The 57,274-nt window shown below is 69.0% G+C and carries 55 protein-coding genes, 1 tRNA gene and 2 pseudogenes (2 of these 58 cut by a window edge); 39 read left to right on the top strand and 19 right to left on the bottom strand.

The annotated features are described in order from the left end of the window. The 7 genes from LBW94_RS35340 to LBW94_RS35310 all read left to right on the top strand — a co-directional run. Positions 1-29 carry the 3' portion of a cytochrome b gene (locus LBW94_RS35340; protein WP_225061660.1) on the top strand. It extends 1,597 nt beyond the left edge of the window, so 29 of the gene's 1,626 nt are visible here — the last part of the coding sequence; its start codon lies off the left edge, out of view; its stop codon occupies positions 27-29. 4 nt (positions 30-33) lie between these two features. Continuing rightward, positions 34-267 (top strand): hypothetical protein, encoded by a 234-nt coding sequence (locus LBW94_RS35335; protein ID WP_225061661.1) that lies wholly within the window; start codon positions 34-36, stop codon positions 265-267. Between the two features lie 258 nt (positions 268-525). Next, on the top strand, positions 526-1,620 hold the full coding sequence (locus tag LBW94_RS35330) for an integrase (RefSeq protein WP_225061662.1): 1,095 nt from the start codon (positions 526-528) through the stop codon (positions 1,618-1,620). A 613-nt stretch (positions 1,621-2,233) separates the two neighbouring features. After that, positions 2,234-3,685 (top strand): dihydrolipoyl dehydrogenase, encoded by a 1,452-nt coding sequence (lpdA, locus tag LBW94_RS35325; RefSeq protein WP_225061663.1) that lies wholly within the window; start codon positions 2,234-2,236, stop codon positions 3,683-3,685. Positions 3,686-3,695: 10 nt separating this feature from the next. Next, on the top strand, positions 3,696-4,766 hold the full coding sequence (gene pdhA, locus LBW94_RS35320; protein ID WP_225061664.1) for a pyruvate dehydrogenase (acetyl-transferring) E1 component subunit alpha: 1,071 nt from the start codon (positions 3,696-3,698) through the stop codon (positions 4,764-4,766). Positions 4,767-4,786: 20 nt separating this feature from the next. Continuing rightward, positions 4,787-5,770 (top strand): alpha-ketoacid dehydrogenase subunit beta, encoded by a 984-nt coding sequence (locus tag LBW94_RS35315; RefSeq protein ID WP_225061665.1) that lies wholly within the window; start codon positions 4,787-4,789, stop codon positions 5,768-5,770. A gap of 21 nt (positions 5,771-5,791) precedes the next feature. Then, positions 5,792-7,102, top strand: coding sequence for a dihydrolipoamide acetyltransferase family protein (locus LBW94_RS35310; RefSeq protein ID WP_225061666.1), 1,311 nt, complete (start codon positions 5,792-5,794; stop codon positions 7,100-7,102). Between the two features lie 575 nt (positions 7,103-7,677). Here the strand turns inward: LBW94_RS35310 and LBW94_RS35305 are convergent. Continuing rightward, a complete protein-coding gene (locus tag LBW94_RS35305) occupies positions 7,678-8,712 on the bottom strand; it encodes a hypothetical protein (protein ID WP_225061667.1) in 1,035 nt (344 codons plus the stop codon). 400 nt (positions 8,713-9,112) lie between these two features. Between LBW94_RS35305 and LBW94_RS35300 the strand changes: the two genes are divergently transcribed. Next, entirely contained in the window at positions 9,113-10,027 is a 915-nt protein-coding gene (locus LBW94_RS35300) for a hypothetical protein (protein ID WP_225061687.1), read from the top strand. Positions 10,028-10,225: 198 nt separating this feature from the next. On the opposite strand, the gene car is transcribed toward LBW94_RS35300, so the two are convergent. Next, positions 10,226-13,735 carry a carboxylic acid reductase gene (gene car, locus LBW94_RS35295; protein ID WP_225061668.1) on the bottom strand — a complete coding sequence of 1,170 codons (3,510 nt, stop codon included), beginning with the start codon at positions 13,733-13,735 and terminating at the stop codon, positions 10,226-10,228. Between the two features lie 266 nt (positions 13,736-14,001). On the opposite strand from car, the gene LBW94_RS35290 reads away from it, so the two are divergent. The 7 genes from LBW94_RS35290 (at position 14,002) to LBW94_RS35260 (ending at position 22,407) form a co-directional block, all read left to right on the top strand. Continuing rightward, a complete protein-coding gene (locus tag LBW94_RS35290; protein ID WP_225061669.1) occupies positions 14,002-15,744 on the top strand; it encodes a GMC oxidoreductase in 1,743 nt (580 codons plus the stop codon). Between the two features lie 150 nt (positions 15,745-15,894). Next, a complete protein-coding gene (locus tag LBW94_RS35285; protein WP_225061670.1) occupies positions 15,895-17,298 on the top strand; it encodes a metallophosphoesterase in 1,404 nt (467 codons plus the stop codon). Between the two features lie 85 nt (positions 17,299-17,383). Next, complete coding sequence (locus LBW94_RS35280) at positions 17,384-18,040, top strand: Clp protease N-terminal domain-containing protein (RefSeq protein ID WP_225061671.1); 657 nt, start codon at positions 17,384-17,386, stop codon at positions 18,038-18,040. A gap of 198 nt (positions 18,041-18,238) precedes the next feature. Further along, complete coding sequence (locus LBW94_RS35275; protein WP_225061672.1) at positions 18,239-19,507, top strand: MFS transporter; 1,269 nt, start codon at positions 18,239-18,241, stop codon at positions 19,505-19,507. A 147-nt stretch (positions 19,508-19,654) separates the two neighbouring features. Beyond that, the gene (locus LBW94_RS35270) at positions 19,655-20,782 is read left to right on the top strand and encodes a nitric oxide synthase oxygenase (protein WP_225061673.1); all 1,128 of its coding nucleotides are present in this window, start codon (positions 19,655-19,657) and stop codon (positions 20,780-20,782) included. Between the two features lie 36 nt (positions 20,783-20,818). Next, positions 20,819-21,382, top strand: coding sequence for a DJ-1/PfpI family protein (locus tag LBW94_RS35265; RefSeq protein WP_225061674.1), 564 nt, complete (start codon positions 20,819-20,821; stop codon positions 21,380-21,382). 278 nt (positions 21,383-21,660) lie between these two features. Continuing rightward, the gene (locus LBW94_RS35260) at positions 21,661-22,407 is read left to right on the top strand and encodes an AAA family ATPase (protein ID WP_225061675.1); all 747 of its coding nucleotides are present in this window, start codon (positions 21,661-21,663) and stop codon (positions 22,405-22,407) included. Positions 22,408-22,535: 128 nt separating this feature from the next. Here the strand turns inward: LBW94_RS35260 and LBW94_RS35255 are convergent, their stop codons facing one another. Continuing rightward, a complete protein-coding gene (locus tag LBW94_RS35255; RefSeq protein WP_225061676.1) occupies positions 22,536-23,813 on the bottom strand; it encodes a helix-turn-helix transcriptional regulator in 1,278 nt (425 codons plus the stop codon). Positions 23,814-24,001: 188 nt separating this feature from the next. Here LBW94_RS35255 and LBW94_RS35250 point away from each other — a divergent pair, with 188 nt between their 5' ends. The 4 genes from LBW94_RS35250 (at position 24,002) to LBW94_RS35230 (ending at position 27,945) form a co-directional block, all read left to right on the top strand. Further along, positions 24,002-25,087 carry an S-(hydroxymethyl)mycothiol dehydrogenase gene (locus LBW94_RS35250; protein WP_225061677.1) on the top strand — a complete coding sequence of 362 codons (1,086 nt, stop codon included), beginning with the start codon at positions 24,002-24,004 and terminating at the stop codon, positions 25,085-25,087. After that, entirely contained in the window at positions 25,084-25,710 is a 627-nt protein-coding gene (locus tag LBW94_RS35245) for an MBL fold metallo-hydrolase (RefSeq protein WP_225061678.1), read from the top strand. Before LBW94_RS35250 ends, LBW94_RS35245 begins: the two co-directional genes overlap by 4 nt. 132 nt (positions 25,711-25,842) lie before the next feature. After that, complete coding sequence (locus LBW94_RS35240; protein ID WP_225061679.1) at positions 25,843-26,898, top strand: amidohydrolase family protein; 1,056 nt, start codon at positions 25,843-25,845, stop codon at positions 26,896-26,898. Positions 26,899-27,057: 159 nt separating this feature from the next. Further along, positions 27,058-27,945 carry an MFS transporter gene (locus tag LBW94_RS35230; RefSeq protein WP_225061680.1) on the top strand — a complete coding sequence of 296 codons (888 nt, stop codon included), beginning with the start codon at positions 27,058-27,060 and terminating at the stop codon, positions 27,943-27,945. Between the two features lie 52 nt (positions 27,946-27,997). On the opposite strand, the gene LBW94_RS35225 is transcribed toward LBW94_RS35230, so the two are convergent. Continuing rightward, entirely contained in the window at positions 27,998-28,918 is a 921-nt protein-coding gene (locus LBW94_RS35225) for an NADP-dependent oxidoreductase (protein ID WP_225061681.1), read from the bottom strand. Between the two features lie 865 nt (positions 28,919-29,783). Between LBW94_RS35225 and LBW94_RS35220 the strand changes: the two genes are divergently transcribed. Then, positions 29,784-29,856, top strand: a tRNA-Asn gene (locus LBW94_RS35220). Between the two features lie 92 nt (positions 29,857-29,948). Here LBW94_RS35220 and LBW94_RS35215 read toward each other — a convergent pair. Further along, the gene (locus tag LBW94_RS35215) at positions 29,949-31,136 is read right to left on the bottom strand and encodes a tyrosine-type recombinase/integrase (RefSeq protein WP_225061688.1); all 1,188 of its coding nucleotides are present in this window, start codon (positions 31,134-31,136) and stop codon (positions 29,949-29,951) included. Continuing rightward, complete coding sequence (locus tag LBW94_RS35210) at positions 31,129-31,920, bottom strand: helix-turn-helix domain-containing protein (RefSeq protein ID WP_225061682.1); 792 nt, start codon at positions 31,918-31,920, stop codon at positions 31,129-31,131. The genes LBW94_RS35215 and LBW94_RS35210 overlap by 8 nt, the downstream gene beginning before the upstream one ends. Before the next feature lie 95 nt (positions 31,921-32,015). Here LBW94_RS35210 and LBW94_RS35205 point away from each other — a divergent pair, with 95 nt between their 5' ends. From LBW94_RS35205 to LBW94_RS35195, 3 genes are all read left to right on the top strand, one after another. Next, positions 32,016-32,210 carry an excisionase family DNA-binding protein gene (locus LBW94_RS35205; protein WP_225061683.1) on the top strand — a complete coding sequence of 65 codons (195 nt, stop codon included), beginning with the start codon at positions 32,016-32,018 and terminating at the stop codon, positions 32,208-32,210. A gap of 106 nt (positions 32,211-32,316) precedes the next feature. Next, positions 32,317-32,874, top strand: a complete 558-nt coding sequence (locus LBW94_RS35200; protein WP_225061684.1) for a hypothetical protein — start codon at positions 32,317-32,319, stop codon at positions 32,872-32,874. Beyond that, entirely contained in the window at positions 32,871-33,242 is a 372-nt protein-coding gene (locus tag LBW94_RS35195; RefSeq protein WP_225061685.1) for a hypothetical protein, read from the top strand. Before LBW94_RS35200 ends, LBW94_RS35195 begins: the two co-directional genes overlap by 4 nt. Positions 33,243-33,318: 76 nt before the next feature. Here LBW94_RS35195 and LBW94_RS35190 read toward each other — a convergent pair whose 3' ends face one another. Then, positions 33,319-33,852 (bottom strand): hypothetical protein, encoded by a 534-nt coding sequence (locus LBW94_RS35190; protein WP_225061686.1) that lies wholly within the window; start codon positions 33,850-33,852, stop codon positions 33,319-33,321. 178 nt (positions 33,853-34,030) lie between these two features. Between LBW94_RS35190 and LBW94_RS35185 the strand changes: the two genes are divergently transcribed. The 5 genes from LBW94_RS35185 (at position 34,031) to LBW94_RS35170 (ending at position 36,808) form a co-directional block, all read left to right on the top strand. Further along, complete coding sequence (locus LBW94_RS35185; RefSeq protein WP_266272902.1) at positions 34,031-34,543, top strand: transposase domain-containing protein; 513 nt, start codon at positions 34,031-34,033, stop codon at positions 34,541-34,543. Then, on the top strand, positions 34,450-35,307 hold the full coding sequence (locus tag LBW94_RS35180; protein WP_266272900.1) for an IS4 family transposase: 858 nt from the start codon (positions 34,450-34,452) through the stop codon (positions 35,305-35,307). Before LBW94_RS35185 ends, LBW94_RS35180 begins: the two co-directional genes overlap by 94 nt. 190 nt (positions 35,308-35,497) lie before the next feature. Beyond that, a complete protein-coding gene (locus tag LBW94_RS44540; protein WP_416277017.1) occupies positions 35,498-35,929 on the top strand; it encodes a group II intron maturase-specific domain-containing protein in 432 nt (143 codons plus the stop codon). Between the two features lie 286 nt (positions 35,930-36,215). Beyond that, complete coding sequence (locus LBW94_RS35175; protein WP_225062814.1) at positions 36,216-36,419, top strand: hypothetical protein; 204 nt, start codon at positions 36,216-36,218, stop codon at positions 36,417-36,419. Continuing rightward, positions 36,416-36,808 (top strand): hypothetical protein, encoded by a 393-nt coding sequence (locus tag LBW94_RS35170; RefSeq protein ID WP_266272898.1) that lies wholly within the window; start codon positions 36,416-36,418, stop codon positions 36,806-36,808. Before LBW94_RS35175 ends, LBW94_RS35170 begins: the two co-directional genes overlap by 4 nt. Here LBW94_RS35170 and istB read toward each other — a convergent pair. Continuing rightward, positions 36,803-37,595 (bottom strand): annotated as a pseudogene (gene istB, locus LBW94_RS35165) (IS21-like element helper ATPase IstB); the annotation flags it as partial. The gene LBW94_RS35170 and the pseudogene istB sit on opposite strands and share 6 nt — an antisense overlap. A gap of 54 nt (positions 37,596-37,649) precedes the next feature. Further along, positions 37,650-38,949: pseudogene (locus tag LBW94_RS35160) on the bottom strand (Mu transposase domain-containing protein). A 133-nt stretch (positions 38,950-39,082) separates the two neighbouring features. Here LBW94_RS35160 and LBW94_RS35155 point away from each other — a divergent pair. The 6 genes from LBW94_RS35155 (at position 39,083) to LBW94_RS35130 (ending at position 41,453) form a co-directional block, all read left to right on the top strand. Next, positions 39,083-39,304: a hypothetical protein gene (locus LBW94_RS35155; protein ID WP_266272897.1), complete on the top strand. Its 222-nt coding sequence runs from the start codon at positions 39,083-39,085 to the stop codon at positions 39,302-39,304. Positions 39,305-39,306: 2 nt separating this feature from the next. After that, a complete protein-coding gene (locus LBW94_RS35150) occupies positions 39,307-39,627 on the top strand; it encodes a hypothetical protein (protein ID WP_225062056.1) in 321 nt (106 codons plus the stop codon). A gap of 16 nt (positions 39,628-39,643) precedes the next feature. Beyond that, complete coding sequence (locus LBW94_RS35145; RefSeq protein WP_225062057.1) at positions 39,644-39,832, top strand: hypothetical protein; 189 nt, start codon at positions 39,644-39,646, stop codon at positions 39,830-39,832. Continuing rightward, on the top strand, positions 39,801-40,328 hold the full coding sequence (locus LBW94_RS35140; RefSeq protein ID WP_255635200.1) for a DUF6879 family protein: 528 nt from the start codon (positions 39,801-39,803) through the stop codon (positions 40,326-40,328). The genes LBW94_RS35145 and LBW94_RS35140 overlap by 32 nt, the downstream gene beginning before the upstream one ends. Beyond that, positions 40,325-41,161 (top strand): helix-turn-helix domain-containing protein, encoded by an 837-nt coding sequence (locus LBW94_RS35135; RefSeq protein WP_225062059.1) that lies wholly within the window; start codon positions 40,325-40,327, stop codon positions 41,159-41,161. Before LBW94_RS35140 ends, LBW94_RS35135 begins: the two co-directional genes overlap by 4 nt. Before the next feature lie 103 nt (positions 41,162-41,264). After that, on the top strand, positions 41,265-41,453 hold the full coding sequence (locus LBW94_RS35130) for an acyl-CoA carboxylase epsilon subunit (RefSeq protein WP_225062060.1): 189 nt from the start codon (positions 41,265-41,267) through the stop codon (positions 41,451-41,453). 18 nt (positions 41,454-41,471) lie between these two features. Here the strand turns inward: LBW94_RS35130 and LBW94_RS35125 are convergent, their stop codons facing one another. Further along, positions 41,472-42,062, bottom strand: a complete 591-nt coding sequence (locus LBW94_RS35125; protein ID WP_225062061.1) for a TetR/AcrR family transcriptional regulator — start codon at positions 42,060-42,062, stop codon at positions 41,472-41,474. 94 nt (positions 42,063-42,156) lie between these two features. Further along, positions 42,157-43,089 carry an LLM class flavin-dependent oxidoreductase gene (locus LBW94_RS35120; RefSeq protein ID WP_225062062.1) on the bottom strand — a complete coding sequence of 311 codons (933 nt, stop codon included), beginning with the start codon at positions 43,087-43,089 and terminating at the stop codon, positions 42,157-42,159. A gap of 180 nt (positions 43,090-43,269) precedes the next feature. Here LBW94_RS35120 and LBW94_RS35115 point away from each other — a divergent pair, with 180 nt between their 5' ends. Next, positions 43,270-44,490 (top strand): MFS transporter, encoded by a 1,221-nt coding sequence (locus tag LBW94_RS35115; protein WP_225062063.1) that lies wholly within the window; start codon positions 43,270-43,272, stop codon positions 44,488-44,490. Between the two features lie 555 nt (positions 44,491-45,045). Here LBW94_RS35115 and mscL read toward each other — a convergent pair. The 3 genes from mscL to LBW94_RS35100 all read right to left on the bottom strand — a co-directional run bounded on the left by mscL (position 45,046) and on the right by LBW94_RS35100 (position 47,183). After that, on the bottom strand, positions 45,046-45,453 hold the full coding sequence (mscL, locus tag LBW94_RS35110; RefSeq protein ID WP_225062064.1) for a large conductance mechanosensitive channel protein MscL: 408 nt from the start codon (positions 45,451-45,453) through the stop codon (positions 45,046-45,048). A gap of 306 nt (positions 45,454-45,759) precedes the next feature. Continuing rightward, on the bottom strand, positions 45,760-46,638 hold the full coding sequence (locus LBW94_RS35105) for a hypothetical protein (RefSeq protein ID WP_225062065.1): 879 nt from the start codon (positions 46,636-46,638) through the stop codon (positions 45,760-45,762). Positions 46,639-46,772: 134 nt separating this feature from the next. Continuing rightward, positions 46,773-47,183: a DUF4440 domain-containing protein gene (locus LBW94_RS35100; RefSeq protein WP_225062066.1), complete on the bottom strand. Its 411-nt coding sequence runs from the start codon at positions 47,181-47,183 to the stop codon at positions 46,773-46,775. A gap of 211 nt (positions 47,184-47,394) precedes the next feature. Between LBW94_RS35100 and LBW94_RS35095 the strand changes: the two genes are divergently transcribed. After that, positions 47,395-49,020 (top strand): DUF4185 domain-containing protein, encoded by a 1,626-nt coding sequence (locus LBW94_RS35095; RefSeq protein ID WP_225062067.1) that lies wholly within the window; start codon positions 47,395-47,397, stop codon positions 49,018-49,020. Between the two features lie 4 nt (positions 49,021-49,024). Here LBW94_RS35095 and LBW94_RS35090 read toward each other — a convergent pair whose 3' ends face one another. Next, positions 49,025-49,576 (bottom strand): TetR/AcrR family transcriptional regulator, encoded by a 552-nt coding sequence (locus tag LBW94_RS35090; RefSeq protein WP_225062068.1) that lies wholly within the window; start codon positions 49,574-49,576, stop codon positions 49,025-49,027. A gap of 10 nt (positions 49,577-49,586) precedes the next feature. Beyond that, entirely contained in the window at positions 49,587-50,837 is a 1,251-nt protein-coding gene (locus LBW94_RS35085; RefSeq protein WP_225062069.1) for an amidohydrolase, read from the bottom strand. Between the two features lie 131 nt (positions 50,838-50,968). Between LBW94_RS35085 and LBW94_RS35080 the strand changes: the two genes are divergently transcribed. After that, on the top strand, positions 50,969-51,616 hold the full coding sequence (locus LBW94_RS35080) for a class I SAM-dependent methyltransferase (RefSeq protein ID WP_225062070.1): 648 nt from the start codon (positions 50,969-50,971) through the stop codon (positions 51,614-51,616). Here the strand turns inward: LBW94_RS35080 and LBW94_RS35075 are convergent. Next, complete coding sequence (locus LBW94_RS35075; RefSeq protein ID WP_225062071.1) at positions 51,603-52,664, bottom strand: TfoX/Sxy family DNA transformation protein; 1,062 nt, start codon at positions 52,662-52,664, stop codon at positions 51,603-51,605. The genes LBW94_RS35080 and LBW94_RS35075 overlap by 14 nt on opposite strands. 147 nt (positions 52,665-52,811) lie before the next feature. On the opposite strand from LBW94_RS35075, the gene LBW94_RS35070 reads away from it, so the two are divergent. Beyond that, positions 52,812-53,588 carry a GNAT family N-acetyltransferase gene (locus LBW94_RS35070; RefSeq protein ID WP_225062072.1) on the top strand — a complete coding sequence of 259 codons (777 nt, stop codon included), beginning with the start codon at positions 52,812-52,814 and terminating at the stop codon, positions 53,586-53,588. Here LBW94_RS35070 and LBW94_RS35065 read toward each other — a convergent pair. After that, entirely contained in the window at positions 53,485-54,243 is a 759-nt protein-coding gene (locus LBW94_RS35065) for a nucleotidyltransferase domain-containing protein (RefSeq protein WP_225062073.1), read from the bottom strand. The two genes, LBW94_RS35070 and LBW94_RS35065, sit on opposite strands and share 104 nt — an antisense overlap. Before the next feature lie 45 nt (positions 54,244-54,288). Further along, positions 54,289-56,532: an acyltransferase family protein gene (locus LBW94_RS35060; RefSeq protein ID WP_225062074.1), complete on the bottom strand. Its 2,244-nt coding sequence runs from the start codon at positions 56,530-56,532 to the stop codon at positions 54,289-54,291. Positions 56,533-56,930: 398 nt separating this feature from the next. Between LBW94_RS35060 and LBW94_RS35055 the strand changes: the two genes are divergently transcribed. Beyond that, a protein-coding gene (locus LBW94_RS35055) for a zinc-dependent alcohol dehydrogenase family protein (protein ID WP_255635206.1) crosses the window boundary here: on the top strand, positions 56,931-57,274 show its 5' portion. Its footprint extends 661 nt past the window's final position; the window shows 344 of its 1,005 coding nt (coding positions 1-344); it begins with the start codon at positions 56,931-56,933; the stop codon falls past the right edge of the window.

Genomic DNA, 57,274 nt, shown 5'->3' with positions numbered 1-57,274 from the left:
TGCACGAACATCAGGATCGGAACTCGTGAGCCGATGAAGTTCCCGAGTTCGGCGCGCGGCGGCGAGTACGGGCTGCTCGTCGCCGCGGCCACCGTGGCCGACGACCGGGCCGCCGAAACCGTGCGTGAGCTGCTGCGCCACAACGGGATACGGGCGACCTGCGGACCGTCACGGCACCGGTCGGCATGGGGCGGCCGGATCCGGGTGCCGGTGTTCCCGGAGGACGCGGTACGCGCCTACCAGGTGCTGTGCAGAAATACCCGGTGATACCCCGAAATGCCGTACCCACGGTAGGTATCGAACCACCGGAATTGAACATTCGGTCCTTTTCCAGCACCTTTGACACGTCAACTCCGTGTGTCATGTCACAGTCGTAATATTATTGACACACAGATAACACAAAATTAAGCTCGGGAACGGCTCATGGATCCCGGGTTTCCGACGGGAGCTCTCGCAGCGTCGCGCGAGCGGGTGGCCGCACGGCCGGAGCAGGACTTTCGGAATAAAAACACGAGGGCTGCAACCATGCGCGACTCCCTGAATATTCTGACCATATCACCGGCGATGACCCTCGCCGAGCGGAAGGCACTCACCCGCTCGTTCGCAAGTTCATATGCACGTGCGGACAAGCTGGAGAAGACCCGGATCCTGAATCAGGTCTGCGCCGCGACCGGTTGGCATCGTAATCACGCCCGCAAGGCATTGAGCAATGCCACGCAGCAGGAATCCCCGGCCGCCCGCACCACGGCCGACCACGTCAAATACGACGGCAGAGTGGTCGAGGCGCTGCAATTCTGCTGGACGATTCTGGACCAACCGGCCGGTAAACGGCTCGCGCCGATCCTGCCGGAATTGGTCGGCGTACTGCGCCGGCACGGCGAACTGGCCGTCGACGATCGCACCGCCGAACTGCTCGGCGAGATGTCGCCGGCCACCATCGATCGCAGGCTCGCCGAACAGCGGCGGCGGCATCCGCCCGCCGCACCCCGCAAGATCCGGCTGACCCCCACGGTTCGTGACGATCTGACCGCGCTGGTCTGGAACGGCTGGGACCACACCCGGCCCGGATTCACCCGCGTGACCATGGCCCACGACGGCCGCGCCCGCACGCTCACCGTCGCCGACATCGCCACCGGCTGGACCGAGAGCCGGGTGGTGGCGACACCGGCGCACGCGGCGACGGCGGTGGAGGACATCGCCCGCATCCTGCCGTTCCCGATCCTCGGGCTGGGCTCGATCGACTGCGGCCGGGAGGCCGACGCGGCGCTGCTGGCGTGGTGCCGGCAGCGCCGGCTCACCTTCGCCCGATCCCGCACGGCCAGTTGCGAATTACCCACGCCGCCCCAACGGCCGCTTCCGGGCGAGCTCGCACTGAGCAACGAACTCTGGACCGACCGCTCGCTGCTGACCAACTATTTCCACCCGCAACAGCGGCTGGTCGGCAATGCGCACGGCCGCCGATACGACACGGTGACGCCCTACCAGCGAGTGCTGCGGCACCCCGCGGTGACCGGCGAGGACAAGGCCATCCTCGCCGACACCTATCGGGACATCAATCCGGCCGCGGTCCATCGGCGGCTGAAATCCGCAGCCGCGCGCCTGCACGCCCTGCGTGTCTGAAAAGCGCGCGCCCGAGGATCGTTCGGCGACGACCGGCACCCGCCCGGCCGCATATCCGGCCCGCCCATCTTCCCCACCGGAACCAGGTCGACGGCGGTACCGGGAATATCGCCCGCACCGTCGGCGACGGCCTCGGCGAGACTGCCGATATCTCCCTTCCGGTGTGATGGCCGCCGCGACGCGGGCCGCCGATTGTCTCGTCGAAAAGCCTTTCCTCGGTAACGCTTGCCTGCACAATTCCTCGCCGCGACAACATCCGCGCTGGTCCAGCCGATCTCGTGACGGCATTCCCACCTCGAATACCGTGCGACCGGGAATCGGAACGCATTTTCCGAGCGGGTGCCCGATTTTCTCCGGGCCTGTTTCACGGCCCGGTCCTCCGGCCGATTGATGCGCCGGAGGCACACCGTGGAAAATACCGCGTCCGGGCGGATCCACCGCCTGCCGACGGACATCGACCCGCCACCCGTTGGGCTCCGAGCACAATTTCGTTACCCGATTGCTGGGCTTTCCGATGCTTGATTGTGCATCGCGTACCGGCAAGACTCGTGTCGACGGCCAGTGCCCATATCCGGGCGTCTGGTCCAACGTTCGAGACTGAGGAGCACCACGAGTGCCGGAATTCGATCTGCTGGTGATCGGTGGCGGTCCCGGCGGCTATGTCGCCGCCATCCGGGCGGCGCAGCGCGGGCTGTCCGTGGGACTGGTGGAGAAGGAGCGGCCGGGCGGGGTCTGCCTGAACTGGGGATGCATCCCCACCAAGGCGATGCTGCGTTCCGCGGAGGTCTTCCACACCGTCACGGCCGCAGCCGAATTCGGGGTGTACGCGGACAACGTCCGGTTCGACTTCGGCGCGGTACGGCAGCGCAAGGACGGAATCGTCGAGCAGCTCACCGCCGGGGTGGCCGGGCTACTGAAGGCCAACGGCGTCACCGTGATCGAGGGCCACGCGCGATTCACCGGGCCCACCACGGTCGAGGTGTCCGAGGCCGGGCCCTCGCCGATCTACCCGGACGGGCCCCGCTACGCGGCCGCCCCGGTCACGCCGATCCGGCAACTGACGGCCCGTGACGTCGTGATCGCCACCGGTTCGGTGCCCGCGCGACTGCCGATTCCGGGAGCCGAGCTGCCGGGCGTGATCACCTCCGACGGCGCGTTCGGGCTGACCGAGGTGCCGAAGCGGGTGGTGATCGTCGGGGGCAGCGCGGTCGGCGCGGAGTGGGCGAGCCTGTTCCACACCTTCGGGGCCGCGGTCACCGTCGTCGAGATGCAGGACCGGCTCGTCCCCGTCGAGGACGCCGATATCGGTGCGGCACTGGGACGTTCGTTCACCAAGCGCGGTATCACAGTGCTGACCGGGGCCACCGTACAGGCGATCACGGAGACGGCGGACGGGCTGCGCGTCAGCGTCGGCGGGCCGAAGCCGGCCGAGCCGGTCGCCGATGTGGTGCTGGTGGGCGTGGGGCGCCGTCCCAACACCGCCGACCTCGGCCTGGATATCGCCGGAATCGTCACCGACGCAAGAGGTTTCATCCCAGTGGATGACGGCATGGCCACCGGCGTACCGCACGTGTACGCGATCGGCGACGTCACCGGTAAGGCGCTGCTCGCCCATGTCGCCTCGCATCAGGGCATGGTCGCCGCCGACGTGATCGCCGGACAGCCCTCGCACATCGACTACGACGTGATCCCCGCGGCCACCTTCACCCATCCGGAGATCGCGAGTGTCGGGCTCACGGAGGCCGCCGCGCGCACGGCCGGGCACGAGATCGTCACCGCCACTTTCCCGTTCGCCGCGCTGGGCCGGGCGAAGACCTGCGGTGAGACCGAGGGTTTCGCGAAGATCGTGGCCGGGCAGCGGCACGGCGAGGTGCTGGGCGTGCACATCATCGGCCCGTCCGCCAGCGACCTGATCACCGAAGGCGCCCTGGCGATCTCGCTCGAGGCGACGCTCGACGAGCTCGCCGGCACCATCCACGCCCACCCCACCCTCGGCGAGATCGGCATGGAGACGGCGCTGGCCGGTCTCGGCATGCCGCTGCACATCGCGCCGCGGAAGCGCTGAGGAGACCGCGATGACCACCAGCACCGCACCCCGCAAGCCGGTCCGGAAGGCCGCGCCCGCCGACACCCCGTTCGGCGGTGAGGATCCCGCGGTAGTCCGCGGGTACTACCGCGACATGCTGTTCGTGCGGCGCTTCGAGGAGCGCACCGCGCAGAGCTATCAGCAGGCGAAGATCGGCGGCTACTGCCACCTCAACCTCGGTGAGGAGGCCACCGTCGTCGGCCTCGGCGCCGCCATGCGGCCGACGGACTACCTGTTCACCAACTATCGCGAACACGGTTATGCACTGGCCAAGGGCATCGAGCCCGGCCGGGTGATGGCCGAGCTGTACGGGCGCAGCACCGGCACCTCCAAGGGCTGGGGCGGCTCGATGCACATGTACGACACCACGACCCGGCTGCTCGGCGGGTACGCGATCGTCGGCGGCCAGGTGCCGCTGGCCGTCGGCGCGGCCCTGGCCATCGACTACCGCGGCGGCGACGACGTGGTGGTGTGCCAGATGGGTGAGGGCACCACCAATATCGGCGCCTTCCACGAGTCGCTGAACATCGCCGCGCTGTGGCGGCTGCCGGTGGTGTTCCTGGTGGTCAACAACCAGACCGGGATGGGCACCACCGTCGAGCGCTCCTCCGCGGAACCCGAACTGTACAAGCGCGCGGCCGCCTACCGGATGTGTGGCGAACGCGTCGACGGCACCGATGTGCTCGCCGTCCGCGACGCGGCCGCCGACCTGATCGAGGGCGCGCGGCGCGAGGGCAAACCCGCTGTGCTGGAAGCGGTCAGCTACCGGCTCAAGGGCCACTCGGTCGTCGACCCGGCGAAATACCGCTCCGCCGAGACGGTGTCGGAGGTGCACGCGCACGATCCGATCGAACGCCTCGCCACCGCGCTGCGCGCCGCCGGGCTGCTCGACGACGACGCGGCCGCCGCGATCGAGACCGAGGTCCGCGAACAGGTGGCCGCCGCGGTCGAATTCGCCGACACCAGTCCGCATCCCGAGCCGTCGAGCCTGTTCGACTACACCTATGCCACCCCGGTCGCGGGCGACTCCCGCCGCCTGCCCGCCGACCCGCTGTTCTGAGGTAACCAACGATGCCAGTCATGACCTATCGCGAAGCGCTGCGCGAGACCCTCCGCGAGGAGATGCGGCGCGACGAGGACGTCTTCCTGATCGGGGAGGAGATCGGCGTCTTCGAGGGGTCCTACAAGATCACCGCCGGCCTGCTGGCCGAATTCGGCGAGAAGCGGGTGCGCGACACCCCGATCGCCGAGGAGGGTTTCGTCGGCGCCGCCATCGGCGCCGCCATGCTGGGCCTGCGCCCGGTGGTGGAGATCATGACGATCAACTTCTCGCTGCTGGCGCTGGACCAGATCGTCAACCACGCCGCCAAGATCTACGGCATGTTCGGCGGCCAGACCCCGGTGCCGATGGTGATCCGCACCCCCGGCGGCGGCGGACAGCAACTGGGCGCGACCCATTCGCAGAACATCGAGCTGTACTACGCGTTCGTGCCCGGCCTGAAGGTGGTGGCCCCCAGCACCCCCGCCGACGCCCGCGCCCTGCTGAAGGCCGCGATCGCCGACAACGATCCGGTGTTGTTCCTGGAGAACCTCTCGCTCTACAACACCAGGGGCGAGGTGCCCGCCGAGCTGCCGCCCGCCGAGATCGGCAAGGCCGCGATCACCCGGCCGGGTACCGACATCACCCTCATCGGCTACTCCCGGATGGCCACCGTCGCCACCCAGGTCGCCGAACGCCTTGCCGCCGACGGTATCTCGGCCGAGGTGATCGACCTGCGCAGTCTGCGCCCGCTGGATCGCGACACCCTGGTGGCCTCGGTCCGCAGGACCGGCTGCGCGGTGATCGGCGAGGACGACTGGCTCACCTACGGCATCGGCGCGGAGGTGGCGGCCTCGATCTCCGACGGCGCCTTCGACCATCTCGATGCCCCCGTACGCCGGGTCGCGATGGCCGAGGTGCCGCTGCCCTACGCCAAGCCGCTGGAGCGGCTCGCCCTGCCGTCCGCCGACTCCCTGTACACCGCCGCCGTGGAAACCCTCGCGGCCGTGGGCCGTCGTCGCTGAGCGCGGCTCGAAAGGAACATCGTGCCCGAAATCGTCATGCCCCGGCTGTCCGACACCATGGAGGAGGGCGTCGTCGTCACCTGGCTGAAGCAGGTCGGCGACCCGGTCAGCCGCGGCGAGGTGCTCGCCGAGATCGAAACCGACAAGGCCCTCATGGAACTGGAGGCCTACGACGACGGTGTGCTGGAACGGATCCTCGCCGAGGCCGGCGCCCGCGTCCCGATCGGCACCACCATCGCCGTGCTCGGTGACGGGTCCGGAGCTGGTGCGGAGCAGGGTGATTCGGAATCCGGTTCCGCGGCAGCGGGATCCGGGCCCGCGGCGGCAGCGACCACCGGCACCCCCGCATCCGGTGCGGCGGGTTCGCTCGGGGCCGGGCTGCCCGCCGCACACACCGCGGCCGACGCACCGGTGCCGGGTGGCACCCGCCGCCCGAAATCCTCCCCGCTGGCCCGCAGGATCGCCACCGAACGCGGCGTCGACCTGGCCGCCGTCACCGGTACCGGCCCCGGCGGCCGGATCACCCGTCGCGATGTCGAAAATGCCACGCCCGCAACGCCGCCCGCCACCGACGCGGTGAACGGCGCCCCGATCGTCGGGCCGGGAGCTGTCGCCGCTCCCGCCCCGGCACTCCCCTCCGGCGACTGCGACGAGATCCCGCTGACCACGATCCAGCGGGTGTCGGCCGGACGTCTCACCGAGAGCAAGCAGCAGGCCCCGCACATCTATCTGACCAGCGCGATCGATGTGACGGACCTGCTGGCGTTCCGGGTGGAGGTCAACCGCACCCTGGAGGCCGCCGGCGCGGGCAAGGTCAGTGTGAACGACCTGCTGGTGAAGGCCGTGGCGACCACGCTGCGCGCCGACCCCGCCGTCAACGTCTCCTTCGCGGGCGACAAACTGTTGCAGCACAAGGGGATCCACCTCGGCATCGCGGTCGCGACCCCGGCGGGCCTGCTGGTCCCGGTGGTCCGCGACGCCGACCGCAAGTCCGTCTCGGAGATCGCCCGCGAGTCCCGCGACAAGGCCGAACGCGCCCGCGACCGCAAGCTGCGCGCCGACGAGATGTCCGGCGGCACCTTCACGATCTCCAACCTGGGCATGTTCGGCGTCGAGCAGTTCACCGCGGTGATCAATCCGCCCGAATCGGCGATCCTGGCCGTCGGCGGCGCCACCGACGAACTGCGCCTGAACGGCAGCGCGGTGGTGGCGCGGAAGATCCTGCGCGTCACCCTCTCCGCCGACCATCGCGCCATCGATGGCGCGGTCGCCGCCCGCTTCCTCCAGCACCTGAAGGACCTGCTGGAACACCCGCTGCGCATCGTCACGTAGCCCCCCCGAACCCCGGCGGCCCCCGACCCTCGGCCGCCGACACCGCCATCGGCGCGGCCGGTCCCGGTTACCCCGGCCGCCTCGATCCACCGGAGCGCCACGAGCGCTCCCGGGTTCCGGTCACCGGCCGGAACGGCGGAGGTGAACACCGCGGCGGCGAGCCCGGCCACCAGCCGACTCGCCGCCTCCGGCGTTCCCCCCGGACCATCGGCCGCGACTGCCGAACACCCGCGCCGCTTGCGATCGGGACGCCGCCACCGGCTCATCGGGCCGGAGCATGTCCGGCGAGGCCATGGAAACTGTTGCGGCCTCGGCACTTTCACCGGGCACGGTTCGGCGAGCCGAAACGGCCCGGGCCTTCCTCCGCGGTCGGCCGGCAGGCTACCGTGTCCGACCCGACGCGTGGCCTCCAGCGTTCCGGTGCAGCGTGACCGGAACGCCGATGCGCATCGGCGTCGACGGACCATCGCCACCGAAGCAGCCGCTGCCCACTCGGCCGGAGTGCGTACGGCCCTCCCGGTGAGCGACGCCGAAATCGCCGCCGCTGCGGCCCTTTCACGAGGTACGGACGGCCTTCACCACTGCCCGTCGGCGATCGGTTTGCCGGGGGCGTCACCCAGGTGTTTCACCTGGCCGGGCGTCGGTGGTTGCCAGGGTTCGTGGTCGTCGCCGAACCATTCGCCGACGGGGGCCACGCCGGTGAGCGGGTCGGCGGGGGCGAGGTCGGTGCCGTCGGCGTCGTAGTAGTCGAACCAGGGCAGACCGGCGGCGGTGTAGGCGCGGCGGTCCACCGGTGACGGTGGTGGTACCTCGCCGGTGATGGCACGCCAGTCCGGTGGGGTCACCAGGTGGACGAAGACCCGGCCCGAGGGTTCGGTGGCCCAGTCCGCGGCGGGGCGGGTGTCGGCGTAGATCTCCTGGCGCATGGTGCCGCCGACACCGAGGCCCATCGCGGTGGCCTTCTTCGCCCGCAGCGGCGGCGCGCCGGGGGCGGCTCCGGCCGGGGCGGGCATGGCACTGGGAAACGGTGGCGCGCTGCCGAACTGGACGCTGCGCATCCGTTCCATCTCGCGCTGCTGTTCCTCCTGCCAGCGGCGCAGCGCGGCGGGGGTGAGCGCGAAGTTCTGCAATTGGATTCCGCCCCAGACCTCTTCGCCGGTCACCTGGGCCTCGACCGTCGCGCCGACCCCCATCGGCACCGCCACGAACTGCCGGATCGTGCCCTTGCCGGAGTTGATACCGTCCAGCCAGGGCTGCCGCGGCAGCACCACGTAGTTCTGCGGATTCCGTGTCAGCCGTGAGCTCCACGGCTTGCCCGACACCGCGCACACCTTGCCGACGCCCACCTGGAGGGCGGCGGGCTCCTCGGTACCGAACGACAACCACATCGCCTCGCGCACATACATGGGCAGCATCACGCCGCCGCGCGCGAGCCATTCCGGGGGCGCGGTATCCGGGAAGTCGGTGACCCGCCGTACCGGGAAGTCACCGAGACCCGGCGGCAACGGATGCGTGCCCTCCTCCGGCAACCGCAGGGTGCGGACGAACCGCACCCCCACGCCGCCGGGCAATACCACCCGGTTCCCGTCCAGCCGCACCCCGTCGCTCATACTCGCACCCTATGCGCACCTGCCCCTTGCGGGTAGCGGATTTCCCACGGCAGCGGAGGTTTCCACACCTTTCCCTGCCGAAGCCGCAGCGGGCGGCACCGATTCACCCTCACCGCCGACGACCCACCCTGCCCCATGGCCGGTGTCATCGCCGGAACCGGCCGCATCGAGGTGCCGGGGAGACGCGGGCTACCGCCGTCGCACTCCGGCTGCCGGGACTCCGGCAGGCGCGGCCGCCGGTCGTGAAAGGCCACCTCGCGTGGCGCTCGACTCGAATGCACCGGACGGGCCGGGCGCCGATGCTCGAGGACCGGCCGGATCCGGCAGACGGGAACCGAATTCGGCGCGCCTGCCGCCGGTCGTTCCGCACGGACCGGCAGAATCGCTGCTCGTGGTGATCATGGGACGCAGGTTCGCACTCGCGCTGCTGGCCGGGCTGCCGTGGCAGGCGGTGGGTACGGCGACGGGTGCCCCGAAACCCGATGTCGCGCAGCGGATGCCGACGCGCTACACGATGACGGCCTTCCGCGCCGACAGCGACACCACGATGGCGGTGTACGAGTCGGTGGACGGCACCCGGTTCACGCCGGTGGCCGAGCGCGCCTACACGCCGCCCACCGGGCTGGTCCGCGATCCCAGCGTCATGCTGCACAGCGACGGCTGGTACCACGTCACCTACACCATGGCCGCCGATGCGACCGCGATCGGTATGGCCCGCAGCCGGAACCGGGTCGACTGGACGCCGCTGGCGCCGGTGCCGATGCTGGTATCGGGCCGTCTGGAGGGCACCTGGGCACCGGAATGGTACACCGATGCGGCGGGCCGGGTCGGGATCGTCGTCTCGCTGACCTGGGGTCACGGTTTCACCCCGCATCTGCTGGTGCCGCTGGGTCCGGACCTCACCGCATGGTCGCCGCCGATCCCGTTGCGCGGTATCGGCCCTCGCGGCCCGGATTCGCTGGGCTTCATCGACACCGAGCTGGTGCCGCTGGACGGGCGGGTGTACGCCTTCGTGAAGAACGAGGACACCAAGCTGGTCGAGCTGGCGGTGGCCGATCATCCGCTGGGCCCGTACCGTTTTGTGGCCCAGGGTGATTGGGCCGGCTGGGGTGGCCCGCGCGAAGGTCCGTCGGTGGTGCCGCTGCCCGACGGCGGGCATCGTATCCATCTCGACGCCTACACCGAGGGCCGCTACCTCTACAGCGACAGCTACGACGGCTTCCGGACCTGGTCGGCGCCGGCCGAGGTGCCCGGACTGTCCGGCGTGGTCCGGCACGGCACCGTACTGGCCGAATTCGACCCGCCGACACCATAGTTCGGCACCGTCGCCGAGCCGCCCGGCCGAACGAGCAGATCCGGCCGGACGACACGCTCGGGTGCCGGGGTCGGGGCGGGCTGCCGTCACCGTCCCGGGTCAGCGGCGGGTTCGGCATGCCGCGCCGGGAGCCGTTCTCGTGCCGCCGCGGTCCGGGCGGCCACCGCGGCACACCGGCGGGAGATCCGCCCGCGCGTCTCAGAGCATCTTCAGCAGGTGCAGGTCGGTGACGTACTTGTGGATCAGGGCGGGGGTGAGGTGCGGGATGTCGCCGTCGGGGCCGAGATTCGCCTGCCGGACGGCGGCGCGGAACAGGTCGGCGGGCAGGACCGAGCCGCGGGTCGGGTCGGCGGGGGTGCGGTAGGCGTGCAGCAGCGGGAGCACCGACTGCTGGCGTTGTTGCTGGGGCAGGCCCAGCAGCGCGGTCTCGAAGCGGGCGAACCATTCGTCGTAGTGCTCGAAGCGGCGGATCGGGTGGCCCTCGTCGATCAGCCAGTCGACGAACTGGTCCAGGGAGATGCCGTCGTCGTGCGGGTTGAGCACGTCGAAGGTCTGGTAGCCGGTGGTGGCCGCGGCGCCCAGGCCGGTGATCGCGGCGGCGGTGAAGTCGGCGGGCAGGCCGTCGTAGTGGGAGCGCTGCCGGTGGCCGGCGGAATCGGTGCGGTAGAAGGACTTCGGGGCCAGGCCGGTCGCCAGGATGCTCAGCAGCAGCCGGGTGAACATGTCGACGACGTTCAGCTGACCGGCGTAGTAGCTGTGCGCCAGGATCATGTCGGAGCGGAACACCGTCACGGGCAGGTCGAAGCGGTCGTGTGCCTCGCGCAGCAGCACCTCACCGGCCCACTTGCTGTTGCCGTACCCGTTGGCGTACGAATCGTCCAGTGCCCGTTCGGGACTCATGGCGCGGATATCGCCGTCCTCGGTGAATCCGGTGGGCGCGATCTGCGCGGCGACCGCGACCGACGACAGATAGGTGACCGGCTTGCGGCGGGTGGTCAGCGCCATGCGCAGCACCTCCGCGGTCCCGACCACGTTGGGGCCGAACAACTGGTCGTAGGGCAGCACGTGGTTCACCAGCGCGGCGGGATGCACGATCATGTCCGTGATCTCGGCCAGTCGCCGCCAATCCTGCTCGGACAGGCCGAGATTCGGCTCGCCGATGTCACCGGCGAGCACCTGGAGCCGGCGTCGCGCCAGATCCCGGTAGTGCCGCTGCAAGCCGAGATCGCCGGAGTCGAAGGCGGCGTCCAGGCGGGCGCGGGCCGCGGCGGCGTCCTTGCCGCGGACGAGGCAGATCAGCGCGCCGTCGCGAGCGTCGAGCCGTTCCAGCCATTGCAGGCACAGGAATCGGCCCAGATAGCCGTTGGCACCGGTGAGCAGCACGGTGCGCGGCGGATCCGAGGCGGGCGGCGCGGTCGCGGCGGCGGCGAGGGTGGCCTCGTCGAGGAATTTCTCCAGCGTGAGGTCGGTGGCGCGGATCCGGTCGCCGTCGCCGTGTACGCCCGAGGCGGTGGGGCGCAGGCCCCGGGTGGCGCGCTCGTTGTCGATGTACTTGGCCAGTTCGGCGAGATCGACGGCGGGACCGACGATCACGCCCACCGGCACCTCGACGTCGAAGATCTCGCGCAGCAGCGTCGACAGCGACAGCGCGGACAGCGAATCGCCGCCCAGATCACCGAAGTGCGAGTCGGGCGCGACCTCACCGTCGGCCGCGCCGAGCATCGCCCGGACCGCCCGCACCACGGTCGCCAGGGTGGGCCGATCGGCGGCGCCGGTGCGCAGCGCGGTCAGTTCGTCGGTCTGTTGCTGCTCCAGTTGCCGGTACAGCGCCTCCAATTGGTCGCCGTAGCGTTCCTTCATCCTGGGGCGCAACAGCTTTCCGACTCCGGACAGCAATCCCTCGGTGCGGGTGAACGGATGGGTCTCGATGATCAGGTCGCGCGGAATCTCGTAGGAGGCCAGGCCCGCGTCCTGCGCGATCCGTTGCAGCGATTCGGTGAGCGCGGCCTTCAGATCGTCCGGATGCGCCTCGCGCGCTTCGTCGGTGGGCACGACCACCGCCAGCACGTAGGACCGTTCGCTGGAGCCGTACACGAAGATCTGCCGGACCAGCGCACTGGTCGCGAACACCGCCTCCAACTGCGAGACCGCCACGAACTCGCCCTGCGACAGCTTCAGCACGTTGTTGCGGCGGTCCACGTAGACCAGTTCGTCCGGACCGGTCTCGGCCATGATGTCACCGGTGCGATAGAAGCCCTCCGGATCGAACATCTCCGTGGACAGTTCGGGACGCTTGTAGTACCCGGGGAACATCGTCATGGTCTTGATCAGCAGTTCGCCACGCGGATACGGCTGGTCGGTGGTGTGGTAGCCCAGTTCGGGCACGTCGACGAGTTTGTAGTCCAGTACCTCCGGGCGGCGAATCCGGTTGTCCCGCAGCACTCCTCCGGCTTCGGTGGAGCCGTAGCCGTCGTGCAGCGGCTGCTCGAACACCGACTCGACGAAGGCGCGCATCTCCGCCGACAGCGGCGCGGTGCCGCTGCCCACCGACAGCACCCGGCCACCGAACTGCCGCTCCCGCAGGTCGATTCGCACCGCGCGCTCCGCCTCGGCCCGGTCCTCCCCCGCGGCGACCCGATGTTCCACCGCACTGGTGAACTCCTGGAACACCAGATCGCAGACGCGCGGCACGAAGAACAGTGCGGTGGGCCGGGCCAGCTCGAAATCGTCGAAGAGGGTGGACATGTTGCTGGCGGCGGCGAAATACGACGTGCCGCCGGTCAGCAGCGCCGAGGTCAGTTGCAGTCGCCCGGCGAGATGGCTCAGCGGCATATAGCTCAGCCCGATGGTGGGCAGCGTGGGCACGACGCCGGTTTCGTACCGCGCCCGCCACATCGCGGCCACCATCCGCTCGGTGTACATCGCCCCCTTCGGGGTGCCGGTGCTGCCCGAGGTGTAGATCAGCATGGTGAGCGGATTCTCGTCGACCGCCGGGATGTACAGCGGCGCCTCGGGCAGGTTGTACCCGCGGTCGAGCACGGTGGTCAGGGCGCTGACCAGGACCGGGCTCCCGGCGGCGACCAGGCGGTGGCGCGCGGCCTCCATGGCGGCGCGATGCCGGTCGTCCTCGGGGTGGTAGTCGAATACCATCAGCTGTTCCGGGGTGTAGCCGGTGAGGATCGCCTCCACCGCGTCGCGCAGGAATTCGACGCCGGTGGCGAGGACGCGCGGGGTGGTCTCGGCCACGATCGCCGCCCACTGCCCGGGTGGCGCGCTGAACTGCAACGGCACCGCCACGATGCCCTGCCGGGCACAGGCCAGGTCGACCACGACGTAGTCGGGGCTGGTGAATCCGAGGATGGCGACGAAATCACCGGCGCGCACCGAATAGCGCTCGTCGCGGTGCCAGGCGGCGGCCAGCGCGCCGGCCGCCGACCACATCTCCCGATAGGTGACGGTGTCGAAGACCGGCAGTAGCCGGCGCACCCGGCGCCCCGATTCGTCGGTGGCGAGTTCGGCCGCGCGCATGCCGAGCGCGGGCCGGTCGGAATAGCCGGTGGCGAGGATGTCGAGGATCTGTGACAGCCGCATACTCGGCCGCAGCACGGCGGCGGTGACGTCCTCCGCGGGCAGGGCGGCACGGACCTGCGGGTCGGTGAGGATGTCGTCGATGCGACGCTGCTGGTCGGCTTCCCATGTACTCGCCATGCCCGGCCTCCTGGAGGACTCTTCCGGCGGATTACGGTCGACACTCACGCACCCGCGCAGGGGTACGCGCCACTCCTTGCTCGCGAATTGCCGCCACAGCTAACCAGCAGCAACTATAAGATTACTGCCTGCAACCGGCGCGCACACGAACGACGCCGTGTCACCGGACCGGGCATGGCGGCATTGTCATCAGCACCGGCCACGGCGGTTGGTACCCGGCACAAACACTCGTGCGTAACCCGGAGTTACTGTTAACGTCGGGACCCATGACCGCGCACCAGTTCGACTTCGACGTCCTCGTCATCGGGTCGGGATTCGGCGGCAGCGTGACCGCGCTGCGCCTGATCGAGAAGGGCTATCGGGTCGGCGTCCTGGAGGCCGGCCGCCGCTACCGGGACGCCGATTTCGCCGACAACAGCTGGGACCTGCGCCGTTACCTGTGGGCGCCGGCGCTGGGCTGCTTCGGGATCCAGCGCATCCACCGGCTGCGGGACTGCTTCATCCTGGCCGGCGCCGGGGTCGGTGGTGGCTCGCTGAACTACGCGAACACGCTGTACAAACCGGGTGCGGCCTTCTTCGGCGATCCGCAGTGGGCCGGGATCACCGACTGGGACGACGAGCTCGGCCCCTTCTACGACCAGGCCCGGCGGATGCTCGGCGTGGTGCCGAATCCGCACATGACGCCCGCCGACGAGATCATCCGCGCGGTCGCCGACGACATGGGCCGTGGCGACACCTTCGTGCCGACCCCGGTCGGGGTGTATTTCGGCGAGCCCGGCAAGACCGCCGCCGATCCCTATTTCGGCGGCGTCGGACCCGAGCGCACCGGCTGCCTGGAATGCGGCGAATGCATGACCGGCTGCCGGCACGGCGCCAAGAACACGCTGGTGAAGAACTATCTGGCGCTGGCCGAACGGGCCGGCGCGCAGGTCTTTCCGATGACCACCGCGCGGGCGTTGCGGCCGCAGCCGGACGGCAGCTGGCGGGTCGACACCCAGCGCACCGGATCGCCGGTGCGCCGCCGCCGCACCCTCACCGCGGAACGCGTCGTCCTCGCCGCCGGTACCTGGGGTACCCAGCGGCTGCTGTTCCGGATGCGTGATCAGGGCCTGCTGCCCGCGCTGTCGGCCCGGCTCGGCGTGCTGACCAGGACCAATTCCGAGGCGATCCTCGGTGCGGGCCGTCCGAAGCTGGATCCGGGCCTGGATCTGACCCGCGGCGTCGCCATCACCTCGTCGTTCCATCCCAGCGCCGACACCCACATCGAGCCGGTCCGCTACGGCAAGGGTTCGAACGCGATGGGGCTGTTGCAGACCTATCTGGTGGACGGCGGCCACCGGGTGCCGCGCTGGGCGCGCCTCCTGCCGATGATCGTCGGGCATCCGGTGCGGACCAGCAAGCTGCTGCGCACCCGGCAGTGGTCCGAGCGCACGATGATCCTGCTGGTGATGCAGAGCCTGGACAATTCCATCACCACCTTCACCAAGCGCGGACCGTTCGGCCGGCGATTCACCAGCAAACAGGGCTACGGCGAACCGAATCCGACCTGGATCCCGGCCGGGCACGAGGTCACCCGCCGGGTCGCCGACAAGATCGACGCGATCGCGGGCAGCACCTGGCCGGATCTGTTCGGCATCCCGCTGACCGCCCATTTCATCGGCGGCTGCACCATCGGCGCGGATCCGGCGCAGGGTGTGATCGACCCTTACCACCGGGTGTACGGCTATCCGACGCTGAGCGTGGTCGACGGTTCGGCCATCTCCGCCAATCTCGGGGTGAATCCGTCGCTGACCATCGCCGCGCAGGCGGAACGGGCGGCCTCGCTGTGGCCGAACCGCGGCGAGGCCGATCCGCGGCCGGAGATGGGTGCGCCGTACCGGCGGGTCGCGCCGGTCGCGCCGCAGCGACCCGTGGTGCCCGCGTCGGCGCCGGCCGCGCTGCGCCTGCCCATCGCCGAGATCCGCCACACCGGGGTGGCGGACTCGTCACCGGGACTTTCCACCGCGTAGGCCCAGGCGAACGCCGGTTTACCGGCGGCGGCCCGGCGTGGCGGAAATATCCCGCACCGGCAGCCGCGCGGACACATCCGCACCCCGGAGCGTTCAGACGGCGGCCGTACCGTCGCGATGTCGAACCGGGGACACTGGGCGGAGGTTTCCATGGGCGCGCGTTTGCGGACGGTGTGGTTGGCGAATGTGGCGGTGGGCGCGGCGGCGGTGACGGTGCGGACGCCGTTCCGCGCACCGGCGGCGTTCACCGTGCATACGACGAATCCTGTTCGGGTGCAACGGCAATCGCTGTTCGCCTCGGACCTCGAGGTGGTGACGGTGACGGACCGGTCGGCGGTGCTGACCTGGACCACCCGGGTCCGGGACCGCTCCGGGCGGCTGCGGCCCGAGCCCGCGGACACCGAGGTGCGGATCACGCCCGCGGACGGGCGGCTCCCGGCGCGGCCGTATCACCTCGACACCACCCGGACCCCCTTCCACTACGCGGAGATCCACGGGCTCGAACCCGGGCGGTCGTACCGGTTCGAGGCGTACTCGGACGGCCGTCGCGCCGTCCCGGCCCGCACCCTGGTGACCCGCGCGCCCGGCACCCCGGAATCCACCGGCGTGTTCACCACGCTCACACCGCCGCCGGGGGTGCTGTTGCGCACGCTGGCGCTGGCCAACGACGTGCACTACGGCGAACGCGCCAGCGGCCTGCTGGTGGCCGGGCTGCCGACCGGCGTCCGGCACGACACCGCCGAGTATCCGGAACTGATGCTGGACGCGGTGCTCGGCGATGTGCGCCGGCCCGACCGCGCCGCCGACCACCTGATCCTGGCGGGCGACCTGACCGACAGCGGCACCGTGGAGCAGTCCCGCGCGATCCGGGCGCGGCTGGACCGCTGGGGCCGGCTCGGCGACGACTGGCTGGCCTGCCGCGGCAATCACGACGCGCCGATCGCGCCCGGCAACGACCCGTGGGGTGCGGCCTTCCACGCCAGGCAGCAGCTCGTCACGCACGAGGCGGGCGGGCTGCGGCTGATCGGACTGGACACCACCCGGCTGCGCGGCTCCGGCGGCACCATCGTCGCCCCGCAGCTGGCGCGGCTGCGCGAGGTGCTGGCCGCCGATCCGGACCGGCCCACCCTCGTCTTCGGCCACCACCCGGTGACACTGTCGGCGGCGGTGAGCAATCCGGGCGGGCCCGGTTTCGTGCTCGACCGCGCCACCGCCGCGGGACTGCACGAGGCGTACCGCGCGGCGCCCGGCGTCTTCCTGCACCACAGTGGGCACACCCACCGCAACCGGCGCGGGCGGCCCGACACCGGTATCGAGGTCGAGTTCACCGAGGGCGCCGCGGTCAAGGAGTACCCGGGCGGCTATCTGCTGGTGCGGGTGTACACCGGTGGCTACATGGTCAACTTCTACAAGACCCGCAGCGAGGCCGCGCGGCGCTGGAGCACCCGCACCCGCCGCCAGTATCTGGGCCTGCACCCGGACCACGCGCTGGGCAGCGTCGCCGACCGCAATCACGTGGTGCTGCGCGACTTCTCGGGCCTGGCCGCCTCCTGACCGACCGCGCACGACCGAACATGTTGTCCGGCAGAATAATTCGTTGCCGTGGCTAAACTCGTCAGGAACACCCCGAGGAGGCGGCATGTTCGAGCGTTTCGACGACGCGGCGCGACGGGTCGTGGTGGTCTCGCAGGAGGAGGCGCGGCGGCTGCACCACCGGCACATCGGATCCGAACACCTGCTGCTCGGCGTGCTGGGGGCCGCCGAGGACGGGACCGCCCCCGCCACTGTGCAACTGCTGCTGCACGAGGGGCTCAGCCCGGCCGATGCGGCGCAACGGCTGCGGCCGGAGCCCGGCGCGGGCGAGCCCAGCCCGAACCATCTGCCGTTCACCGAGGAGGCCAAGGCGGCGCTGGAAGCGGCCTTCCGGCAGTCGATCACGGTCGGCGACGAGGCCATCACCCCGGACCATCTGCTGCTGGGCATCGGCCGCACCGCGATCGCGACACCCGATTCGATTGCCGCGCAGTCGTTGTCCACCCTCGGCCTGACCAACGAGATGCTGCGCATCGGCTTCGGGCGCTATCGGGCCGCGATGTCGCGGGTCCTGATGCAGGCCATCCAGCGCGCCGGATGGTGGGCCCGGCGGCGCGACACCGAGATTCGCACCGAACATCTGCTGCTGGGCCTGCTCGACACCGACGAGCAGTTGTGCGAGCGGGTGTTCGCCGCCGCGGGCGCGGACCCGCAGCGCATCCGCGCGGAGCTGCTGGCCCTCGTCGAGCCGGCTACCGAGTAGCGCGTCGGGTAAGCGGTCACCTCTCGTCACCCCAAGGTTACGTAAAATTTCCCAAGGGATTGTTAGAGAAGGTCCCGAAGCGGGGCGCGGATCGCGCGGTGAAACGCACACTTTCGCCGCGGCGCCGGTCCGCGGCCGGCGGCGTGCCCGGTGGCGATTCCGGCGCCACCGGAATCGTCTCGCCCGGTAAGGACCCACATGACGACACAATCGAGCGGCCGGCTCACCACCGACCAGCGCAATGCCTTCATCGCAGCCCAATTGGGCTGGACGATGGACGCTTTCGATTTCTTCCTCGTGGTGCTGGTATACGCCGACATCGCGAAGAGCTTTCACATGAAGACGACCGAGGTCGCCTTCATCACGACGGCGACCCTGATCATGCGCCCGGTCGGGGCGCTGCTGTTCGGGTTGTGGGCCGACCGGGTCGGTCGCCGCACCCCGCTGATGGTCAACGTCGCCTGTTATTCCGTCGCCGGCTTCCTGTGCGCGTTCGCGCCCAATTTCACGGTGCTGGTGATCCTGCGGCTGCTGTACGGCATCGGGATGGGCGGCGAATGGGGGCTGGGGGCCGCGCTGGCGATGGAGAAGATCCCCGCCGAACGCCGCGGCTTCTTCTCGGGGCTGCTCCAGGAGGGATATTCGTTCGGATATCTGCTGGCCTCGCTGGCGTCGCTGCTGGTGATCAACTGGTGGGGCCTGTCGTGGCGCTGGCTGTTCGCGCTGTCGATCGTGCCGGCGCTGGTCATCCTGATCATCCGGTCCCGGGTCAAGGAATCGGAGGTCTGGGAGGCCACCCAGGAGCGATTGCGCAGCACCAAGACCTCGCTGCGGACCGTGCTGTCGAATCCGGTGGTGTTGCGCCGCTTCGTCTATCTGGTGCTGCTGATGACCGCGTTCAACTGGATGAGCCACGGCACCCAGGACGTGTACCCCACCTTCCTGTCCGCGCACGTGCACGAGGGCGCGGGGCTGTCCACCACGGCCGCGCGCTGGATCGCGGTGCTGTACAACGTCGGCGCGATCATCGGCGGGCTGGTGTTCGGCACGCTGTCGTCGAAGTACGGCCGCCGCAACACGATCGTGTTCTGCGCGGTGCTGGGGCTGCCCATCGTGCCGCTGTTCGCCTACTCGCACACCGCCGGAATGCTGTGTCTCGGTTCATTTCTCATGCAGCTGGCGGTGCAGGGCGCCTGGGGTGTGATCCCGGCGCATCTCACCGAGATGTCGCCGGACGCCATCCGCGGTTTCTATCCGGGCGTCACCTATCAGCTCGGTAATCTGCTGGCCTCGCTGAACCTGCCGATCCAGGAACGGCTGGCCGAACACCACGGGTATCCGTTCGCGCTGGCGGTGACCATCATTCCGGTGTTCCTGGCGGTCGTCTTCTTCACCTCGCTGGGCCGGGAGGCCCGGGGGATCAGATTCGGCGCGGCCGAATCGGAATCGGAGCCGACGACGGCCTGAGCGACCCTGTCGCAAATGCCCGTTTCACGGGTGGCGGGGCGATGTCACCACGATATCGTTGCGAAACAGCCCACGGACTCCGGCCGATGCTGGCACGATGAGAAGTACAGTTATTGTGCAGCACGCCGCGTCGAACCGGAGTTTGTCGTGAATCGCACCGCCGCTCGTGTCCCGTCGGTCGTCGAACCGAATCCCGCCCCCGACGCCGACCTGGGCCGCCGATTACGCGAATGCGACGAGTTCTTCCGGCAACCCGAACTGTCCCACCTGCCCCGCCGCCGCCGGTTGATGGCGTTGTGGCAGTTGCGCACCCACGGCAGCTATCGGCAGACCGCCGAGGAGATCGTGATCGGCGCCCGGCTGGCCTGGCGCAATCACGATCGCTGCGTGGGCCGCAGCCATTGGCGCTCACTGGAATTGCTCGACGCCCGATCAGTGCGCAGCGCCGCGGATCTGGCCGCGGCCTGCTTCGAGCACCTGCGCCGCGCACTCCAGGGCCGCGCGGTGCGCTCCCTGATCACCGTCGGACCACAGGCCGGCCCGGACGGGCAGTCGTTCCGGATCCTCAACTCGCAGTTGATCCGTTACGCCGGTTACCGCACGCCGGACGGTACGGTGCTCGGCGATCCGGACGCGGTCGAACTCACCGACCTGGCCCGCCGCCTCGGCTGGCGCGGCGCCCGCACGGCCTTCGACGTACTGCCCCTGCTGATCAGCGCGCCCGGCGAGCCGCTGCGCTGGTTCCCGCTGCCGCCGGACGTGGTCCGCGAGGTCCCGCTGGAACATCCGGACCATCCCTGGTTCGCCGAGCTCGGCCTGAAATGGCATGCGATACCGGCGGTTTCGAACATGAATCTGGAGATCGGCGGCCTCACCTATCCGGTGGCCCCGTTCAACGGCTGGTACGTCTCCACCGAGATCGGCGCCCGCAACCTCAGCGACCGGGACCGCTACGACATGCTGCCCGTGATCGCCGAACGACTCGGCCTGGACCGCTCCAGCGAGCGCACCCTGTGGCGCGACCGCGCCCTGGTGGAGCTGAATGTGGCGGTGCTGCACAGCTATCGGAAGGCCGGCGTGTACATCGTCGACCACCACACCGTCGCCACACAGTTCCTCGGGCACGTGCGCCGCGAGGAGGCCGCCGGCCGCGGCTGCCCCGCCGACTGGTCCTGGATCAACCCACCCATGTCCGCGGGCCTCACCCCCACCTTCCACCGCTACTACGATCCCCCCGACCCGGCCGTCCGACCGAACTTCGTCCGCCGGGAGTGATCCGGGCCCTACCATCTGTCCCGGAGGTGAGCGCCCATGCCGAAGGTGCTTCTGATCACCGGAGATGCCGCCGAGGACCTCGAGGTCATGTACCCGTACCAGCGATTGCTGGAAGCGGGCTACGAGGTGGACATCGCCGCCCCCGCCCGCAAGGTGTTGCAGTTCGTGGTCCACGATTTCGTCCCCGGCTTCGACACCTACACCGAGAAGCCCGGCCACACCTGGCCCGCCGACCTGGCTTTCACCGAGGTCGACCCGGATACCTACGCGGCCCTGGTCATCCCCGGCGGCAGAGCCCCGGAATACCTGCGCGGCAACAAGGATTGCCGCCACCTGGTGCAGCATTTCGTCGACACCGGCAAACCCATCGCCGCCCTCTGCCACGGCCCCCTGATCCTCGCCGCCACCGGCGCCCTCACCGGCCGCAGTTGCAGCGCCTACCCCGCCCTGGAACCCGACCTGGCCGCCGCCGGCGCCCACTGGGTCGACAGCCCCGACCACGTCGACGGCAACATCGTCTCCGGCCGCGCCTGGCCGGACCACCCGCTGTGGATGCGGGCCTTCCTCACCGTGTTGCAGGCGGAGGCACCGGTCGGGTAGTTCCGGTGGCGGAAGGCCCGGCCGCGCGACACCACGACAGGGCACTCGCCTGTTCCCGAAAACCGGCGCGACGCATGCACAATGGAGCCGGTCTCCGCGATGCGCGGCGACCGGGAATACAGCGACGCGATGAACGACAGTGCGCGGCGGGTAGCGTGGTGCGACACAGCGCGGCGGCGACAGCGTGCGACAGTGCAGAGCGCGGCGGTGCCCCGTGTCCACCGTGTGCATGATCCGCCCGAAGCCGGATCGACGGGTGGGCGAGGGGGACACGAGTGGTGACAGAGCAACGTGGATTCATCCGGGAGGTGCGGATCGATCCGAGCGCGGACGAGCGGGACGGGTATCCGTTCGACCTGCCCGTGGTCGCGGCGCTGCGCCGCGGGGGCGGCCTGCGGATTCCGCCGGGTGCGATCTTCCTGGTGGGCGAGAACGGCAGCGGCAAATCCACGCTGCTGGAGGCGATCGCGGTCGCCACCGGATTCAATCCCGAAGGCGGCAGCCAGAATTTCCGCTTCGCGACCAGGTCCACCGAATCCGAACTCGGTGACCACCTGCGCGTGTCGTGGGGCACCCGCAAGCCCCGGACCAGGTTCTTCCTGCGCGCCGAATCGTTCTACAACGTCGCCACCGAGATCGAGCGCATCCCGGGTCTGGCCGAAGCAGGCTACGGCGGGGTCCGGCTGCACGAGCGCTCGCACGGTGAGTCGTTCGTCGCGCTGATGCGGGAGCGGTTCGGGCCCGACGGCCTCTATCTGCTGGACGAGCCCGAGGCGGCGCTGTCCCCGCGCGGCTGCCTGGCGGTGCTGGCGCGTTTCGCCGAACTGATCGCCCAGCGCTGCCAGCTCATCGTGGCCACCCACTCCCCGATCCTGCTCGCGCTACCCGGGGCGACGATCTACCAGATCGGCGACGACGGCGGTATCGACCGGGTCGCCTACGACGATGCGCTGCCGGTGCAGATGACCCGCGACTTCCTCGCCGCCCCCGAACGGTATCTGCGGTACCTGCTCGAATCGGACTGAGTGCCGCCGGCCTCCGACGTTCGATCAGGTCGAGGGAGGACGGTGCGGAGCGCTGCACCGAACGTTCCGCCGGATGGACACAGCTGCCATCGGTCGCACGCAAGCGAGACCGCTCGTGGTGAGCCGGTTCAGGGCAGGTGGTCGGTGTCGACGCCGAGGCGGGCGCCGAGGACGGCGGCTTCGCCGCGGGTGGCGACGTCCAGTTTCTTCAGCAGGCGGGCGACGTGGAATTTCACCGTGCTCTCGGTGATCCCGAGGGCGTCGGCGATGGCGCGGTTGCGCTTTCCGGCGGTGAGGTGGCCCAATACCTCCAGTTCGCGGCGGTTCAGGACCGACAGGGGGTGTTCGCCGGCGCGGGGGCGGTGGTGTTCCAGGGGGATGGTGAGGGTGACGCGGCTGCCCCAGCCGGGCACCGATTCCAGGGTGTAGGCGCCGCGGACGGCGTCGGCGCGACCGGACAGCTGGCGGGCGAGGGCCTCGGTGTCGACGGTGCCGGCGGCCTGTTCCTGGGCGTCGATCAGGAGGTTGTCGCCGTCGCAAGCCCAGGCCACCCGGATCCGCTCCGGGCCCGGTTCGGCGCCGAAGGCCAGGACCACCGCGCGCACCATCGCCCTTGCGGCATAGGCGATCTCGCCGGAGACGCTGCGGTCGTCGGCGGGGCCGGAGCAGTGCAGATCGATGCCGCGGCCGCACAGCAGCGAGTCGATCTCCGCGTGCAGGCGGGCGAACGCCTCGGTCAGGGGTTCGGCGAAGCGGGCGCGGTCGGATTCGCCGGCCGCGCGCAGGGCGATCAGGGCGCCGGAGGCGATCTCGGTGGCCGCGGCGCGGGCGCGGCGGTCGTCCAGGTCGGCCGAGCGCAGGGTACCGAGCAGGCCGGTCAGGGTCGCTTCCTGGACGGCGGTGAGTTCGGTGATGGTGCGGGCGCGTTCGCTGGAGGCGGCCCGGGATTCGGCGAGGTAGTCCGGGCTGGCCTGCGCCACCTGCTGCCGGATCGAGGTCGCGACAACGCCGAACTGAGCTGAGATCTCCTGCGGTGCAGCCACTTCCGCGTCCTCGGGCAGGACCAGCACCAGCAGGGTGTCGGTGCGGTCGCGGACCGCCCACACCCGGTGGGCGGCCCCGGCCAGCCGCGCCGGGCCGGTGCGGGTGGCGCCGTGGTCCAGCGACTGCCGCAGCACGTCGAGTTCGCCGATGGTGACCCGTTCGATCAGGTCCGCGGGTCCGGCCACCTTGCGGGGGCGGCCGGTGCATTCGCGGGTGAAGATGATCAGCGCGGTGTGCGGACAGCGGTCGGCCAGGCGCAGCGAGAACCGGTTCGCGATCTCGGCCAGCGGGCCCTCGATCACCTCGCGCATGCCGGACAGCAGTTCGGTGGGTGTCTCAGCGAGTCGCGCGGGCCTGGCCATCAGCCCACTCTAGATATCCGTCGGCCCGGGACACCTGGCCGTTCGGATAGTTCGCGCCGTCCGGTCGGCCAGGTCCGAACTGGCCGACCGGACGGTAGCGTGTCGACGCAGCGCTGTATGCCGCGCCGCGGCATGCCCGCATCGCCGTCAGCAATCGCGTTGTTCAACGCCTAGGAGGATGAGCAGAAATGCCGCAAACGGTTCGGGGCGTCGTCGCCCGCGCGCAGGGCGCACCGGTCGAGGTCACCGACATCGTGATTCCGGATCCGGGGCCCGGCGAGGTGGTGGTGGCGATCGCCGCGTGCGGTGTCTGCCACACCGACCTGCACTATCGCGAGGGCGGGATCAACGACGAGTTCCCGTTCCTGCTCGGCCACGAGGCCGCGGGCACCGTGGAGAGCGTCGGACCCGGCGTCGAGTCCGTGGCCCCCGGCGATTTCGTCATCCTGAACTGGCGGGCCGTGTGCGGGCAGTGCCGGGCGTGTAAGCGGGGCCGCCCGCAGTACTGCTTCGACACCTTCAACGCCACCCAGAAGATGACCCTCGCCGACGGCACCGCGCTCACCCCGGCGCTGGGCATCGGGGCCTTCGCCGACAAGACGCTGGTGCACGCCGGGCAGTGCACGAAGGTCGATCCGAGCACCGATCCCGCGGTCGCGGGCCTGCTGGGCTGCGGTGTGATGGCCGGGCTCGGCGCGGCGATCAACACCGGCGGCGTGGACCGCACCGATTCGGTGGCCGTGATCGGCTGCGGTGGTGTCGGCGACGCGGCCATCGCGGGCGCCCGGCTGGTCGGCGCGCACACCATCATCGCGATCGACCGCGACGCGCGGAAGCTGGAGTGGGCCACCGAACTCGGCGCCACCCACACCATCAACAGCGCCGAGGTCGACGCCGTCGAGGCGGTGCAGGAGATCACCGGCGGTTTCGGCGCCGACGTGGTGATCGACGCGGTCGGCCGCCCGGAGACCTGGAAGCAGGCGTTCTACGCCCGCGACCTGGCCGGGACCGTGGTGCTGGTCGGGGTGCCCACTCCGGACATGACGCTGGAGATGCCGCTGATCGACTTCTTCGCCCGCGGCGGCGCGCTGAAGTCCTCCTGGTACGGCGACTGCCTGCCCGAGCGCGACTTCCCGGTGCTGATCGACCTGTACCGGCAGGGCCGGCTGCCGCTGGAGAAGTTCGTCACCGAGCGCATCGGCCTCGGCGATGTGGAGAAGGCGTTCGAGACCATGCATCGCGGCGAGGTGCTGCGCTCGGTGGTGGTGTTGTGAGCCTGCGGGTCGACCGGGTCGTCACCTCCGGCACCTTCGAACTCGACGGCGGCAGCTGGGCGGTGGACAACAACATCTGGCTGGTCGGCGACGACAGCGAGGTGGTGATCATCGACGCCGCGCACACCGCCGCGCCGATCGTCGAGGCGGTCGCGGGCCGGCGGGTGGTGGCGGTGGTGTGCACGCACGGGCACAACGACCACGTGACCGTCGCGCCGGAACTGTCGGCCACCCTGGACGCGCCGATCCTGCTGCATCCCGGTGACGATGTGCTGTGGGAGCGGACGCATGCCGGGGTGAAGCACGGCCTGCTCGACCACGAGCAGCGAATCCCGGTGGCGGGCACGGAGTTACAGGTGATCCACACTCCGGGGCACTCCCCCGGCTCGGCCTGCCTGTACGCCCCGGAGGCGGGGGTGCTGTTCTCCGGCGACACGCTGTTCTCCGGCGGGCCGGGTGCGACCGGGCGGTCGTTCTCCAGCTTCCCGACGATCATCGAATCGATCCGGGAACGTGTGCTGACTCTCCCCGAGGACACCGCGGTGCACACGGGTCACGGCGACGGCACCACCGTCGGCACCGAGGCCCCGCACCTGGCGGAATGGCTCGCGCGCGGCCACTGAACGCGTGTGGCGGCGCCGGAGTCCGGCATTCCGGCGCCGCCCGGCCGGGCATCCGGTCATAGCCGATGATTATCATGGGTGAATTCATGGGACCATATTGTCAACAATCTTGGTGACGGTTATGTTGGCTGTGTGACCGCCCGAGCAACCCTGGAGCACCCGATGATCATCGACTGCCACGGCCACTACACCATCGCTCCGCCGGCCCTCGAAGCCTGGCGTGATCGGCAGATCGCGGGCATCGATGATCCGAGCCAGGCGCCTTCGCCCGGCGACCTGCGCATCGGTGACGACGAACTACGCGAGAGCATCGAGGCCAATCAGCTGCGGCTGATGGACGAGCGCGGCATCGACCTCACCGTCTTCTCCCCGCGGGCCTCCTTCATGGCCCACCACCTCGGCGATTTCGCCGTCTCGGCGCAGTGGGCGGCGATCTGCAACGAGCTCTGCCATCGGGTCGCCACGCTGTTCCCGGACCGGTTCGCCACCGCGGCCATGCTGCCGCAGTCCCCCGGCGTCGACCCGGCCACCTGCCTGCCCGAACTGGTCCGCAGTGTCGAGGAGCTCGACGCGGTCGCGATCAACCTCAACCCGGACCCCTCCGGCGGCCACTGGACCGCGCCGCCGCTGACCGACCGGTCCTGGTACCCGATCTACGAAAAGCTGGCCGAATACGACATCCCGGCCATGATCCACGTATCGACCAGCTGCAATCCGGCCTTCCACACCACCGGCGCGCACTACCTCAACGCCGACACCACCGCGTTCATGCAGCTGATCCAGGGCGACCTGTTCGCCGACTTCCCGACCCTGAAGTTCGTCATCCCGCACGGCGGCGGCGCGGCGCCCTATCACTGGGGCCGGTTCCGTGGCCTGGCGATGGCGCTGCGGAAGCCGGAGCTGGAGGAACACCTGCTGCACAACGTGTTCTTCGACACCTGCGTCTACCACCAGCCCGGCATCGACCTGCTGCTGGACGTCATCCCCACGAAGAACGTGCTGTTCGCCTCCGAGATGATCGGCGCGGTCCGCGACATCGACCCGCGCACCGGGCACCACTTCGACGACACCCGCCGCTACGTGACCGCCGCCGGCCTGGCCGAGGCGGACCTCGCCGCGGTGCTGTCCGGCAACGCCCGCACGGTCTACCCGCGGCTGGACGCCCTGCTCACGAAGCAGGGGCGGTAATGCCCGCCTTCACGAAGTCCGCGGGCTGGCTGGACTGGTACGCCGATCCCTCGACACCGCGATTCGTGCTGCCCGCCGGCGCCGTCGACGCACACTGCCACGTCTTCGGGCCGGGCCGCGAATTCCCCTACGCCCCCGAGCGCAAGTACACCCCGTGCGATGCGAGCAAAGACCAATTGTTCACGCTGCGTGACCATCTCGGCCTGTCCCGCACCGTGGTCGTGGCGGCTGGTGTACCTGTGGGGCGCGCTGGGCCTGGTGGTCCTGATCTTCGCCCGCCGGTTGACCGAATCCCCACTGTGGCACGAGAATCGGGGCGACTACGCCGCCGCCGAAGCGGTGCTGCGCGATATCGAGGCGAGGGTGTCGGCCGAACACGGCCCGCTGCCCGCACCCGCCCCCGAGGTGATCACCGACCGCCCCGCCAAGGCCCCCTGGACCCTACTGCTGCGACGCCGCTACCTGCTGCCCACCCTGCTCCTGACGGTGCTGTGGGTGACCCAGTCCATCGGCTTCTTCGGCTACTCCACCTGGGCCCCGTCGCTACTGGCGAAACAGGGCTTCAGCGTGCAGAGTTCGACGCTGTACGTGGCCCTGGCCACCGTCGGCGCACCCCTGGGTTCCTACCTGGCGGCCCTGGTCACCGACCGTTTCGAGCGCAAATGGTGCCTGGTCGGCTTCGGCACGGTGATCGCCGCCTGCGGTCTGCTCTACGGCCTGACCTTCACCCCCGCGATGATCGTCGCCTTCGGCTTCCTGGTGAACCTGTTCGAACGCGGCTACACCGCACTCGGTTACGCCTACTCCCGCGAACTGTTCGATACCCGCACCCGATCCCTGGGCACCGGCGTCTCCTACGGCCTCGGCCGCCTCTCCAACGCCGCAGGCCCGCTGATCATCGCCCACCTCTACACCTGGAGCGGCTACCGATCGGTGTTCTACTTCATCGCCGCCACCTGGCTGATCGGCGCGATCGTCCTGGCCCTGTTCGGCCCCCGCACCCGCGAACGCCGACTCGCCACCGCACCGCAACCGGTCGCGGCCTGAACCGGCCGTGGTGACGGGTCGCTGCCACCCGTCACCACGGCCTTTCCGCTCGTCACGGCACGATCACCAGTTTGCCGCGGGTCCGCCCACCGCGACTGGCATCGAACGCCGCCCCCACCCGGTCCAGCGGATAGGCGTCCGCGACCTCGACGGTCACGGCCCCCGCATCGACCAGCCCCACCACCTCGGTGAGTGCATCCCCGTCCGGCCGCACCCAGAGCCACTGACCGCCGTGCTCCCGCACCGACGGATCGGCCACCGACACATGCCGCCCACCGGTCCGCAACACCGCGAGCGTGCTCTCCAGTTGCCCACCCACGAAATCGGCCACCGCGTCGACCCCCGCCGGTGCCAGCGCCCGGATCCGCTCGGCCTGCCCGTCCCCGTAGGCAACCGGCTCGGCCCCCAGCGACCGCAGATATTCGTGATTACGCTCGGACGCCGTACCGATCACCCGCGCGCCGCGATACCTCGCGATCTGCACCGCGATACTCCCGACCCCACCCGCGGCCGCGTACACCACGACGGTGTCCCCCTCCCCCACCTGCAACCGATCCAACCCTCGCAACGCCGTCAGCCCCGCCAGCGGCAACCCACCGGCCTGCGCCCAGGTGAGCCCCGCCGGCTTGCGCGCCACCGCATCCGCGGACACCGCCACATATTCGGCGAAGGTCCCGGCATTCACCACATCCTTGCGCGCATACGCGACCACCTCGTGCCCGACCGCGAACTCCCGCGTATCCGGCCCGACCGCCACCACCTCCCCCGCGACATCCCACCCCGGGATCACCGGGAACACCGCCGCCATCATCGAATCCAGATACCCGGCCATGACCTTCCAGTCCACCGGATTCACCCCCGCCGCCCGCACCTTCACCAACACCTGCCCCGGCCCCAGCCGAGGCTCCGCCACGTCCCCCACCCGCAGTCGTGAATTGTCCGCGCTGTACGCGTCATAGGTCACCGCACGCATATGTCTCCGACCTCCTTCGTGATGGACCACCGAGGTTCAAGGCAACGCCTCGCCACTGTATTCCGGGCAGGGCGGGAATCGGACAAGGCGGGCCGACAGGTCCGGTCCGGTGCACAGGTGGGCACCGCACAACCAGTGAATCGACGATAACGAATATTCGACGATCGGGAATTCGTCCACTGGAAAGTGAATATTTGCGAGGGCACGGACCGCCCGAAGCCATCGCTGGTAACAGCGAAACATGGCCGCCGGCAGGAATACTCGATCAGCCCGCCCGAAGACCTGGCCGACGCCGCCCGGGCGCGAGTCGGATCCGGTAACTAATCCACATATGCCAGGGAGGCCCTCGAGTATCGCATGACCATGGAAAAACTCGGCGAGATAGTTTCCGAATTCAATCGCAACAAGCAGCGGAAGCAGCAGCCGCGCGCACCCTCATACAAAACAGTCGGCAGAATTCAGCAATCCGCGACGAACGATGAACGGGACTCTTGCGATTCACGACGTCACACGCGCCGTCAGCGATACGGCCGCGGAACTGCTGCGGTCCCACGAGCTCAGCGGCCACAAGTACGCCATCGACGCGACCCTGGCCGCCGGAGCCCGAGGAGCCCGACAGCCGGTCACGGTCGTCACGTCGGATCCAGCAGACCTGACGTCACTGTGCGGCCCGCAGCTTTCCATCCGGAAGGTACAGGGCAGCCCGCGAGACGATCCAGCCCCTCGGCGAACAGAGCGGGTAACCCGGTAGGCATCCGCCGCCTCACCCCGATCGAAAGCGCCCAGGTCAGAGCCCGATTTGGGAACCAGACAAGCGATACGCTAAAGTTTCACCTCGGTCGCCGGTGACGGCGAACCGGAGCAATCCCCTATAGCTCAATTGGCAGAGCAGCCGACTGTTAATCGGCAGGTTTCTGGTTCGAGTCCAGATGGGGGAGCAGGAAACGACCCTCTACCAGCAGAAACAGGTAGGGGGTTGTTTCGTAGCTGGGGATGTGTATGCCGATTTCCCCGTATATTCCCCGTACAATCAATCCCGTACTTTCCCGGACGCGAACCGATCGAGCACTGCCCGGACGTCGGGCCCCTGCGTTTGGCGCTCGACATAGTGCTGTTCGGTGGTCGACTGCCGGGCGTGCGACAGCTGGTGTTGCGCCTCTGCGAGGCCAAGCTCACCGGTAACCACGGTCGCCACCGTTCGCCGGAACGAATACGGCGTGACCCACTTCAGTTCCTCAGGTAGAGCGTCGCGCATCGCGCGGCGGAGATTGGCGAGGCTCATCCAACCACCGTTGCGATTCGCGAATACCTGCCCGTACTCGCCGGACTGGCCGACCATCTCCGTCAGCGCTGCGACCGCGAGCTTTGGCAATACCAATCTATGTGGCGGTGCGCCCCCCTTTCGTTCGTCCTGGCGATGCACAGGGAGGGGATTGCCGTCCTGGTCCTCGGCCTGCCCGTGGTCGATGATTGTTCCGGTGAGCGTCAGGGTTGGCGGATCTGCCAGTAGATCGACCTCGAACCACCGCGCGGCGAGCAACTCGTTCGGCCGGCAGCCCGTGGAACCGAGCACCTCGACGACGACGGGCAGTAGTCGCCCTGGCTTCGGTCCGTTCCGGCGTGGGCGGTCGCAGAACTCACGTATCGCTGCACGAATAGCGGCGAACTCGGCGGGTGTAGCCGCGCGTGCGTCGGCCTTGCGAACTTTCACGGTCTCGGTTTCGCGTATCGGGTTCACTGGGATCACGTCGTAGCGGACCGCCAGGCCGAACATGCCGACGAGGATGGTCCGCAACTGCTTACCCGCCGAGGCGCTGCGCTCGGTTATGAGATTCAGGTGTGCTTCACCGCGGCTGGTGGGGAACTCACGGATGCGTAGTGCGCCAATCTGTTCCTCGGCGTTACGCTTCCAGCCACGCCGGTACTGGGTGGCCGATTGTCCCTTGAGCTTGCCCTTGGTGGCCAGCCATGCGCTGAACAACTCAGACAAGGTCGTCTTGTCGGTCACGAGCGCGACCGACGATATGGGGGTCGATCGGGAGCGTAACTCTCGCAACAAGTTCCGGCGAGCATCCTCCTCGCTGCGGCCGCTGCGCTCGACCTCGCGCCGCTTGCCGTCTTGATCGCGGATGTACGTCACTGCGGTGAACTTGCCCGGCCCGGTTTCGCGCACTTTGATCTTCCCCCACTCGCCGGGGCGCATGCGCTCTCTAGGCATCGCGCGAGTCCGCTTCGTCATCGAGGAACTCATCATCGAAAACCTGGCGAGCTGCACGTAGATGCGCATCCATGAGCTTCAGCAATTCGAGTCGTCCGTTCTCGTCGAGTTCCTCGAATGACATGCCCCACTTGTCCATGTAGCCACTGATCAGCTCGAGCCGCGCCTGCCGCCATCGGGCTTCATGACCCGAGGTGGTGCGGGGTTCGATCACAACGCCACCGAGCTTCAGAACTTCCGCTCGCACTTCCGCCAGTTGCACCCGCAGACGGGCGACGGTTTCAGTCACCTCGGCAGCGTCCATCATGCGGTCAGGGTCGGCGCTCGACCGGCGCATGCCCAATTCGGTCAGGTGGCTCCTCGCGCGCAGTCTTGCATAGTGGCGCGACGCCATCAGCAAGGCGCCCTTGTTCAACACTGCGCCTTTGGCCGCCACGGGCACTTCGCCTGAAAACCATTGCAGTGCACCGAAGCTGGAGTCGGTTTCCCTAGGGATCACCATCACCGGGCCGTCCGGAACCTCCGGGTAGATGAGCTCTATAGGCGAACGGTGGAGTGCGGCGGCGAGTGTGATCAGCTCGGCCAGATCCATCTTTCCGGACCGGGCGTTGGTCTCGATCTTGGTGATAGCCACTCGGTGTATCGGATAGCCCAATTCCCTTGTCTTGTCGGACAGTTCGGCAACCGTAAGATCCTGCGCCTTCCTCAGCGCAGCGACGGCCTCGCCGATACGTCCAGCCTGGTCGGTCTGCCACTGCTTCGCCTGGTCGTCAATGTTCGGCATTGCGACATAGTTGCACGATCCGGAAGCGTCCGCTACTGTCCGGATCAGGTTCGGTTATGTGAACTTGAGTCGTATTACAGAACATCGGAGAACGGATGACGGCCCGTCAAGCTCGATTGCACTCGATTCCCGCCGCTGCCGAACAGCTCGGTATCGGACGGTCTCACTTGTATGTCCTCATGGGCGCTGGACGCCTGAGGTTCGTCAAGGTCGGCAAGCGCCGACTCATCCCAGAGGACGCCATCACTGAGTTCATCGCCGCGCTGAGTGCCCAATCGGTGGATGCGTGATGAATCCCCACCGCGTCGCCCTACCGGGCGGCCCGGGATCGGCGCCCACCGCCGATCACCGGGCCAGCAAGAAAACCCAACCGTGTTGACGAAGGAATTCTCTCAAATGACGAAGATACAGCCGCACCGCCGCGGCGACCAGACCGACACCGCCCCCACCCCGTCTGAGGCGTACGCCGCCGGGGTCATCGGCCGGATCCTCGGCGCCATGAAGGATCAGGGTCGCAGCATCCGCGACGTCGCGGACGCTGCGGGCATCAGCCCGTTGCAGTGGGGCAACTCCCTCGCCGGCAAGCGCGACCTCCGCGTTTCCGATGCGTTCGCCGCCGGTCACCTCGCATTGTCCATCCCGCTGGACGAGCTGTTCGGGGTCACGAAGGCGTCGCCGTGGCAGGACCTTCTGTGCGACGACTGCGGCACCGTGATCAGCCGCGTGATGTCGCCGATGCCGCGGGTGCCGGTCCGCTGCTGGGATTGCCGCCAGTCACCGCCCTCGGGGCACCCGACCGGGACTGTCGATCTCGCCGCCGACCCGCGCGACGGTAACCACTGCCTGTGGTGCTCGCTTGCGTTGGATGCTCCGGACGTCGATCGGATGCCGGTCGGCAACGGATTCCCTGTCCAGCTGTACAGCTGCACCTATTGCGCCGAGGGAGCCCGGTGACCTCGGCGCAACCGGCCCTGCTCGACCTGCTGCACAGCGTCGGGGTCCACCACACCGGCCCGTTCGGAGACATCGAGCGTCGCGGCCGCAAGCTGTTCCTCGGCGTCATCACCATGGATCACAGCGGGACAGTCACTGTCACTCCGCATTTCGGTGTGACACGGGAGCAGGGCGCGCTGCTGACCAGCGCTGCGGCGACCGTCTGGGCGTGCGGGCGGAACGTGATCGGTCCTCCGGACGCCTGGCTCTATCGGCAGGGCAAGGGGTGGGCGGTCCGTATCGCCATCTGCGACGAGCCGGAGGCGGTCCGCGCGGAGATGGCGATCACCACCGCGCGGGAATGCGTCCACCTCGGCCGGGGCCGGTAAGTCACCCCTTCAGCGGATCCCAGGGCGCGGCCGGTGTGGCCGCGCCCTGCACGCTGTTGTCGTCGGCCGGTTTCCCTCACCGCCGTAGTTCACCCGGCACGAGAATCCCTCGCTTGCGGCACTCTTTCAACCATTTATCGGCGGTATGTACGCCGACCTGTTTGTTATGTGAGATATGTTGGCGTGCACTGACTTTCATCGACTTCGCATCCCGCGCCAGTCGAGCGATTTCGGCATAGAAATCGTCGTCGTAACCTCGCGGTCCAGGTTTCTGCGGCTCGTGCTTCTCGGGATGACCGAAATGTGTCCACGCGAACTCGGGATTCTCCAGGAAGCCGCCACGGACGAAAACTCTGGCGGCGCCGTTCAGTCGCTCCAGCGGAATCCGCCGGAGATCACGTTGAGTGATCGGTCTCGCCTCACTGGTGCTGCGGATCAGCAGTTCGACCACGCGCGGGTCGTCCTCGGAATCGCTCACACCGATCTCGTATTGGAGGTCATGACCCCACAGTGTGATCCGTGCCTCCCGAGGACCGGAGAGGTATTCCACCCACTTCACTTCACCTGCTTTTCCTTCGTTCGGTACCGGTTCTGGCGTGTCTGCACTCATAAATTCGTACCGTACATCGGACTGGACTTAGGTACAACCAGCAGACACGCTGGACATATACGAAAGATCGGAGGGCTATAGACCAATGCCACGTAGGGTAAGTGGTGCGTCCGTGTGGTTTGGTTGTGCTGTTTGATTTTTCGGGTGCTTGTGGTGGGGGTGTGGCAGTGTCTCGGGGGTGACGGACGTGGTGGTGGCGACGCCGGACATGGTGTCGCTGGGTGTGCTGGCAGGGGTTGTGGACCGGGCTCGGGTGGAGGATGCGGTCATGGTGTGCGGGGCGCGTGCGCAGCGGTCGGGCGGGAAGTTGCCTCCGCATGTGGTGGCGTATCTGACGATGGCGTTGTGCCTGTTCGGCGGCGATTCCTATGAGGAGGTCGCGGTGAAGGTGACCGGGGCGCTGACCCGGTGGGGTTGCTGGGATGCGGGCTGGTCGCCGCCGACGGCATCGGGGATCACCCAGGCGCGTAAACGGTTGGGGCCCAAGGTTCTCGAGCGGGTGTTCGAGTCGGTTGCCGCACCGGTGGCGACTCCGGCGACGCGGGGGGCGTGGCTGGCGGGGCGCGGCTGGTGGCCATCGACGGTTTCGATGTGGACGTGGCTGACACCGAATCGAATGTGGCCGAATTCGGGTATCACGGGTCCGGGGACAACCGCTCGACCTATCCGAAAGCGCGGGTGGTCGCGTTGAGCGAGTGCGGTACGCATGTTTTTCTGGCCGCGGAGGTTACCGCGATCACTGTCGGGGAACGTGCCGCGGCTGCCCGGTTGTATCCGCGGCTGCTCGGTGACGAGATCTTGTGCGCGGACCGGGGTTTCTACTCCTTCGATGCGTGGGCGGCCGCGAAAGCCGGTGGGGCCGAACTGGTGTGGCGAGCACCGACCAATCTGCGCCTGCCGGTGGTGCGGGTACATGCGGACGGCACCTACGTGTCGGTACTCATCGATCCTGCCGTGCAGTCGAAACGGCGGCGTGCAGCGATCCTGGCCGCCGCGGCCGCGGGCGAGGACCTCGACGAAGCCGAGGACGCGCACCTGGTGCGCGTCGTGGAATACGATGTGCCCGACCGTAATCCCGACGGTGAGCTGATCGTGCTGCTGACCACCCTCACCGATCCCGCGGCCGTGCGCGCCGACCAGATCGTAAGCGCCTACCACGAGCGCTGGGAACACGAAACCGCGAACGACCAGCTGAAAACCCACCTCCGCGGCCCCGGCGCCGTACTCCAGTCGAAGTCGCCGGAATTGGTCCATCAGGAGATCTGGGCGTGGCTGACCGTCCACTACGCCATCGCCGCGGTCATGGCCCGCGCCGCCGAAGCCGCCGACCTGGACCCCGACCGAATATCGTTCATCCACGCACTCAACATCATCCGCCGCACCGCCACCGGCACGGCGGCTTTTCCCCCCTCACCGCTGGACCGACCCCGACGTGACCGCCTCGGTCGCCACTGAGATCACTACCCGGCTCAACCCACCCCGGCGCCACCGCAGCTACCCACGCAAGATCAAACGCGGACGTCACAACGCCTACCTGATAAAACGCAAGTGCGACAAAGGAATCCGACACACCGGCCCGGCCACCATCAACCTGCGACGCCTACCCGCCGCATGACAAACCACACGGACGCACCACTTACCCTACGTGGCATTGATCTATACCTACCCGTCGAAGAAATCGCTGCACTCGATCGTCGGGAAGGTCCGGATCATGACGAGTAGATCGACAACCGGTAAACCGCTGGAAGAGTTGCTCAAATACCTGAACAGTGTGGTTCGGGGCTGGTGTATGTATTTCCGGCACGGTGTCTCATCGGCGACCTTTCGCTACCTCCGCCACTACATGTGGCGGGAAGTGGGAAATTGGCTGAGAATGAAACACCGGCGAATGAGCTGGCCGAATCTGAGACGCCGGTATTCCGACCCTCGGTACCCGGTGTATTGGCCAGCCGCCAATGGGACCGTGCTCTATGACCCTGCGACAATAGTTATCGAGCGATATCGATGGCGGGGTTACACGATCCCGACACCATGGAGCGCTCGGGCGGAACAACTCGAAGCACTCGCACAGGCATGACATCCATGGAGAGCCCGTTGCGTCGAGAGGCGCACGGCGGGTTCGGCGGGCGGCCACGGGAAACAGACCCGAGGCAACTCGGGCACTGCGCCCGTGGCCGACCCAACTTCTCCTCGCGCGATACCAGGGGCATCCGCGGCACGAGGACGACCAGAGCGCATTCCTGCTGCACGCCGCGGCGTTCGATCGGCTCGCCGGAGACGTCACCGCTGGACGGGTCCGGCTTCCGGCCAGAGCAACCGACGTCTGGCCACCCGTGGCGCTCACCGTCGACGAGGTGGGCTGAATGACAGTCCACCACGCTGACCAACTGTGGATCGACATCGCGATAGCCGCCGCGGTACTTCTCCCTTCGGCCGTTGCTGTGCGGATGATCCTCGCGGGGCGCCGACGTCGCACCCGGACGACTGAATACCTGCGCCGGCCAACGGAATCCGAGCAGCCTGGCAGCTGGGACATGATGGGCGACGACGAGGACGCTGAACGATGAACAGACCCGCCGAACTCCCGTTGTCCACAGCGGTCCTGTGCACGTGGACGGGGCAGCCCTGCTCGATCGCGCCCGCGTTGGTGGAGCTGGTGAACGTGGCATCGAACATCGCTGGCTGCCAGCACATCATCTACGGCTGGGCGGTCCGCCAGTCCGGGAACCTCGAACCCGACCTGAAGACCTTGGATCTGACCCTGGCCGGCGCCACTTCGATCCCGTCGACGTCGATGCTCGATCTCGCCGTGTGGCAGGTCGAGTACGACCGTCAGCTTGCGCAGGTACTTCCCCAGCGGCGCAACGCTATTCCGCTCGACGAATCCCCTGGGCACCTGCTCGCCCGCATGGCCTGGGCTATGGCTCAGATCAGCCGTGGGCGGTCACGATTATAGGGGCTCGCGATTGCCGGTGGTTGCCCGCCGGAGGTTGTCCGCGGTTGCGTGATGATCGCGTAGCCGGTAGGAGTCGCCGTCGAGGTTGATGACCATCGACCGGTGTAACAGGCGGTCCAGGAGTGCGGCCGCGACGGTGTTGTCTCCGAGGATTTCGCCCCACGACCCGACACCTCGGTTGGTGGTGATCACGATCGAGGTCTTCAAATATCGTTGCGAGACAACCTGAAACAAGGCTGATGCCGCCTCGGCGGTAAGCAACGGCAGGTAGCCCAGTTCGTCGATGACGAGCAAGGCCGGTCCGGCGTAGAACCGCATGGTGGTCGCCCACCGGCCCTCGATCGCCGCGCGGTGGCAGCGGGCAGCCAGATCGGCGGCGGTGGTGAAGTAGGTGCGGTAACCGGCGTGGGCGGCCGCGCGGGCGAGTCCTGTTGCCAGATGGGTCTTTCCGGTGCCGGGGGTGCCGATCAGCAGGACGTTGGTCGCGGATTCGAGGAACCGGCAGGTGCCGAGCTCGTCGAGCAGCGGCCGGTCGATCCCGGAGGCGGCATCGACGTCGAAGTTGTCCAGCGACGCGGGGGTTTGCAGGTTCGCGAACCGGAGACGCCCGTTCAGCCGAGCGGGCTTCGGTGTCGTCGACCTCGATGCGTAGTAGTTTCTCCAAAGTCGCTGTCGCCGAGAGGTTCTGCGCGACGGCGTCTTCGAGGATCCGTGGGAGGGCTTCGGCGGCGGCGTGGAGTTTCAGCGTCGCCAGATGCGAGCGGAGCTGCTGGTAGCGGGTCGCGGTCTCGTCGGCGCCGGGCTTTCGTGGCTCGGCGGGCGGTCTTGTTCGGGCTGGTGGTCATTTGCGGCTCCTGGCGGTGGCGGCGCGCTCGTAGGCGGCCAGATCGGTGATGTTGCTGGTGACCGCCGATGCGGCTGTGCTGGTGTCGGCGGGATCGGCGGCTGCCCGCAGGGCGCGGCGGCGGCGCGGGCGGCGTCGCCGGGTGGGATGCGTTCCTTGCGGCGGTGCGGGCGGCCGGTGTTCGCCGACTCCATCGCCGCGCGGTCGAGCGCGACGACGTGGCCGTGGTCACGGACCGTGGCGCCGAGGCCGTCGGCGGCGCGTTCGTGTCGGGCGATCACGATCCCGGCTGTGGTGGCGATGTCGATGGTGTTGCCGCGTAACGGTTGTGCGACGATGACCGTCGCCGCGGCCAGCTCGGGAGGCACCGAGTAGCGGTTGCCGCGCCAGGAGATCATCGCCTGCCGGGACACAACCCTCGGTTCGGTGACCATCGCCGGATACGGGTCAGCAGGTAACGGCCGCAATGGTTCTCGTGCCGCGATCGTCGCGACGCTGGCCCGGCCGTCGGCGGTCGGCCGCAGCCGGGTGTCGGTGCGCAGTGAACAGAACTTGTCCAGGCTCGCTTGTGCCTGTTCGACGGTGAGTTCGTCGGCGAGGGTGCGCCACCAGCGTTGCGCGGCAGTGTGATTGGCTTTCTCGACCACTCCTTTGCGGTTCGCGCGCGGGCCGGGCAGATCTCCGGCAGCACGGCGTAGTACTTGAGCACCGCGGCGAACGACGCGGTGACCTGCCCCGACGACGGATAGCAGACAGTGGACATGCGGTCGAACCGCCACGACCCGGTCACCCCGCCCAGGGCGCGAGCGACCCGGTCCAGGCCCTCGATCAGGTGCGGCTGGTCGGTGGTAGGCGGCGCGAGATAGCCGCGCCAGCGGCCGGAGTGGGCCAGGGACCCGACGAGCAGGTGCGCGTTCGCGCCCCACCCCCACGACTGCGGTGGGTTGGGCAGATCGACCCAGTCCCATTGGGTTTCACCACCGGGTGGGTGCGCGATGACGGCATTGGGGCGTTCGGTCACCCTCCGGCAGGCTTGGCAGACCGGACGGAGCTTGCGGGCGCGGATGTTGCGGGTCAGCGACTGATACGACAACCCGAACCCGAGAGGTTCGAGCTCGTCGAACAGGGTTTGCGCCCACAGGTGCGGGTCCTCGGTCAGGCGGGCGGTCACATAGTCCACGAACCGTTCGAACGGGTCGGGCTGGTGTCGTTTCCGGACCCCGGGTGTCGTCCACCCGCAGACTGGGGGGTGGTATTTCGACGGAGCACGGACCGTCGAGCTGCCCGACCGTAAGATCGACGTCGCGCTACACGGGGCGACTTTCAACCTGAGACTCACTCTTCCGGAGTCGCCGTTCACTGGCGACCTGACCGAGGACTCAAACGTCTTGTCACCGTTGTGGGCCGAAACCGAAGCGATGCTCCGCGGATTGCTGGACTCGCTCGGATTTCAGCTCGGCGCCGCACTTGAACCCCAACTCCTGACCGGGACGATCGACGGTCGGTCGGTGATCGGCACGCTGACCCAGTTTCCCGGTCTCGCCCGTTCGCCCGAATCGCGAGTGTCCGCCGAAGTTATCGAGCGCTACACGCAGTTGATCGCCGCCAATGCCAACGTCCGGCACGCCTTGCTGACATGCGGTCAGCCTTGAGGTTGTCTGACGACGCCGTGTTCTATTGCTACCGCGCGTTGGAGAGTCTCCGTCAGGAGTTCGTCGACGAGTCCGATCCGCGGAACAGCCGGGAGAAAGCCTCGTGGGATCGGCTGCGGACGGCCCTTTCGGTAGACGCCGAAGAAGCGAAAAAGCTTGCTGCTCTTGCGACACCACGGAGGCATGGAGCGAATCCGCATATCGCGTATGACGATCGCCTTGCATGGCTGAAGTGGACGCGCGAGCTGGTTGCCAAGTACATCGAGGACTACTTACCAACACTCAAGCCGGAGGCGGACGGAGCCTTCTCGGTGGACAGGTAGCGGTAAACCTTTCGCAGTGCCGGATACCTTCATTGGCGCGACCATGACCGACACCGGCCGGGGAACCTTCCGCCTCACGGGTCGGCCGGTCACCGACCCGGAGGACCTGGCGCAGCTGACCCTTGCAGACGACGAATCGGCTATCGAGGTGCCGAAGATTCGGAGGACGTTCTATGGAGCTGCGGACAGCTACGCCGTGGGCTGACCTACTCGGGCACGCCCGATACGACGCCGTGCACCTCGAAGTTCGGGACACCTATGCAGTGCCGGCGGAATCAGAGCCGCTGCGGCGGTTCCTTGCCGGTGAGCCGAGACTCAGCGAGCCGGACGAGTACTGGGAAGCATGGGCTGAAGTCGTGAAGGACGCCACCGCCCGGGGTGTCGCAGTGCGACGCGTCCGGGTGGTCACCGAGCCCATGTCGGACTATCAGCGTTGGTTGCTGACCGAGACCGGCGACAACATCGAAGCCGGGGAGGATGTCCGTTATCTCGCAAGGCATCTCGTCAGGGATGTGCCTGCCGACGATGCTTGGGTCGTCGACGGGACCACCATCGGGTTCAACTTGGTCGACTCCGCCGGTAAGCCGGCCGGGGCGGCGGTAACCACCGATCCCGGCATCGTGAGCTACTACCGGGATGCTGTCGAGCGGCTGTGGTCGCTGGCTACTCCGTTCCCCGACTACGTCGCCGGACACCGGTGACCGATTCCGTTCAACAGCAACGGGAAGCACTCGGGCAGCGGCTTCGGGAGATGCGAAAGTCTTCCAGGGTCACTGCCCGAGAGCTTGCCCGTCGTGAGGGCTGGCACGAATCGAAGTGCAGCAAGATCGAGTACGGCCGGATCAGACCGTCAGAGACGGACCTGAGGGCTTACTGCGTCCACTGCGGCGCCGAGGAACAACTACCGGACCTGGTCGCGTCACTGAAGAACCTCGATGCCGCGTACATCGAGTGGCGGCGGGTGCTGGCGACCGGGCACAAGGCCCGGCAGCAGCAGTCGGTGAAGCTCGAAGCCGAGGCGAGGATCATTCGCAACTGGCAGCCTCAGGTGATCCCGGGTTTGTTGCAGACCGCCGACTACGCATCGGCGATTCTGCGGTATGCCGTCGAGTTCTACCGGGTACCTGATGACATCGATAAGTCGGTATCGGTCCGCATGGACCGTCAGAGAATCCTGTACCGGGGTACTTGCTTGTTCCACTTCCTCATAGCCGAACAAGCTCTGTACACCACAGTCGGCAGTGACGGCATCATGATCGGTCAGCTGGACCGGCTCAGATCTATTCTCGGCATGCCCCGGGTCACGTTGGGGATCGTTCCAGCTGTTGCCGAGGCCAAGGCGGCTGCGGAGAACTTCGTCATGATGGATGACCGAGTGGTGAAGGTCGAGGGCACCACGGCAGAGTTGACCATCACCCAACCCCGAGAGATCGCCTTGTTCGGCCGGGCGTTCGATGTGCTGGCCGGTCAATCGGTGACCGGCGACCGAGCACGGGACTTGATCGGCAGGGCCCTCGAAAGCCGGTCCAGATAGCGCATACGCGAACGAACCGGGACGGGCAGAGCGCCGTCGGCGACGCGCGGCACAGGCACGGCAACCAACCCAGTAGTCACGGTGCAGGACAGGGTGATTCGAGATGAGCGCAGAACCTTCGATCCGGATCGAGAAGGGTTGTCCGGACGATGCCGAACTGGCAGCCCTGCTGGCGGTGGTGGCGGGCCGAGCCGCGGCCCGCACCGAGCCGCACGAGCCGGCGCCGGTGCGCTGGATCCATCCGGAGCGGCGGATCGCGGCGGTGGCGCGGCACAGCTGGATGGTGGCCTGAGCGGACGTCACCGGTGCGTCAGGCACCCAGCGATCGCACGGCCCCGTCAACGATCTCCCGCAGGGCGGTCACATCGTCGGCGACCCGCCCGAGTTCCCATAGTCCCTGGATCATCGCGAACAGAGAGCGGGCCATCGGCTCGACGGCGCGACGACCGGGGATCTCGCCGCGCGCGCCGGCGCGTTCGAGTGCCTGCGCCAACCGCTGCTGGACGTCCCGGTGTTGCCCGAGAATGATTTCTTCGACCGCGTCGTCGCCGGGCAGCAGTTCCAGCGCGCTGTTGGCGAGCAGGCACCCCCGGCCCATCACCGCCTCCCGGGCCTGACGGTCCAGATAGGCCCGGATGCCGGCCAGCGGTGAGACCGCGTCGCCGAGATCGGCATCGACCAGGACCAGCCGCTGCTGCGCGTACCGCCGCAGCACACTCACGAACAACGAGTGCTTGTCGCCGAAGGCGCCGTACAGACTGCCCTTGTGCAGGCCGGTCGCGCCGAGGAGATCGGACATCGTGGTGGCGTGGTAGCCCCGCTCGTGGAAGCACCGGGTCACGGCTTCGAGCACCAACTCCCCGTCGAACTGCCGTGGGCGACCCATCTGCGTATCGGACACATACATAATCTACGACCAGCCGATCGGGACACGCAGCGAGTCCGGCCGGCGGTCGCCGGCCGGACGTTGCCCGCCTATCCGTGGTGGCGGCGATTCACAGATCGCCGATGGCGGGAATGACCTTGTCGATGAACAGGCGCAGGCTGCGCTCGGCCACCACGCCGGACACCCCGTCGAAGTCGACCTGCCCGATCAGCCCGTCGACCGCACTGGCCTCCTGTAATACGCGGATCTGGTCGGCGACCCGCTCCGGCGAGCCGAACAAACCGCTGCCGCTCTCCCGCCGCTGGGTCGCGGTCCGGCTGCGCAGCATGGAACCCATATCAGTGTGGGTCGGGTAGTCCGCGGACCGGTGCCCGCTCCACGATTCGGCGGCGACCCAGATGTCGAGATGCTTGTCGAACAGCGCGTCACCGACCCGGAAGGCTTCCGCGTCGGTCTCCGCGACGAACACCGGCAGGCTGATGACGATCTTGGAGGTTTCCGGATAGCCCGACTCGGCGTAGGCCTTGCGTAGACGTTTGTTGGATTCGGCGTAGAAATCCAGATCCTTGGACAGGGCGAGGCGAGCAGGCCGTAACCGTTCTGGCCGGCATGAGAGAAACTGTCGAGATCCCTCGACCGTCTCCAGATCGTTGCGGTGCACGGTGATCTCGTGCAGCACCCGGCGCAACCAGAACTCGGCGCGAGGCCGGGCCCCCCACGTCCACACGGGCGTGTCCGGGTCGGCCCGCCGCAACACCGGTAGCACGCCGGCCGCCGATGCCGCGAACCAGCCGGCGTAATCCCTTGGATCACCGGGCAATTCGAGCAGTTCGGCGGGCAGGGCGACGCGCTCCCGGGTGCGGGTGGCCAGCACGTGGGTGACCCAGCGCAGAAAGTGACCGGTATGCACCACCAGCTCGGCGACCGACCATTCCGGGCAACTCGGAATCCGCGCCGCCGGGTCCGATCTCGTTGCGGCCGCGGCCATCAGCGCCATTTCGGCCTCGATGGTGTCGAGGTACCGCTCATGCGTCCATTCCATCTCGATGATCCTCGCATGCCTTCCGGGCTTGGGCCACAACGAAATTCGGATCGTGCGCGCCGCGGGTGCGGCGGTGTGGCCGGATTGACTTCTGGACCGATCGGTCATAATATAGCCCGAGTATCGTACGCGGCCCGCGCGGCGAAAGTCGCACGGCCATTCGACAATTGGGGACCGTCGATGCGCAGAGTGCTACTTCTCACGATCGGCTCGTTCACACTGGGGCTCGACGCGTTCGTCGTGGCCGGAATCCTGCCGGTCATCGGCGCGGACCTGCATCTGTCGGTGGCCACCGTCGGCCAGATGGTCACGGTGTTCACGCTCTCCTATGCCCTGCTGTCCCCGCTGTTCGCCACCGTGGCGGCCGGCCGGTCGGTGCGGGGAATCCTGTTGCTCGCGCTGGCCGTCTTCACCCTCGGCAACGTCCTCACCGCACTGTCCTCGACGCTGTGGGTACTGCTGCTCGCGCGAGCGCTGGCCGGCATGGGCGCGGGCCTCTACGCGCCCATGTCCGCCACTGCCGCAGTCGGATTGCTGTCGCCGGAGCGCCGCGGCCGCGCCCTGGCGATGATCACCGGCGGCATGTCGAGCGGTGTCGTGGTCGGCGTACCGCTGGGGCTGGTGCTGTCGGCGCACACCAGTTGGCGATGGACCATCTGGCTCGTCGTGGCGCTCACCCTCGTCGCCGCCATCGGCATCGCGGCCTTGCTGCCCGGCCTGCGGATCACCGCCTCCGCGCCGTCGCTGCGCGCCCGCGCGGCCGTACTCGCCGACCGCCGGGTACTCGCGGTCGCGGGCATCATGATCTGCGCGTCCAGCACCAGCGTGGGCATGTACACCTATCTCTCGGTGCTGCTGGGTCACACCCTGCATCCGGGCAGTCTCGGCCCGTACCTGTGGACCTGGGGAGTGGGCGGACTGGTCGGCAGCCTCGCGGTCGGCTATGTCATCGATCGGTGGGCGGACACCAGAGCGCTGGTCAGCGTCATCAACGGCACGCTCGGCATCGCCCTGCTGATCCTGCCACTGGCCGCGCACTCGGTCCTCGCCCTACTGCCCGTACTGCTGGTGTGGGGCGCCGCCGGCTGGGGATCCCTTGCCCCGCAACAACATCGCATGCTCGCTATCCGGCCGGAGGACGGCGCGGTGGCGGTCTCGCTGAACTCGTCGGCGATGTATCTGGGCAATGCCATCGGTTCCGGTGTCGGCGGTACACTCCTCGGCGCCGGGCTGCCGATCATGGTGCTGCCCCTCGTCCTCGGCGCGGTCGCAGCTCTGTCGGCCGTGGTCAACCTGCTCGTCACCCCGCCCGCCCGCAGTTCGGCCGCGATATCCCGACCGGTGTCCATCCCGCCCCCGCCTGCCGAATCCCGGCAACCACCATCCCGCACCGCCCGGTGACCTCCGCCGGCCGGACCGGTCCCGTGGTGCGGCAACCTCCCCGTGCGATGGGGCGTCCGGCGGACGGTGCTGCGGCTGGGGGAAGCCGCCGCCATCGCGAGCGGCTCCGCCCACGAGCGGGCCAATTTCCAGCGCGATGAGCGGGTCCGTCCCGGTCGGCCGCGCTGACCGTCACCGAAAACCCCACCACCACAACGCAAATCACATCACCACCGGCCGGTACACCCGGCGATCATTGGGCGCACCCGGACGGGCCGTTCTTCACCTGCGTCGATCGACAGACCTCGTTCGGCACCGCGGTGGGCAACGCCGAAACGACCGACGCCTATACGTTGTGGCGGGACTGCGACAAGGTGACCTGGGCGACCGTCGAGGGCGACACCGCGTTCACCGTCGAGTCGACACAGTGTCAGCCACGAATTCGCCGCTGCGACTTCACCATCACGTTCGCTCCACTCCGAATCGATAGCTATCAAGCCACTTTCGTGGCGCCGACCGAGAGCGGCAAGCGCAACCGGCCGGACCACGCGCCGGCCGGCCATGCCGGGTTGCCCGTCACACCGGGACGAGTTCGCTCGTGCAGAAGGCGCAGCGGCGGGCTTCGGCCGGGACGGTGCTGAGGCATTCCGGGCAGTCCCGCTTCGGGGCGATGGGGTCGGGGTTCGGCGAGAAGCGGGCGGTCAGGGCGTTGACCGGGAGAACCACGAAGAAGTACACGATGGCGGCGACCAGGAAGAACGTCACGATCGCAGTGAAGAACGCACCCACGGGGAAGACGACCTTCCCGACCGCGAACCCCTGATCGCTGAAGTCTCCGGTCGCTCCGGCCGCCAAGCCCACCAGTGGCGTCAGAAAGGCGCGGACGAAACCGTTCACCACCGCGGTGAACGCCGCGCCCACCACGATTCCGATGGCCAGGTCGACCACGTTGCCCCGCAGCAGGAACGTGCGAAAGCCCTTCATATACCTCTCCTTCATCGGTTCTCTCCCGCGCCCGCCAGGCCGAATGCGGACGTGGTCCCACTCCGAGTGCCGCCCACGGCGCAGCCGTGCGAATCCGCCGGACCGCCGCCTCGGCACCGGCACTCACCACAGCAACGCCATGCTCGAGTCCTTCGGGGTGGGTTGTACGGCAGCATCGGCGCTGTCCGCGCTGGTAGACCCCACCACAACTGCCGTCCGGCGAGCGGGTGCGGGCCACCAGAGCAATCTTGGGGCGCGCGGCCGTCCGTGTAAAGAGCACGCCGGAATCGGACCGAACGGAACGGGCTAGCTGTCGTGGGTCGATTCGGCTGTCGGCCAGGACGAGGACTGCTTCGCGGTGTTCTCGACAGGTGTGAGGAATCTGCCGCCGGGGCGGTCGGTGCGATATACCTCGACATTCGAGCCGTACATGCCGGTGACCTCGCGGAGTCGGTGCCGCACGACCGCGAGCGGGCCCTGTTTGGAGTCGACCTGGACCTCGCCGGAGGTCACCTCCGCCACCACCCCGGAATGCGTGATGGTGGCGTCGTCGTTCCGGTAGACCACCACGTCACCCGGACGAGCGGTGATGGGATCGGAGATTCGTCGGAAACCGTTGTCGGAGAGGATGCCGTCGACCCGCCTACCGGTCAGCCATCCGGCTCCACCGTTGCGGCTGAAGGTGTACCCATGGCAGTTGAAGTGCGGATTGATCGGCGTGCGCGGCTCGAGCCGATCGAGCCGGACGCCGTTGTCGATGTTCATCCGGAACAGTTCGGTCAGGCCGTCCCGGCTGCGAAACAGTCCGGAATGGAAAGGCGGCGGGGCGCCGGCCGTCCATTCCTCCCAGCTTCGCGGTGAGACCACCGTGCCCGCATCGGTGCTGTGGGTGCGCAGGGTGATGGGATCGGTGTCCCATCCGGTCTCCGCGATCCGATCGGCCACGTCGTCCGATATCGGCCGGTTGCCGGGGGCGAATACGTGACCGGCATCGCCCGAGACCGGCGGCGATTGCCCGTCCCCGGTGGTGATCGTCGTTTCCCGGCGCCGCAGGATGTCCGTATTCTCGGTGACGGTATCGCCGAACCGCCGCCATCGGCCGGCCAGGGTTCGGCTCGCATTCGACAAGGTCTCGGACAGCGAATGCGCGACATCAGCGACCTTCCGGCTCGCACTTCCGAACAACTGACCTCTCTCGCCGGGCCGCCCGTGACGCGACCCGGGTGCCGAGAACACGTGCGGCGGTGGCGATCACATTCGGCGACAGCTGTCGGGGGAACCTACCAGACGGTTCGGCGAGGACCCGGGGGCGCAACCGTCTACCGTGCCCGGACGGAGGTGTTCTGGCCCGCGGCCAGCCACCAGCGGCCGTCGCGCTCCACCAGCACATACATCGCCATTTCCGAGAAACCCTCCGGGTCGATCGCCTGTCGGCGGATCTGGGTGATCAGGATGCCGGGTGCGGGGTGGCGGGCGGAGACCACCTCGAAGCGCGACGGCGGGGCGGCGTGTTCGGTGTGCAGGCGGCGGTGGATGGCGTTGAGGGTGGGATAGCCGTCGACGGTGGCGCCGTAGGGGCTGCCCCAGAGGATGTCCTCGGCGAAGGCGGCATCGTAGACGTCGGCACTGTTCTCTTGCATCGCCTTCCCGAGGCCCGCGGCGAATTCCTCGGCGGCGGCTCGGGCGGCGGCGTCGGTGTCGGTCGCGTGCAGGGTGGGTCTGATGTCCATGGTCGGCTCCTGTTCGTGGTGTTTGCCCGAACATAGGACCTGAACCATGGTCGAGGTCAATGCCGTGGGCGGCGAAGTGCGCGCGACCGCACATATCCGGCGGCGAATCATGCTGGGAGACAGTCTCGTCGGAGGGAAGACTGTCGGCGGCGGTGCCGAGACGATAGGTTGGGGAGCCAGTGGGAAGGTGCCGAATCGAGGAGTAAGCCGGGTGTTGCGACGGGCCGCGGTGGTGGTGGCGAGTGTGGTGACCGCCGTGGGAGTTACACAGGGTGGTGCGGCGGCGGATCCGCTGGGGTGGCTGCCCGCGCCGGTGAACGCTTGCGGGGAGGCCGGATTGGATCCGGTGGCGCGGAAGGCGGATCCGAAGATTCCGGTGCCGCCGGCGCCCCCGGCCGAGCCGGTGACTCCGACGGTGCAGGTGCCGGTTCCGAAGGTGGTGCCGTTCTATACGCCGAAACAGCCTGACAAGACCCGGATTTCGGCCGCGCCGCTGCCCGCCGACCCGTGCGAGAATCCGTGTCCGGAACTGACGGGCGGGGTGGCGCGTACGGACATTCCGATTCCGCCGGGAACACCGGTGTGGCCGCAGGATTCGTTGCCGCCGGGGTCCGCGGAGACGGCGCCGACACCGCAGGCCGCGCCCGCCCCCGCGCCGGCCCCGCCGGGCGAGGTGCCACGGGTGCGGATCGTGGAGGATCCGGAGACCATTCCGGTGCCGCTGTCGCTGCTGGGACCGGATGTGACCGGACCACGGCCGGGGCCGGAGCCCCCGGTGGTGCATCCGCCGGTGCAGCCCGCGCCGGTGAGCCGGCCGGTACCGGCGCCACGGGTGCACGACGTGTTCCCGGTGACACAGTTGACCGGGCCCGGATCGCAGAATCGGACCGACAGCCGCTGGCAGGTGAACGACACCGATCTGGGGATCATGTGGGAGACGCGCCCGGGGCAGGTCGCCGTCGTGTTCGGGGACACCTTCGGGCAGGGATTCGTCGACGGCGGGCCCAGCGGAACCGATTGGCGCAGCAACGTTCTCGCGTTCAGCTCGGATCACGATCTCGCGCACGGAATGTCGTTCGACAGCATGGTGTCGGATCGGAACTGCCACGCGGCCGAGGTGCTCGGCAGCTACAAGGTGAACAACTTCGAGATGACCGTGATCCCCACCTCCGGATTCGCGCTGGGTGATCGGCAGTACCTGAGCTACATGTCGGTGGTCCGGTGGTCGAAGACGCCGGGGAAATGGTGGACCGCGTACGGCGGGCTGGCCTACTCCGACGACGGCGGGCAGACCTGGGACCAGGACGCGTATGCGCGGTGGGACAACATCTTCGGGCAGGGCCAGTTCCAGGTGACGGCGATGGTGCCGCACGACGGATACGTCTACATGTTCGGAACTCCCAACGGGCGGTTCGGTTCCCTCGCGGTGGCGCGGGTGGCGCAGGACGACGTGCTGAACAAGTCCGCCTATCAGTACTGGGTGGACGGATTCTGGCGGCCCACCTGGCAACCCGCCGCGCCGGGCGGGCAGGGTATCGAATTGTCCGCCAGCCCGGTGCTTTCCGGAGTGGCGGGCGAGGTCTCGGTGCGGTTCGACGCCGCCGCGGGGCAGTGGGAGATGACCTGTCTGGACGTGTCGCGGAACGTCATCGTGCTGCGCCGGTCGGCGACGCCGCAGGGTCTGTGGTCCGATCCGGCGACCCTGCTGAACACGGCCGACTATCCGGCGGGCTACGGCGGGTTCATCCATCCGTGGTCGACGGAGCACGAGCTGTACTTCACCGTCTCGGAGTGGGGACACTACAACGTGTATCTGCTGCACGCCGGAATCGACTGAGCCGCTACGGGCCGAGGTGGCGGACGATGGTGCGGAACTCCTCGAAGGCCGCGGCCCCGTCGCCCCGGGTGATCGCGGTGACGAACAGGCCGCGCGCCGCCCAGACCAGGGCCTGTGCCCGCGCCCGCGCCTCCTCCGGCGCCATGCCCATCCGCTCGCCGAGCGTGGCGACCAGGGTGATCCAGTCCTCCAGCGAGTCGAGGAATTCGCCGTAGGTCGCCGGGTCCTGCACGGCCAGGCCGAGCACGTAGAAGAACGCGGCGATGCGCGGGCGATGGGCCGGGTCCAGGTAGAGCCGTTCCAGCAGCAGCAGGGCCTCGTCGTAGTCACCCCGGTCGGCCAGCGCGCGCAGGGTGCGCTGTTCCTGGCGGCGCAATTCGCTCAGCAGCGCGGCGAGAAAGCCGTCTCGGGAACCGAAGTGGTGGATCAGCATGCGGTGGCTGGTGCCGAGGTGCTCGGCCAGTTTGCGCAGCGACAGGTCGCTGAGCCGGCCGCGCCCGGCCAGCAGTTGCTCGCCCCGGCGCAGCAGCCGCGCGCGGGGGGTGTCCGCGCTCATCGCCGGGTGGTCAGGCGCCGCCGAGCCAGGTGCCGGCGGCGACGACCAGGGTTTCGATCCCGGTGCTGAGCGTCGGCTCGAGGACGGGTGCGAAATTCGGCGAGTGGTTGGCGGGCAGGGTGTCGAACCGGCCGTTCTGGAGTGCGGTCATGACCGTTTCGGTGTCCAGCCCGCCCCAGAACCAGAACACCGTGGGCACCTTCGCGGCCTCGCCGAACACGCCGACGTCCTCGCTGGCGGTGATCAGCGGCAGCGGCAGCAGTCGTTCGGCGCCGAAGTGCGCGGTGAAGGCGGCCACGGTCTTCGCGGTGGCATCCGGATCGCTGACCAGGACCGGCGCGGCATTGGTCCACGCCAGTTCCGGGGCGGCCGGCGCGGCGCTGGCCTCGGATTCGGCGCGGACGATGCGTTCCACCGAGCCGCGGACCAGGGTGCGGATCTGCGGCGAATAGGTGCGGATGTTGATCCCGAGTTCGGCGGTGTCGGGGATGACGTTGTCCTTGGTGCCGGCCTGCAACCGGCCGACGGTGACCACGGCCGTCTCGGCGGGCGACACCTCGCGGTCGACGATACCCTGCAAGCGGGTCACCACATTGGCGGCCATCAGCACCGGATCCACGCCCGCCTCGGGCCGGGAGCCGTGGCCGCCGCGGCCGTGCAGCACCACGTTCAGGGTGTCCGAGGCCGCCATGATCGAGCCGCTGGCATGCCCGATCATGCCCGCGGGCAGCGGGCCCACGTGCTGGCCCAGCACGATCGCGGGGGTGGGGAAACGATCGAACAGCCCGTCGCCCACCATGTCCCGGGCGCCGCGCGCGAGTTCCTCGGCGGGCTGGAAGACCAGCAGCAGCGTGCCGGTCCAGACCGGCCGCTGCGCCGCCAGCACCGCGGCCGCGCCGAGCAGGCAGGTGGTGTGCATGTCGTGCCCGCAGGCGTGCATGACCGGCACCTCGTGACCCTGGTCGTCGGTGTCGCGCACGGTGCTCGCGTACGGCAGGCCGGTCTGCTCCCCGACGGGCAGGGCGTCGATGTCGGCACGCAGCATCACCACCGGACCGTCGCCATTGCGCAGCACGCCGACCACGCCGGTGCCGCCGACCTGCTCGGTCACCTCGTAGCCGTGCGCGCGCAGTTCCGCGGCGACCCGGCCGGCGGTGCGGTGTTCCCGCAGCGACAGTTCCGGATGCCGATGCAGGTCGCGATAGAAGTCCGCGAGCCGGGCACTCACCTCGCCGACCCCGTCCAGCGTGATCTCCGGCATGGGCGATTCCTCCCTCTCGGCGGCCTTGGCGTACCAATGGTACATATCGCGTGGCCGGAAGCAATGCCGTCGCGGCGACCCGGATGCCAGGATGGGACGGACCCGGGACGGACCGGCCAAGAAGGGGGAACATGATGGCGACACCCTCGGATCCGGCCGGCGACCGCCCGGCCACCAGCCACGAGCGCAGGTCCGGCCGTCCCTGGGACGATTCCTATCGCGACGGCCCCGCGCCGTGGGACATCGGCGGACCGCAACCGGCGGTGGCGCGGACCGCGGCCGCGGGCGGTTTCACCGGATCGGTGCTCGACGTGGGCTGCGGCACCGGTGAGAACGCGCTGCACATCGCGGCCACCGGCGTGCCGGTGCTGGGGGTGGATGTCGCGGAGACCGCGCTGGCACTGGCTCGCGAGAAGGCCGCCGCGCGCGGCCTGTCCGCCGAATTCGCGGTCGCCGACGCACTACACCTGGATCGGCTGCGGCGCGGTTTCGACACGGCCCTGGACAGCGGCCTGTTCCACAGCTTCGACGCCGCCGAGCGAACGGCCTACCTGGCGAGCCTGGCGACGGTCGTCGTGCCCGGCGGAACCCTCCATCTGTTGTGCCTCAGCGATACCGGCCCGGACATCGGACCGCATCCGGTGCGCCTGGACGAGCTCGCGGCGGCCTTCTCCCCCGGCACCGGCTGGGAGATCGCCACGGTGGCAACGGATCTGATCCTCACGAACTTCCTCGAGCACGGCGCCTCGGCCTGGTTCGCGACGATCACCCGGGTGTAGCGGCACGCAGCGTCGGCAACTGCCGCGTCGGCGGTGTCCCGGAGTGACGGACGTGTTCGTCGACGGCGATCTCCATCGCCCGCAGCATCCGTGTGGACAGGCCGCGGACGCCCGCCGCCCGCATGCGCCGATATGACTCGGCCGCACCGACTTTCACGAGATCGTCCAGGGAATGCACGTCCGCCCCGGCGAGCCACCGCGCGGCGTACCGGCCCAGTCGGTACCCGCCGCCGTCGAACACCCGCACGCGCAGGTGCGCCCGCCCGGACACCACCTCGGCGCGGCCCCACACGGCCCACCGCAGTTCGGCGGGATCGGCCGGGGCGCAACCGGTGTCGAGCACCTGGCGGCGGGCCGTCCCGGCGATGCCGAGCATCTCGTGGAAGCGGTGGAAGATCTGGATCTCCCCCGGATGGCTGCCGTCCCACGGGCCCAGGTAGACGTGGTCGGAACCGAACCGGCGCGGGTCCAGCCGCGCCGCGCCCAGCGCCCAGTCCCGGCACTCGGCGGGCGTGCGCGGGGTGAGGACGATCGTGCCGCCGAGCCGTTCCACCGTGCCCCGCTCCGGTTCCCAGACCGGCGTGTACTCGCCGTGTTCCAGCCCGAAGGTGCGCCAGCGCACCGTACCGTCGGGGCGGGTGCGCAGCGGCAGTTCCCGCAGCAGCGCGGCGGCCCGGTGCCGGTCGAAGGCGGTGCACCAGCCGGGTACCAGCACGATCGGGTCCGCCGGGTCGGCGTCGAACGGCGTCGGCACCAGGAAGGGCCGGTCGAGGACCACGAGGCTGCCCGGTCGCGCCTGATACGACAGGCCCCACAGCAGGTGGGCCAGCAGCCGGGCGCCGTGCTGATCCGAGACCACGTGCCAGGTCTCATGGAAACGATTGGTGCTGAACCGGGCTCGGGTACCGGGACGCAGCGAGATCACGGTGTGGGCCCGTCCGCCCAACCGCAGCGATCGCCGATGCAGCTTCATCCCGTCGCCGGCCGTGCGGGCCGCGGTGGGGCGCTGCGTCTTTCCGTGCGTGGTCTTTGCGTGCATACCGGTCATCACTCACCATGACGCCACAACCGCGGCCGCGGATCAACCGATTTTCCGGTGGCACAGCCGAATTGGAATTGCCCTGAGCGCAACCGGTGCCGCCGGTCGTGCGCATCGCTAACGTCTACGGCCGGACATCGTCGCAGAGGAGTGCCCGTGACCGCCGAGACCTTCGACCTCGAGGCCGCCGAACTCGGCGCCGCCGCGCACCCGCTGGACGATCCGGTGCGGGAATCGCTGCGCGGCGAGCACCGCCGGTTCGCGCAGTGGGTGGGCCGCATCGGCCGCTACGACCCCGAGGTCGCGCGGTTCGTCGGCCATCCGCCGCAGTTGGACAACCAGGACTGGGCCGATCTGGCCACGCTGCTCGGACCGGGCGGCGGCACCGGGCTGCGCGGCTACGGGCATGTGCCGCCACCGGGATGGGAGGTGTTGCGTGAGATCGATTCCGTGCAGATGGACGGCAGCGCGCTGCGGGTGGCCCCCGATCCGGAGGTGATCGCGCTGACCACGGCCGACGTACCGGAGATCCTCGACCTCATCGCCCGCACCGAACCCGGCCCGTTCACACCGCGCACCCTCGAGATGGGCAGCTACCTGGGCCTGCGGGTGGACGGCCGGCTGGTCGCGATGGCCGGGGAACGGCTGCGGCCGCGCGGCTGGACCGAGATCAGCGCCGTCTGCACCGACGCCGAATTCCGCGGCCGGGGCCTGGCCGGCCGGCTGGTGCGCACGGTCGGCGCGGTGATCCGCGAGCGCGGCGACACCCCGTTCCTGCACGCCGTGGCCCACAACACCACGGCCATCAGCCTCTACCGGACACTCGGATTCACTCTGCGGAAGCGCTCGAAGCTGACCTTCGTACAGGCTCCGGACCCTCGATCCGATAACCGTCGAACAGCGGTCCCCCGAACAACTCCAGCACCTCACTGACCACCGCGACCATCGGCTCCGCCGACCCTTGCGCCACCGAACGCGTTGCGCGGGCGAGGGTCTCGGCGTAGTCGGTGCCCGCCGCCAGATCGTGCGCGACCGCCTCCCGGTGCAGCCACTTGCCCCCGCCACGCCAGTGGCCGTTGCCGGCCAGCAGCAATTCCGCAGTGCCACGCCACAGTTCGGCGGCGATCAGCAGATCCTCGTGTTCGGGTGCGCCGCCGATCAGGTCGTCGAGCAGATCGGTGACCCGGTACCGCATCTCGTCCAGCTCCTCGGCGCTCACCGGATCGGGACCGGCGCCGATCGCCGCCACGCAGGCGGCCTGCAACCGGGCGCCGCTGCCGTCGCGGTCGACGAGAATCGTTGTGTCACCGATCAATCGCAGCGTGGTGGGTTTGCCGCGCCGGCGCTCGTCGGCGCAGAACCACCGGATCGACTCCTCGGTCTGCACGAACAGTTCGACCGGCCAGCCGCCGTAGCTCAACGACTCCCGATAGGGCGCGGGCGTACCGGCCAGTAGCACCGTGATGTCCAGGTCGGACGTCACCGTACCGGTGCCGGCCGCCGCACTGCCGCCCAGCCAGGCCGCCCTCGCCTCCGGGAATCGGTGGGAGACAAGCCGATACGCGATCTTCCGGACATCGAGTTCCACGCCCGTGATGGTGCCATGCGGTCGGGGCCCGCCGACAACCGGCCGTCACCACCAGCCGAGAATCGGCTTCAGCTGCCGGTCCAGCTCCGGCGCCAGCGTGCGCGCGTAGGTGGCGGTCAGGTGATGCTCGTCGTGATAGACGAGGACGTTCCCGGCGATCGCGGGACAGACCTCGGGCGTGCACACCGCATTCGTGAGGTCGATCGGGAAGACCGTGGGAAACCGGGAAGCGGGCTCCAGGGCGGGGTTGACCGGGTCCAGCGCGTCGGCGCGGCGGATGCCGCAGTCGTCACCGCCACCGCCGCGGGCCAGGCAGTCGACGGCCTTGTAGCGCACCCCGTTGCGCCGCAACCACGGCGTGTCCCGCACGGCGACCACGTCCAGGCCGCGATCCGCCAGGGCCGACCACACGTCCAGATAGTCCTGCGGAGTCTCGTCGCCGGTATCGCCGCGCGGCCGGGTGCCGGTGGTGAACACCCAGTCCGGGCGGTCGGTGCCGAGCCGGTCGATGGCCTCGCGGGACCAGTCCCGGCAGTCCGGATTCGGCTCGCCCTTGTAGCTGACGTCGTCGGAGAGGGTCAGCGGACAACCCATCTTCAGATAGGTGACGATGCGGAACCGATGCTGCGCGGCGAGGATCTGCAACGCCGGCAGCCAGTGTTCGGCATGGGAGCTGCCGACCAGGGCCAGCGTCCGGTCCGCGTCCTTGTCACCGTAGACACAGGTGATGAGGTCGCGGGTGTTCCAGTCGGCGATACATCCGTCCACGGTCGGCGGCGGCACCTCGGCGGGGGCCTCCAGCACCGTCGGACGCATCGGCGCCGGCGCCACCTGGACCCGGGAGACCAGCGCCTCCGCTCCCGGATACGCCATCGGATCCAGCCCGGTGGGCGGATGCGGCGGCGAGATCCAGCCGACGGTGATCTGCCAGGCGCCGGCCACCCCGATCACCGCCACCGCCAGCGCGCCGACCAGGGCCCCGGCCACCCGCGGATAGCGCCGCGGCCGGGCCTCGGCGACCGGCCAGATGTCCGCGACCGACCGATCGTCCGCGGGCGGCCAGGCGGTCAGCACCGCCGCGGCCGAGGGGACCGGGGCGGTCGTGACGGCCGCCCCGGTCCGCAGCGGCTGCTCGATCCAGCGATGGGTCGCCCAGGCCAGCACGGCGGAGGCGGCGAGCACCAGCAGGCCGTCCACCAGGTCCGCGGCCGGGTGGTCACGCTCGGCCAGCACCACGATCAGGATGGGCCAGTGCCACAGGTACAGCGGATAGGCCACGTCACCGAGGCGGCGCATCGGCGCGGCCGCCAGCAGCCGGCTCGGCCACGGCCGCGGGCCCGCGCCGAAACCGGCCACGATCAGCACCATGGTCGCGCCCACCGGCAGCAGCGCGACCGGACCGGGGAAGTGCTGGACACCGTCGGTGACCAGCCAGCCGCAGCCCACCACCCCGGCCAGGCCGAGCACGGCTGCGCCGGCCCGCAGGCCGCGTAGCAGCGGGGCTGGGAAAGCGAGCCCCCGGCCCGCGGTGCGGACGGCGGACCTCCGGCCCGCGGTGCGGACGGCGGACCTCCGGCCCGCGGTGAGCGGCACCAGCGCCAGTCCGGCCCCGGCCAGCAACTCCCAGGCGCGCGCGGCGCTGTCGTAGTAATTCCAGCCCTGATGGGCCGTGCCGCGCCAGGCGTACCAGAACGAGACGGCAGCCGCGGCCGTCACCAGCACCGCCAGCACCGGCCGGACCCGCGGCGCCCGGCAGGCCCACACCACCGCCGCCACGACCAGCAGCGCGGCCAGATAGAACTGGCCCTGCACCGACATCGACCAGAGATGCTGCAACGGGCTGACCGAGGGGTCGGCGGCCAGATAGTCCGACCAGGTCCAGGCCAGCCGCCAGTTCTGGTAGTAGAACAGCGACGCCAGGGTCTGACCGGCGATATCCGACCACTGCGTGTACGGCCGCAGCAGGACCGTCGCCACCAGCACCGCCGCGAGCACCACGACCAGCGCCGGCACCAGCCGTCGCACCGTGCGCCGCACCACCGGCAGTACCGCGACGGCCCCGCTCCGGTCGGCCTGCCGCAGCAGCAGGCCGGTGAAGAAGTACCCGGACAGCACCAGGAACACGTCGACGCCGCCGGACACCCGGCGCAACCAGATGTGGAACACCACCACCAGGGCGATCGCCAGCCCACGCAGCCCGTCGAGGTCGCCGCGACGGGCGTCCGGAGCAGCCGGGCCCGGCGTGGTCGACGCCGCCTTCCGCTTCGCGATCGCCAGGGGATTGTTCACACGCGCACTCCTGATATGTCCTCTACACCCGATCCCGGGATACCCACGCCGATCGAGGTCGATCAACGGCTCCGATAGCCAAAATGCCGCAAGCCTCGGCTGCGAGGCAAATCACCATCGGCGTCCGCCACCGCCACCGTGCCGCCGAAAACCCTGTGCCACAACGGAAGTCACGATGTGGCCGAGATGATCTCGGCGCGGTCACGAGCGTTGTCGATGCCCGGTCGCACCGGTCACCATGGAATCGGAGAATACCCGGCCGGACCACCACCGGCCCCGGCGCGTACCCCGCGATACGTCGTCGACCCTTGCTCGCGGGCCGCGCGCCACCGGTTCCACCGTGTGCGGGCGGCAACCGGCCGCCCATCGAGCGAGGAGGACGATCCGTGCACGCAACCATGATCCACGCCCCCGGCGACATCCGGTTCGAACAGCGGCCCGACCCGCGGATCACCGAGCCGGCCGACGCGATCGTCCGCACCGTCGCCACCTGCGTCTGCGGCTCGGATCTGTGGGCCTACCGGGGCATCAACCCGACCGCGGAACCGCATCCCATGGGCCACGAGTACATCGGCGTGGTGGAGGAGGTCGGCCGCGACGTGACCCACGTGCGGCCGGGTCAGCTGGTGATCGGTTCCTTCGCCACCTCGGACAACACCTGCCCGCACTGCCGCTACGGCTTCCAGACGGCCTGCGTGCGGGGCGAGTTCATGACCACCTGCCAGGCCGAGTACATCCGCAT

The sequence above is a fragment of the Nocardia sp. alder85J genome, assembly GCF_020176955.2.
Classification (GTDB): Bacteria; Actinomycetota; Actinomycetes; order Mycobacteriales; family Mycobacteriaceae; genus Nocardia.
The sequence above is the reverse complement of the archived record's forward strand: the minus strand, read 5'-3'. Positions and strand labels throughout refer to the sequence as shown.

Coding starts and splice junctions, on each gene's coding strand:
- LBW94_RS35190 (WP_225061686.1), bottom strand. CDS start 33,852: ATGAGTGCAGACACGCCAGAACCGGTACCGAACGAAGGAAAAGCAGGT.
- LBW94_RS35315 (WP_225061665.1), top strand. CDS start 4,787: ATGACCTATCGCGAAGCGCTGCGCGAGACCCTCCGCGAGGAGATGCGG.
- LBW94_RS35080 (WP_225062070.1), top strand. CDS start 50,969: ATGATGGCGACACCCTCGGATCCGGCCGGCGACCGCCCGGCCACCAGC.
- LBW94_RS35170 (WP_266272898.1), top strand. CDS start 36,416: ATGAACAGACCCGCCGAACTCCCGTTGTCCACAGCGGTCCTGTGCACG.
- LBW94_RS35175 (WP_225062814.1), top strand. CDS start 36,216: ATGACAGTCCACCACGCTGACCAACTGTGGATCGACATCGCGATAGCC.
- LBW94_RS35300 (WP_225061687.1), top strand. CDS start 9,113: ATGGGACGCAGGTTCGCACTCGCGCTGCTGGCCGGGCTGCCGTGGCAG.
- LBW94_RS35215 (WP_225061688.1), bottom strand. CDS start 31,136: ATGCCTAGAGAGCGCATGCGCCCCGGCGAGTGGGGGAAGATCAAAGTG.
- LBW94_RS35250 (WP_225061677.1), top strand. CDS start 24,002: ATGCCGCAAACGGTTCGGGGCGTCGTCGCCCGCGCGCAGGGCGCACCG.
- LBW94_RS35130 (WP_225062060.1), top strand. CDS start 41,265: ATGAGCGCAGAACCTTCGATCCGGATCGAGAAGGGTTGTCCGGACGAT.
- LBW94_RS35075 (WP_225062071.1), bottom strand. CDS start 52,664: ATGACCGGTATGCACGCAAAGACCACGCACGGAAAGACGCAGCGCCCC.
- LBW94_RS35090 (WP_225062068.1), bottom strand. CDS start 49,576: ATGAGCGCGGACACCCCCCGCGCGCGGCTGCTGCGCCGGGGCGAGCAA.
- LBW94_RS35115 (WP_225062063.1), top strand. CDS start 43,270: ATGCGCAGAGTGCTACTTCTCACGATCGGCTCGTTCACACTGGGGCTC.
- LBW94_RS35290 (WP_225061669.1), top strand. CDS start 14,002: ATGACCGCGCACCAGTTCGACTTCGACGTCCTCGTCATCGGGTCGGGA.
- LBW94_RS35225 (WP_225061681.1), bottom strand. CDS start 28,918: ATGCGTGCGGTGACCTATGACGCGTACAGCGCGGACAATTCACGACTG.
- LBW94_RS35230 (WP_225061680.1), top strand. CDS start 27,058: ATGCGAGCAAAGACCAATTGTTCACGCTGCGTGACCATCTCGGCCTGT.
- LBW94_RS35205 (WP_225061683.1), top strand. CDS start 32,016: ATGACGGCCCGTCAAGCTCGATTGCACTCGATTCCCGCCGCTGCCGAA.
- LBW94_RS35280 (WP_225061671.1), top strand. CDS start 17,384: ATGTTCGAGCGTTTCGACGACGCGGCGCGACGGGTCGTGGTGGTCTCG.
- LBW94_RS35200 (WP_225061684.1), top strand. CDS start 32,317: ATGACGAAGATACAGCCGCACCGCCGCGGCGACCAGACCGACACCGCC.
- LBW94_RS35305 (WP_225061667.1), bottom strand. CDS start 8,712: ATGAGCGACGGGGTGCGGCTGGACGGGAACCGGGTGGTATTGCCCGGC.
- LBW94_RS35140 (WP_255635200.1), top strand. CDS start 39,801: ATGGAGCTGCGGACAGCTACGCCGTGGGCTGACCTACTCGGGCACGCC.
- LBW94_RS35210 (WP_225061682.1), bottom strand. CDS start 31,920: ATGCCGAACATTGACGACCAGGCGAAGCAGTGGCAGACCGACCAGGCT.
- LBW94_RS35330 (WP_225061662.1), top strand. CDS start 526: ATGCGCGACTCCCTGAATATTCTGACCATATCACCGGCGATGACCCTC.
- LBW94_RS35255 (WP_225061676.1), bottom strand. CDS start 23,813: ATGGCCAGGCCCGCGCGACTCGCTGAGACACCCACCGAACTGCTGTCC.
- LBW94_RS35085 (WP_225062069.1), bottom strand. CDS start 50,837: ATGCCGGAGATCACGCTGGACGGGGTCGGCGAGGTGAGTGCCCGGCTC.
- LBW94_RS35275 (WP_225061672.1), top strand. CDS start 18,239: ATGACGACACAATCGAGCGGCCGGCTCACCACCGACCAGCGCAATGCC.
- pdhA (WP_225061664.1), top strand. CDS start 3,696: ATGACCACCAGCACCGCACCCCGCAAGCCGGTCCGGAAGGCCGCGCCC.
- LBW94_RS35265 (WP_225061674.1), top strand. CDS start 20,819: ATGCCGAAGGTGCTTCTGATCACCGGAGATGCCGCCGAGGACCTCGAG.
- LBW94_RS35100 (WP_225062066.1), bottom strand. CDS start 47,183: ATGGACATCAGACCCACCCTGCACGCGACCGACACCGACGCCGCCGCC.
- car (WP_225061668.1), bottom strand. CDS start 13,735: ATGGCGAGTACATGGGAAGCCGACCAGCAGCGTCGCATCGACGACATC.
- LBW94_RS35285 (WP_225061670.1), top strand. CDS start 15,895: ATGGGCGCGCGTTTGCGGACGGTGTGGTTGGCGAATGTGGCGGTGGGC.
- mscL (WP_225062064.1), bottom strand. CDS start 45,453: ATGAAGGGCTTTCGCACGTTCCTGCTGCGGGGCAACGTGGTCGACCTG.
- LBW94_RS35335 (WP_225061661.1), top strand. CDS start 34: ATGAAGTTCCCGAGTTCGGCGCGCGGCGGCGAGTACGGGCTGCTCGTC.
- LBW94_RS35120 (WP_225062062.1), bottom strand. CDS start 43,089: ATGGAATGGACGCATGAGCGGTACCTCGACACCATCGAGGCCGAAATG.